The following is a 56318-nucleotide window of genomic DNA, read 5'->3' on the forward strand; positions in this document are numbered from 1 at the left end:
AGACCTTTTTACAGAACGCTTTGATCTCGCTTACCGGCGTCATGGTGCCGGTTGGGTTGTTCGGATTGCAGATGTAAACAAGCTTTGTCTCATCATCAATCGCAGCTGCCATAGCGTCCAGGTCGTGCGAATAGTCTGCCTTTAAGGGTATGTTTTTCCACGTACCACCAATCGATTGAGTGGTTCTGATCATTGACATGTAACTGGGATCGGCCGAAACAATGTTGCCTCCGTTCATAAACAATGAAAAAGCTACTTTCTCGAGGATGTCGGTAGAGCCAGGCGACAAAAGGATGGATTCTTTAGATACACCTTCTTTTTCTGCAAGGAAGTCGACCATCTTGGCTGAACTATTATAAACATAGCGGTTACCCATAGAAGCACTTGCTGCAATAGCGGCAACAGCTTTTTTTGAAGGCCCCCATGGGTTCTCATTAGCAAGCAGCCTGGCTTTCATATCAGTCCTATCAGCCATCATCACATGGTAGTTTTCCATGAGGCTGTATTTGCCCTGATAAGGTTTCATGCCAAGCGCAGGTTTGCTGTTGGCAAATGCGGGAAATGCAGCGCTGGTTACAACACCGCCGGCAGCCAAAGCACTATACTTCAGCCACGATCTACGATTAAGATTGGTTGTCTTTTCCATCCTTTTATTACAGGTTTGAATATTGGTTTAATTATCAAAAGAAGCCTGAGTATGCCTCTGGTAATCCTGAAATGTTCCTCTGATTGGGAACTGAAAATAAAAGGGGTGTCGAATAATGTAGATGCTCAGATAAGCTTAGGAAAGATAAACAAAAGCGCAGGTAATAGTCAAAAATATTATCGCCTCTTATGAAGTATTCCTTAATTTTTAGAAAGTTGATAATTTATGCGGGTAATAATTGCAAAACAGATAGTGCTTAAGACTGCTTGAAGACCTGTTGACGCTTTTCGCTCTCTGGGCCATTCAAATTAAATTCGCTCAGGGAGTTGAATAAAACTTCATTTTTAGCCGAAAAATGAATTTATTGAGGTGAAATTGGCGGGCCACCCACCGGGAGAAGCCGGACACTGGTGGCGGCCATTCGATTGTTTCACCCTAAAACTATCATAGATAATGAGCAGAAAAATAAGAATGGGCATGGTAGGTGGTGGCCGTGGTGCGTTTATTGGCGCTATTCACCGTCACGCAGCTGGCCTCGATGGACAGGTTGAATTAGTATGCGGAGCTTTCCATATTGATCCTGAAATATCTGTCGCCTCGGGTAAAGACTTTTACCTGCCTGAAGACCGTTGCTACAGAACTTACCATGAGATGTTTGAGAAGGAAGCTAAACTTCCGGCTGACAAGCGTATGGATTTCGTCACCATCGTCACTCCCAATTTTGTTCACTTTGAGCCTGCTAAGCTAGCCCTGGAGAACGGTTACCATGTGGTTTGTGAGAAGCCGCTGTCGTTCAGCCTGGATGAAGCCCTGCAATTAGAGGCTTTGGTGAAAAAGACCGGACTCACATTTGCCGTTACACATACCTACACGGGATATCCGATGGTGAAGCAAGCCCGTGAAATGATTAAGGAGGGAGTTTTCGGAAAGATCAGGAAAGTAGTGGTAGAATACCCACAGGGTTGGTTGTCAACTCCGCTGGAGCAGTCTGGTAACCAGCAGGCTAGCTGGAGAACTGACCCTAAGCGCTCAGGTAAGGCAGGGGCTGTGGGCGACATAGGCACTCATGCTGAGAACCTCGCAGAAACCATCACCGGACTTAAAATCACAGAGCTTTGCGCCGATGTAAGCCGTATGGTGTCGGGCCGTTTGCTCGACGACGATGCCAATATATTGTTGCGTTTCGACAATGGCGCCAAAGGTGTTCTTCACTGTAGCCAAATCGCTGCTGGAGAAGAAAATGCTCTCAATATTCGTGTGTATGGTGAAAAAGGGGGCTTGGAGTGGCACCAGATGGAGCCTAACACCATGCTGGTGAAATGGCTCGACAAACCCACTCAGGTGTACCGGGTAGGTGGTGACCGTGCATATATGGGCGCTGTTGCCCAGGCGAACACACGTACGCCGGCAGGCCACCCCGAAGGATACCTGGAAGCGTTTGGCAATATCTATAAGAACTTTGCCAAAACTGTGCAGGCAAGAATCGATGGCAAAAAGCCAGACCCGATAAACCTCGATTTCCCAACCGTTGAAGATGGTGTGCGTGGCATGAAGTTCATCGACGCCGTGATTGAATCAGGTGACGCTGGCGCAAAGTGGGTGAAGCTGTAGTAACATATTTTATTCATGTGAAGGGTGGTGGTAGCAAAATATCAGTCATGAATCATTATATTGGTAATATTGTTACGAATTGAAACCAATAACGAATGGACAAGAACACTGAAAACGCTATTGTTAATGCGCTTGGAGATATTCATGTTACTTTAGACTACATGAAAAATGACCTTTCTGATGTGAAGAAGAGTTTTAATGTTTTCGCAGGAAAGGTGCTTGACAAACTTGATACGCTCGATGGTAAGGTAACTGAGGCGATAGGTTTGAAGAAGGAGATCGAGAAACATTCATTGGACATTGAGGCCATAAAGAAGCATTTGAATATTCATTGAGAGTTCAGACGTAGCGCTGTCTACTAACATTGATTTTTTTTGTAACTTTATACCGTATAATGAACAGAAATACCTATCATATCTATTACCATCATGTGGCTCCTGAGCGATTTAGGCAGTAATAGACGATATTTATATAGCTATTAGAAAAAAGACCTCAATCGCATGATTCAGGTCTTTTTTCGTTATTAGAGTAATTGCATTAACCCAACAAGTGAAAATTATACTTTTATGAGACAGATTTATGAGAATTATGACGACGAGGACTTCAAAGTCTGGCAATTGTTGTACGAGCGCCAGATCGTAAATCTTCCCAATGCAGCATCGAAGGCACACCTGAAAGGACTTGAGCAAACAAATTTTGTGGCCAACAACATCCCTCATTTCGAAGACACTAATGAGATTCTCCACGAGATTACAGGCTGGAAGCTGGCGGTGGTGCCGGGGCTTGTGCCAGACTACACCTTCTTTGAACTGATGTCGAACAGGTACTTTCCGGCCACTACATGGCTAAGAAAAATGAAAGAGCTCGACTATCTGGAGGAACCCGACATGTTTCACGACGTATTTGCCCACGTACCCATGCTTACTAACCAGAACTTTGTCAACTTTCTGGAAGAGTTGAGTAAAATAGGCCTGAAATACTGTGGAAACGACTACGCAATTGAGTTACTATCCCGCATTTACTGGTTTACGGTTGAATTTGGCCTGATCAGAGAGAATGGCAAACTGAGGATTTATGGTGCAGGTATTTTAAGCTCAGCTGGAGAAACCAAATTTTCGCTAAGCGATAAACCTGCTCACTATGAATTCAATGTCAGGCAGATTATGGCAACGCCTTACTGGAAGGATAAATTTCAAGACAAGTACTTCATTATCAACTCCTATGAGCAGCTCTACAAAGCGATTCCTGAGATCAAACAGGTGATTGCTGAGGAGGTTGATAAGGCGCAGCACGTCCATTGATTTCACTTTAACCCCGGAACTTTAGGTAATTCACATAAATTTGCCGGGGTTTTCTATTGCCTGTCCAACAAGCGGCAGAAACGAGAATAGCATTATCGATTGGAGAGAATGAAAGTAGCGATTATAAAATACAACGCAGGAAACGTGCAGTCGGTCACCTTTGCTCTCAATAGGCTGGGTATTGAACCAGTGCTGAGCAATGATCCGGAAGTGCTCAAAAGTGCTGACAAGGTCATCTTTCCCGGTGTGGGAGAAGCCAGCACGGCCATGGCTTCAGTGAAAGAAAACGGGTTGGATAAAATCATCCCTGAGCTCAAACAGCCTTTTCTCGGCATTTGTTTAGGACTACAGTTGATGTGCAGGCATTCGGAAGAGAATGATACGCCCTGCCTGGGTGTATTTGATCTGGAAGTGAAAAAGTTTCCGCCCAATGAAAAGGTGCCTCACATGGGATGGAATAAAATTCACTCACTCAAAGGCCCTTTGATGAATGGGCTTACCGATGATGCTTATCTGTATTTTGTGCATAGCTACTATGCTGAAATGGGAAGCAGCACCATTGCCCAGTCGGACTATATGGTGCCTTTTAGTGCGGCGTTGCAAAAAGGCAATTTTTATGCGGTGCAGGCCCACCCGGAAAAGAGTGGTGTGGATGGAGCGAGAATACTGAAGAACTTTATTGAACTGTAGGAATGGATATTATACCGGCAATCGACATCATCGATGGAAAGTGCGTGCGCCTTACCCAGGGTGATTATGACCAAAAGAAGATATACAATGAACGTCCGCTGGAGGTGGCTATGCAGTTCGAAGATGCGGGCCTTACCCGCCTGCACCTGGTCGATTTGGATGGAGCAAAGGCCGGAACAGTAAAAAACTGGAAAGTACTGGAGGCGTTGGCCAGCAAGACCTCCATGGTGATCGACTTTGGCGGTGGGATTAAAAGCGCTGAGGACGTAGATATTGTGTTTGAGTGCGGCGCAAAACTGGCTACTGTAGGCAGTATGGCGGTGAAGAATGAGGAGGTATTCTCCGACTGGCTGGAGCAATACGGAGCTGATCGATTCTTTCTTGGAGCCGATGTGAAAGACGAAAAGATCGCCATAGGGGGCTGGCTGGAAACAACCGACATCTGGGTGTATGATTTCATTGAGAAGTACGTTCAAAAGGGCGTTACTAATATATTCTGTACCGATGTGAGCAAGGATGGTCTATTGGAAGGGCCGTCGGTTGATCTGTACAAAACCCTGGTCGAGCAGTTCCCGGATATCTATTTTGTAGCCAGCGGTGGCGTAAGCTCTATGAAAGACCTTGAAAGGCTCAAAGAAATTGGCTGCAAGGCGGCGATTGTGGGGAAGGCGATTTATGAAGGAAGGGTCAATATTGCTGATTTAAGATTTTTGATTTGATCTGGGGAAATGGCAATAATCAAATAGCAAAGCTCAAATAAGCATCAAATTCAAATGTTCATATTTACTCGACCCTAGGGGACAAGTTGCCCTGTTTTTGAAGTGATTGAAAATAGTGAAATAACCAAACGATGACGTGCATTTTCTTATAGTCAACTCTAATTGTGGTTGAATTACAGAAGTAAACTGTTGGGGCGCAGAAGGCTTGTGGACAACGTTTGGAATTTTCCTATTGGTAATTATTTGTTTTTTGTTGCTTGCGGTTTGAGTTTTCTCAGACGTTGCAAAATGACTTGAGTTTACATTTTAACGAGTTTCCTGTGTTAACAAAACGTATCATCCCCTGCCTCGATATCAAAGACGGTCGCACCGTTAAAGGCGTCAATTTTGTAGACCTGCGAGATGCCGGTGACCCGGTAGAGCTGGGTGCCCGCTATGCAGCCGAAATGGCCGATGAGCTGGTATTTCTTGATATTACGGCCACAGTAGAAAAGCGCAAAACCCTGGTGGAACTGGTTCGGCATGTGGCCAGGGAGATCAATATCCCCTTTACTGTAGGTGGGGGCATCAGCTCTATTGCTGACGTATCAGCCCTGCTCAATGCCGGAGCTGACAAAGTGTCGATCAATTCATCGGCAGTGAAGCGGCCCGAACTGATCGATGAGCTCAGTCGTGAGTTTGGTAACCAGTGCATTGTGGTGGCCATCGACTCCCGATTTGCCGACGGTGTGCATGTAGTACATACGCATGGTGGTCGCACACCCACGTTTTTGGAAACAATTAGCTGGGCCAAAGAAGCTGAAGAAAGAGGCGCTGGCGAAATTTTGCTCACCTCTATGGATCATGATGGAACCAAAGCGGGCTTTGCAGATGAGCTTACCGCAAAGGTTTCGGAAGCTGTAGGGGTGCCGGTCATTGCCTCTGGCGGCGGCGGGTTACAAGAGCATTTTTTGGATGTGTTTACCAAAGGAAAAGCCGATGCTGCGCTGGCGGCAAGCATTTTCCACTTTCAGGAGGTGCCTATTAAGGAATTAAAGGAGTACCTTCGTGACCAGAATATACCCATGCGATTATAAAGTGAGAGGATAATGGAAGGATTGGATTTTAGTAAGGGAGACGGACTGATTCCGGCAATTATACAAGATGAAGCAACAAGCAAGGTGCTGATGCTCGGCTTCATGAATGAGGAGGCGCTCTCCAAAACCAGGGCAGAAGGAAAAGTCACATTTTTTAGCCGGACAAAGAATAGACTGTGGACCAAGGGGGAGACATCGGGCAATTTCTTTTTTGTAAAAGACATGATAGCCGACTGTGACAAAGACACCCTGCTCGTCAAGGTGAACCCTGTTGGCCCCGCTTGTCATACTGGTGCCGACACCTGCTTTAATGAGGTGAATTCAGACGGTATAGCCTTTCTTAATAGTCTTACATCCATCATTCAAGACAGACACGATAATCCCTCAGATAAGTCATACACGTCGTCTCTTTTCCAAAAAGGAATTAACAAAGTGGCTCAAAAAGTAGGAGAGGAAGCTGTTGAAGTAGTGATTGAGGCCAAGGATGACAATGAGGAGCTTTTTCTCAATGAATCGGCAGACTTACTTTTTCACCTGATGATCTTGCTTGAAGCCAAGGGAAGTAAGCTGGATGATGTGGTTGATATTCTGAAACAAAGGCATAACAAATAGGCCCTCCTGCTGGAAAATTAGCTTTGTAAGTGCGAAATTGGGCAAATGCCCAGAGAAATAAAATTGCAAAGCAACGCTGCACCAGCAGTCCTCATGGTGAGACCGGCCAACTTCGGCCCCAATCCCGAAACAGCCGGAAGCAATTCGTTCCAAAGCGCAGCCCAAGCGGGAGAACTGGATCAGATTCGCTTGCAGTCCATTGCAGAGTTTGACGCTGCCGTAGATACACTCAGAAGCGGTGGAGTCGAAGTAATTGTGGCCCAGGATGAATTTTTGGAAGAACGACGTGATGCGGTTTTTCCCAACAACTGGGTGTCATTTCATGAATCAGGCGACGTGTTTCTTTACCCCATGCAGTCCAAAGCCAGGAGAACCGAGAGAAGACCAGAAGTGATTGACGCTGTGAAACCTCGGTTTACAGTACACAAAATCACTGACCTCTCAGGAACTGAAGAAAAAGAGCTATATCTGGAGGGCACCGGGAGTTTGATCGTTGACTACCCCAACCGTATTATGTACGCCTCCAGGTCTATTCGGACAAACGAAGACCTGGTGCGAGCCCATACCACCAGACTTGGTTTCAGCGCTGTGGTTTTTGACGCACTCGATAGAAGTGGCATGCCCATCTATCATACCAATGTGATGATGTGTCTCGGCACATCCTATTGTGTGGTTTGTCTTGAGAGCATTCCTGAGGGTGAGGAAAAAAGAGTATTTCTTGCAAGTTTGGCTACAACGAGTCACGAAATCGTCGACATTTCTTTTGATCAAATGGAACATTTTGCTGGCAATATGCTGGAGGTGGCTACCAGCAGAAGTAAGCCTGCACTGGTCATGTCCATCACCGCATTTGCCGCTCTCACACAATCGCAAAAGATTATTCTGGAAAAATATGCTAACTTAATTGCCGTAGACATCCCAACAATAGAAAAATACGGAGGCGGTAGCGCCCGATGTATGATGGCTGGGATTCACCTCCCAGCTATTTAAACAACATTTTTTAAACCTTAATGACCTGGTAATGAATAAGTTTGATGTTTGCGTAATTGGTGCGGGACCTTCTGGTTATGCGGCTGCCATGCGTGCCCTGGATTTTAAAAAAAAGGTAATTCTCATAGAAAGAAATCAGGTAGGTGGGGCCGGCGTGCACGACGGTGCTCTCTCCAGTAAAACCTGGTGGGAGATATCCAGAGACTATTATACGCTGCGAAAACATGGCAAGGCCTTTAATTTTAAGGTGCCTGATCTTGCATTTCAGAAAGTTAAAACAGAAGTACTCAAGGCCACCAGTGAAAGAAAAGATCTTCTGGAATTTCACATGGCTTCGATGAATAGTAATGGGCAGGATTTACTGACATTCAGAAGAGGTGAGGCGAAGCTGCTGAGTAAACACAAAGTGGAGATTTCAGGTGAGAACGGCGTAGATGTTGTAGAAGCTGACAATATCATTTTGGCTACGGGAAGTCGGCCAAGAAAACTCCCCAACCTGCCGATAGACGAAAAAATTGTTGTCACCAGTGACGGCATTCATAACTGGACAGAGTGGCCAAAAAGTATGGTGATAGTGGGTGCCGGTGTAATAGGGTGCGAATTTGCTACTATCTTTTCCAATTTCGGGAGAACGCAGGTTAACTTAATCGACAAAGGGGATAGAATATTACCGTTTGAAGACAGCGACATTGTTGATGTGATCGAAAATAACCTGGAAGAAAAACAGGTGCTGGTGCATCGCAACTCCAAGCTCATCGACATGAAGATCGTAAACGGGGAGGTCGAGTATGAGTTGGAGTACGATGATGGCGAAAAAAAGAAGTATCAGGTGGAAAAGGCCCTGGTGTCCGTAGGTAGAGTGCCAAACTATGAAAGCCTTGGGCTGCAAGAAATTGGAGTTGAAATTGATGGCAGGGGTATAATTGACAACCTTACCCAGACTAGCGTTGATAATATCTATGCAGTGGGGGACATAACAGCGGATATTGCCCTGGTTAATGTTGGGGAATTGGAGGGCAGGTATGCCATCGAGAGAATCTACGGGAAGCCTTTGCATAAACTCATCTACGAAAACATCTCGACAATTATGTTTTTGGCACCCGAAGTTGCTGGAGTTGGATTCAACGAGATTCAGGCCAAACAAAAGGGAATCAACTACAAAGTCACCAGCTTACGTTATAGCAATATTTCAAGAGCGACGGCAATGCGTAACACCCAGGGTTTCATCAAACTGATGGTAACAAACGACGATAAAATGAAAATCCTGGGCATGCGTGTGGTAGGAGAGCATGCCTCAAGTGCCATTCAGGCTGTGGCTCTCCTCATTTCTATGGACAAAGGTGTGGAGGAGCTCGCAGAACTTATCCACCCACACCCTTCTATTATCGAAGGGATACAAGAATGTGCCAGAATGCTTCTGGGCAAGTCCATGCTCAAGCCCACTGTTTTGTTGGAGTCTATGGCTTGCAAAACCTGCGTCGAAGGAGTTTATGAAAACATTATCTATTAACCTTCTTCCATATCATCAAATGGCCTCTATTTCGAAAACAAAAGCTTTCCAATAGATGGTGATAGTTTAATAGTGGGTAGCTTGAATTTGTTTTCAAGTTCCGGAACATTCCCATTGTTTCCCTTCACGATCTTTATTTGCTCTTTCTTCATGAAGAATGTTTCCAGGCCACCCTCTAAAAACTTAAGACCAAAAGCGATACAGCCCTTAACTACAAGGTCTAAGTACTGGATATGCACAATCACGGCGATTGCTTCACCCAGGAACACCTCTTCAGAAAGGAACATTATCACGGCCGCAGTAAATATGATAGTGGAAGCTTTTTTTCCAACCTGAGCCTTCACTAGCTGACCAATAGTGCTTTCAAGAAGCGAGTTTTTCTCAACTATTTCCTCATTCTGTTCTATGATTCGCTCGTTAGCTTTGTTCAGCTTAGACTGAAGCTTGTCACTAACCTTTGTAATAACCTTGCTCTGAATAAGTAGATCCTGATAGCTATCTATAAATTGGGCAAGATCCTTTCTTGAAATATTGTTCTGCTGCGCTTTGGTCTTAAACGCATGAAGCGCTTTGTCTTCTTCGTCGTATAGTCCCCACAAGTCATTCATACCTTTTAAAATTAGTTAGGAGATAGGTATTAGGTATACAGTGTAGTCAACAAAGTATGTAACCTGTCTTTGAAAGTTTCGAATAACAACTAGCTGCCTTTGTTAGATACAACGGTTAGTGATTTGTGTGGTCAGGAAAACCACAGCAACTAACCCGTTAGGCTGCGATAGTAATAAAGTTGAAATTCATGTGAAGTATGTCTGAAAAGTCCTCACCTACTTCTCTCATTTCTTCATCCTCTTCCAGATAGTACCAGTTGATGGTAACACATCGCCCTGCTTCCTGCATTTTGTGGAGCTTTTTTAACATGTTAAAAATGCACTTGGAAGAACTCGTGTTAAAGTAATGAAAAGACAGATTTGCGGTGAGTCCCCCGCTTTCGTGGGTAACGTACTCGTCCAGCTCAACAATAAATTTTTGATAGAAGCTATTTGAGTTGGCGGGATTTGAATTCCCCTTTAATTCTATCAGCCCCGTCGAAGGGTCGAAATAGACGAACGGCGTATAGTCCGTAGCTTGAATGTAAATCTTTTCCATAATCTCTCAGGTTTGTTACTGTTATAATCTCAAGTAAAGTATATAAAAAGAAGGGTGGTTCTACATCTCATCCCTTACTCCTAATAATCTTTACTTAAGTTATTTCTTTTAGAAGCTTGATTGCCTTCGATTTCTGGTCAATACTTTCTCATGTAAGATATCCATTATATGAGGAGTAAAATCTTGTAAGAATAAAAGTGTTTAATTAATCATACATACTTAAATAACTGTAAATCAATTAGATATATTTACACATTCACAATTGATTTTTTTGAAAGCGCCAGAGACTGATGTAATATTTGTGGGCTGAAAGTTGAAATATGCTTCAGATAGTTGAAAAAGCGCACGGTTATAGGGGTAAGAATAGTGAATGTTATTTTATTGATATAATTTTACAATTAATAAATGAAAAAGGGAGGTGAATGGTAGCTCGTGTGTGGTTTCATTGATATTTTTTAGGTTAATATGTTTGTAATCAATGATTTAGGTGGATGCCAGCCAGGATTCTGCCTTATTTTTTGTGATGTTATTGTATGGGGGTTAATTCTGGCCATGAAGCGGCCCGGGTGATTTCAGAAGACTAGCGGGGAACGACTTCTGATGTGATGAGCCCGGGAGAGTGTGGGCTGCTAACCTCCAACTCTTCCCACAAACCTTCTTCAACAATTTTTGAATGCTCTCTCCGCATAAAAAATTTCTCGATAGTTGATTCGAAGGCTTTTAGGGTAAGGGCCATGCAAAGTTTTACAATCAAGCCGATGTATGGAATATCAACGTAGCTATTGATTGCTTCCTCAAGAAGCACTTCTTCAGCCACGAAAAGCACAACGGCGGCTGTAAGTATGATGGTAGAGGCTTTTTTACTGACTTTGGCTTTCACCAGTTGCTCTATAGTATTATGGAGCAACTTATTATTGTCACTGATGGTTGCGTTTTGTGCAGCGATTTGCTCGTTTGCCTTGTTAAGCTTCGACTGAAGCCTGTCGCTAACCCGAGTAATTACTTTGCTTTGTGTAATGAGGTCATCGTAATTGTCGACGAAGCCTATCAGACTTTTTTTTGAAAGTGCATTGTCTTTCACCTTCTCCTTAAATTCTTTTAAGGATTTTTCTTCTACGTGGAAAAGGCTACTAGTTTCGTTCATTTCAAATAATACTGTTGCTGTGTTGATAGGTTTTTATGCTGACATCGCAATAAAATTGAAGTTTAGGTTCATTAGGTCAGAAAAATCTTTCCCTACCTCGTACATGTCTTCGTCGTCGAGACTGTAATACCAATTGATGGTTACCTGACGGCCTTTTTTCCTCATGGCGTTCAACTGTTTGAACATATCGTACAGGCATTTTGAGGAACTTGTATTGAAGTATCTGAACGCCATGTTGGCTACCAGCCCTCTTGTGTCGTTCACAACGTAGTCTTCGAGCGTATGAATCACTTTTGTGTAGAAGGTAAGCGAATTGTGAGGGTTGGAATTGCCCCTTAGTTCTATTATCCCGTTGGAAGGGTCGAAGTGGACTTGGGGAGTGAATTCTGTTGCCTGAATGTAAATTTTTTCCATACTGGTGATATTAAGAGGTACAAATAATTGCTATACCGCTTGGTTGCTTTTTTACCTTGTCACAAAGTAAATGCATAAGCATGGAGCAAAAGTGGCAAGTGCGAACGAATACTATCTGATGTAAGATTATGAGAACTCTTAAGCCTTTAGAGCTAAAATTGAAAGCCGAGTGCGAAGAGATTTAACTCTTAAGTAACTGAAAACAAGTGGAATACCTGTTATTGAGTTAGGTATTGAGTGGGTGCAAAAAAGCTGACCCGTGATGTAGGAATTTGAAATGGTGCGAGCCCTTCTTGCACATTTTTCAATAAAAGGGGAGGTGGGGTGCTTGTTATGGCACAAAAGCGGCGGGGAAATTGGGATGACAACCAGTCCGTTTCATAGGAATCAAAACGGACTGGTTGTCGGTCTTTTTTTGAATACTTATACTTTCACTGAATCATAGACCTGCACCTTGCTCCACATATGTTGGGCTTTTTCAACGAAGGCCAGGTGGACGGGGTGCTCCTGGTAGGCGTCCTGATCTTTCTTGCTATCGAAAGCTAAAACGATAGAGAAGGTATAGGTATTGTCGATGACGGGTCTGTTGGTGTCGGCAGGCGTTCCGATAAACCTTTCCTTAATCACATCAATGCTGCCTGTGTATTCTTTCACGTGGGAAAGAAAAGTTTTCTTATTGGCTTCGCTGGGATCCTTGAGCCAGAAATAGACAACGTGATAGAAGTTAACAGATGAATCTTTCATAGTTTTTGTTTTTGCAAATGAATATGTACCTAAGCCGAGCAGGCCAAGCAGACCTGTTCCCTTTTTTAAAAATGAGCGACGTTGTGAATCCATTTTGGTTGTGAGTAAAGTGAGGGACTAAAGATAGAAGGTTGAAATTATTTTTTCCTCGTTTTGAGGCGAATCCTTTTCTGAAATGCCCGGATGAAGCCTTCTTCAGGTGTTGCCTACACCTTATTATATAGTATCAATATTTAGCCATTCTTTGATGTAAAAGGAAGAGGCGAAAAAAACTTGAACAATTTTGTCTTTTTGGGTTTTAATTGATGTTAGTGGAACCTAAATTTGGCCTTGTAAAATGAAGTACCTGAGACACTCCCATATATTCGATCATCTGCACGTGAACCACGATCATGTGTCTCGTCATTCCCATTAAGGAAGAGCATTTTACTTCAACATTGGCCCGTATTCATTTTACTTACTCATTTCTCTAATTAAGCTTTTCATGCTACGTATTGCAGTTCAAAAATCAGGTCGCTTAAGCGAAGATTCGTTCCGTTTGATCAAAGAGTGTGGAATACACTTTAATAATGGTGTAGGTAAGCTTAAGGCCTCTTCCCATAATTTCCCGATGGAGTTTCTGCTGCTCAGAGATGATGATATTCCGGGCTATGTAGCCGACGGCGTAGCGGACATCGGTATTGTTGGGCTGAATGTGGTAGAAGAAAAGGAAAAAGACCTTGATATAGTAGTAAAGCTCGGTTTTTCCAAGTGCAGACTTTCTTTGGCTATTCCCAGAAATGAGGAATATGCAGGCATAAAAATGCTGGAAGGCAAAAGTATTGCCACTTCCTACCCAAAGATTTTGGGAAGCTACTTAAAGAAGAATAACATCAGTTCAGACATTCACGAAATTAGCGGTTCGGTGGAAATTGCGCCAAGCATTGGGCTGGCCGATGCTGTGTGTGATATTGTAAGCTCCGGCAGCACACTCTTGAGTAACGGACTGAAAGAAGTAGAGACCATCTTCACATCCGAGGCAGTGCTTGTCGGCCACAAAGGGCTCGGTGCCGAAAAGAAAAAGCTCCTTGATCAGCTCCTTTTCAGGATTCGATCAGTGCAGAATGGATCTAATAATAAGTACATTTTGCTCAATGCTCCCAATCATAAAATAGAGGAAATCGCAAACCTTCTGCCTGGGATGAGGAGCCCAACGGTACTGCCCCTGGCTACGGAAGGGTGGAGTTCTATTCATTCTGTGATCAATGAAGACAGGTTTTGGGAAATAATTGAGAAATTGAAAGAGGCAGGAGCTGAAGGCATTCTTGTGGTGCCGATAGAAAAAATGATATTGTAGACAAATCGAGGACCATGCAACTAATATACGAACCACCCCGGAAGCAATGGCTTGAGCTAACAAGCAGGCCCGCTCAGGATCCGGCAAGGCTTGAGAAGGTGGTGAAGCCAATATTGGAAAAGGTGAAGCGCAACGGCGATATGGCCTTGAGAAAGTTTGCACTTGAGTATGATCATGTTGAACTGGACGACCTCTTTGTAACAGAGGAAGAGCTATTGGCCTCGGCTGATCAGGTAGGGGATGAACTGAAGGCAGCCATTCATGTTGCAAAGGAAAATATTGAGAAATTCCATCTGGCGCAAAAGGAATCTCCTATAACGGTGGAGACTATGCCGGGTGTGGTCTGCCAACGCAGGAGCATACCAGTAAACAGGGTTGGACTGTATGTGCCCGGAGGCACAGCACCCCTCTTTTCTACTGCCCTGATGCTTGGTATTCCGGCAAAAATTGCTGGCTGTAAAGAGATCATTATTGCTTCGCCCACTGATAGCATGGGGCAGGTGAATGCCACAGTATTGTACGTGGCCCACTTACTAGGTATAAAGAAGATACTGAAGATTGGCGGAGCTCAGGCTATTGCCGCTATGGCGTTCGGCACGGAGTCGGTGCCGAAGGTTGATAAAATATTTGGGCCCGGCAACCAGTATGTGACGGCGGCTAAGCAAATGGTGAGCCGTGACACGGTGGCAATCGACATGCCAGCTGGCCCTTCGGAGGTGTTGGTGTTTGCCGACAAGCATGCAGAGCCGTCGTTTGTGGCGGCCGATTTGCTGTCGCAGGCTGAGCATGGTGCCGATAGCCAGGTGATATTAGTTACCTCCAGCAAACGCATGGTGGATAGCGTGGCACAGGAGGTGGAACGTCAGCTGGCTACTTTGCCCCGGAAAGCAATGGCAGCAAAAGCTTTGGAGAATAGCAGAACCATCTATTTTGAAGACAAAGCTACTGCCATGGACTATATTAATATGTATGGCCCTGAGCACCTTATTCTTGCGTTGAAAGATGCGGACAGATATGCCGAAATGGTAGAGAACGCAGGATCAGTATTCATAGGCAACTATACACCTGAGTCGGCAGGAGACTATGCGTCGGGCACGAATCACACGCTGCCTACCAATGGTTGGGCCAGGGCGATGGCGGGTGTTTCTGTTGATAGCTTTGTGAAAAAGGTCACATTCCAGAAAATTACGCCGGAGGGATTGCAGCAGCTTGGCCCCAGCATTGAAGCGATGGCTTTAGCTGAAAAGCTCGATGCACACAAAATGGCGGTAACACTTCGATTGCAGAAAATTAAAGAAGGTACCAATGAGCTTTGATCCTAACTCGCTACTTCGTAAGCACCTGGTTAACCTGAAGTCCTATTCTTCCGCCAGGGATGAATACACTGGTAAAGAGGGCGTTTTTTTGGATGCCAACGAAAATCCCTACGGTTCTGCTGGGGTAAAGGAAGCTTACAACCGCTATCCGGATCCTTACCAGCAGGAGGTGAAACAAGCGGTTGCCAAAATCAAGAATATTGGTGCCGAGTCTATTTTCCTTGGCAACGGCAGCGACGAGCCTATCGACTTGCTTATAAGGGCGTTTTGTGATCCAGGGAAAGACAAGGTGATCACAGTGCCCCCCACTTATGGCATGTACGAGGTGAGCGCCGGCATCAATGATGTGGGAATTGTGAAAGTACCTTTGAACGAGAATTTTCAGCTCGATGTAAAAGGAGTCATAAGCGCCACTGGTTCGGACACGAAAATTCTGTTCCTCTGTAGTCCCAACAACCCTACAGGCAATCTGATTCGAAAAGAAGACCTTTTCACTTTGCTTCACGAATTTCCTAACCTCGTTGTCATCGACGAGGCATATATTGACTTTGCACCTGATGCCGGCTTTTTACCGCATCTGCACCGGTTTCCTAATCTCATAGTGTTGCAAACACTGAGCAAGGCCTGGGGGCTCGCTGGTGTTCGACTGGGAATGGCTTTTGCCAGCCCTGAAATAGTCACTGTCCTGAACAGGATCAAGCCACCTTATAATATACCGGCGCCGACGCAAAGTATTGTAAGAGAGGCTTTAGGCAATGTGCTGGCCAAGGAAAAAATGGTGGCCGATATCCTGGAGCAGAAAAGCTGGCTGGAAGATCAGCTCGCAGCCTTGCCTATTGTGCAGCATATCTATCCCAGCGATGCTAACTTTATGCTCATCAGAGTGCCAAAACCAAAGGAAACTTACCAGTTTCTGATCGATCAGAAGGTGATAGTGAGAGACCGAAGCAATGTGATGCACTGCCACGGCTGTCTGCGCATAACGGTAGGAACGAGAGCTGAAAACGAAGCTTTGCTAAAGGCCCTGGCTTTGGTACGGGAGGACTCATTTGTCAATTAATTTGAAGAAATGAAGAAGGTATTGTTCATAGACAGGGACGGCACGATCATCGTAGAGCCGCCTGAAGACTTTCAGGTAGACTCGCTGGAGAAACTGAAGTTTATTCCTGGTGCTATTTCCAACCTTAGGAAGATAGCGGAAGAACTCGACTACGAGCTTGTGATGGTGACCAATCAAGACGGATTAGGTACGGCCAGCTTTCCCGAAGATACATTTTGGCCAGCGCAGAACAAGATGTTGGAAACGCTGGAAGGCGAAGGGGTCAACTTCGCTGCCATCCACATCGATAAAACCTTCGAAAAGGACAATGCCCCAACCCGAAAGCCCCGCACAGGACTTCTTACACAATACCTGACCGAAGATTACGACCTGCCCAATTCCTATGTGATAGGAGACCGTAAAACGGATGTGGAACTAGCGAAGAACCTCGGTGCAAAAGCTATTTTTATAGGAGAGTCAAACCCAGATGCAGCTTTAAGTACTTCGGATTGGGATGAAATTTATCGTTTCCTCAAGCTGCCGCCAAGGATGGTTGAGGTAAAACGAACCACGAAAGAGACCGATATATTGATAAAACTCAACCTCGATGGCACGGGCCAAACGAAGATGGACACAGGCCTGGGGTTCTATGATCACATGCTCGATCAGCTAGGGCGCCACTCTGGCTGTGATTTAGAAGTAACTGTGAAGGGCGACCTACATATCGACGAGCACCACACGATTGAAGACACAGCGCTGGCTTTAGGGGAAGCTTTCCGCAAGGCTATTGGCGACAAAAAAGGCATTAGCCGCTATGGCTTTATGCTGCCTATGGACGACTGCCTGGCTCAGGCTGCTATCGACTTTGGTGGAAGGCCCTGGCTGGTGTGGGAGGCAGAATACAAGCGTGAAATGGTAGGCGATATGCCAACGGAAATGTTTTATCACTTCTTTAAGTCGTTTTCTGATACTTCGCTGAGTAATATCAACATTAAGGCGGAAGGCGCTAACGAGCACCACAAGATAGAGGCAACCTTTAAGGCGCTAGCGAGGGCCATCAAGATGGCTATAGGCAGAGACGCCAATGCACTGAATCAATTGCCTAGCACGAAGGGGGTGCTTTAGAGAGCGCTTGTGATCGGTAGTGAATTTGGGGCTAATGTCTCACTTGCCGTTTCTATTTTGAGTATGGCTGTGGCCTTCCTGGGTCGGCTGAAAAAGAAAGGCTACACCTCCCGGTACTTTGTCCGGGAAATGCAGCCACCGTACTAACTTGTTGTCCCTACTTACGCTAATACAGGTTCCTTTTCTTTTTTCAGTACCTTGTCGAGCACCATGTCTTTGTCGAGCTTTTTGGTACAGAAAAACCAGTCTTTGCAATCAAGACCCTCGATATTGCCGTCCATTCTGTCTTTAGCTACGCCGCACGATCCTGCGGGCGAAATGATCACATCGTCACCTGGCTTCCAGTCGGCTGGTGTGGCCACTGCAAACTCATCGGCTGTTTGTAAGGCAACGATCACACGGTAAAGCTCGTCAAAGTTGCGGCCGAGGCTCAGTGGGTAGTAGATGATAGCCCTAATCATGCCCTTGGGGTCGATAAAGAACACCGCCCGAACTGCCTGCGTACTGCTTTCATTGGGCATGATCATGCCGTATTTTTTGGCTACGTTCATCGTGATGTCCTCAATGAGCGGGAATTTGACATCCACATTCTTCATTCCCTTGAATTCGATTTTGTCTTTGATCGTGCGGAGCCAGGCAATGTGACTGTATAATCCATCAATCGATAAACCAATCAGTTGTGTGTTTGCCTTGGCAAACTTTTCTTCAAGTGTGGCAAAGGTCATAAATTCTGATGTGCAAACAGGAGTAAAATCGGCCGGATGGCTGAAAAGGATGACCCACTTGCCGTGGTAATCAACGGGAAAGTTGATATCACCCTGGGTAGTTTTTGCTTTGAACGCTGGTGCTTTATCGCCGATGCGTGGCATAGCCACCACTTCTTCATTCATTGTAGTTTCCATATCTCTTGTTGTTTTTATTGATAGGTGAAGCTAGCGATTCACTAAGTGGGGCGCAGTGATTTTAGTCACACTGGCACTTTGATTTTCGACACTTTAAAGAAGATGTTTGATGCAAGGAGGCAAAAGGGTAACGGCTGGCTGGTGAAAGATAGAGTCTTCTGTTTTTAGCGGAGGAATTTGTTGATCTCGGCAGCAATTGAAGCATATTTTTTTTGCGCATCGGGTAGTGGCATTCCTTTGTTCATTCCTGGTCTGGTATGACCCGTGGATGTGAGCCAGGCGTCCTTCATTATTGCCTGGCGGTCTTCAATGAGCTGCAGGATTTTAACACCGTTGCGGGTCGTAGAAACGGCCTCCTCTGGGTTGTCAGCTTTGACCATCTCGTTCAGTCCCAGGTAGGTAAGCACCGCTTTGGCCATGATCCAATGGCCAGCCTTGTCCGGGTGTACACCATCGGCTGCGTACTTGAACTCAGGATCTGTCATGCGCTTGTCCTCCATGTACTTTTTCATGGGCTCATGCACGTCGGCCACATTCCACCCCTTTGTGTATTTATTGCTAATAAGCCAGTCGGAATAAATATTCAGCACATTGGCATAAGCTGCTCCCTTTCGCTCGTCGTATACCGGGGGTGTGAGATGAACAATGATGGCGCCGACTTTTTCTACTTCGGTGTGCAGCCAGTCGATGCCGTCTTGGTAAGCCTGGAAGCGGTCATCGTCAAAAGGGAGATAAATGCCATCATTCATGCCGTAGGAAGCAAACACCAGATCGGGTTTGGTTTGAACCAACACCCTGGCAAGGCGTTCGTGCAAATCGGGCCGGGGAAACTTGCCATCGGCGTGGTTAGGTTCAGAAAGGCCCGACACTGTTTCGCTGGGTAGCCCTACATTGATGACCTCGAACTTCCTGTTGGGGTAGGTGACGGCGAGGCACGCTTCAATGTAAGACACATACTGCCCGGCGTAAGTAATGCTGTTGCCCAGAAAGACGATTCGGTGAACCGAATCGGGGATAGCATAAGTGTCCTGACCATGGGCCTTCAATTGGACGAAAACAACGACAAGAAAACAAGCGATCAGTCGGGTCATCATTGACGAAGATAGGAAATATCGAAATACGATTTGCCTACTTTTTTGTAAGTTCGGACGTGCTGTACATTCACCTGGGTGAGCGTGCAGGCTAGCCAACCTAATTCCCGACCATGAGAAGACTATTTTCTACAATCCTTGTCATTATTTGTACTTGCTCTGGCTCATTTGCACAAGATCAGCTAACAGACGAAACGAAGGCTTTTGTTACCCACGAAAGAGGTTCTTATCTGCTGCAAAACCTCACACTTTTGGATGGAACGGGCGGCCCTGCCAAAGCCAATCATGATATACTCATTGTGGGGGATAAAATTGAAAAAGTAGGCGTTGATTTGCCGGTGCCAAAAGGGGCCACGGCCATCGATATGGAAGGGAAAAGTGCCATGCCGGGTATGGTGATGCTACATGAGCATTTGTTTTACCCGAAAACAACGCCAGATGCCAATTATGGGGTGGACCAAATGAGCTACTCTTTCCCAAGGCTTTACCTTGCCGCTGGTGTCACCAGCATGAGAACGGCCGGAAGCATCATGCCGCAGGCCGACCTCAATATCAAGAAGGCCATTGGGCGTGGAGAAGTGCCAGGTCCGAAAATGGATGTGACCAGTCCGCACATTGACAGAGAGGGGGTAGGTATATTTGAGCTCGGCGCCATCGACTCTCCTGAAGGTGCCGCCAGGGCGGTTAACTACTATGCCGACATGGGTATTACCTCTATTAAGGTGTACAATTTCATTACCCGGGAAGACTTAAAAGCCATCGTAGAGGCTGCCCATGCCAGAAACCTGAAAGTCACTGGTCATATCTGTTCCATTACCTACAGGGAAGCCGCTGATATTGGGATCGATAACCTTGAGCATGGTTTTTTCTCCTGCAGCGATTTTGCTAAAGGTAAGCAAGTTGATATTTGCGATCCCTTTGAAATGCGCAAGGCCTTGTTGACGATTCCGGTCGATTCAAAGGAGGTGACCGAACTGATAACGCACCTGGTAAGCAAGAAAGTGGCGTTGACCTCTACCATCAATGTGTTTGAGCCCTACACAGGCCGGGAAGTAGTGCCTGGAGGTGGCATCGATGCTTTGTTTCCTAATGCTAAAGAAAAGGTGTACAAGCGCTGGGCAAGTAAGCAGGGCAGAGACTCGCTCGATTACCTGGCGTTTAATAAAGCCAAGGTGTGGGAGAAAGCTTTTTACGATGCAGGTGGCTTGCTGGTAGCAGGCACCGATCCCACTTACGATGGACGAATTGTGGCGGGTTACGCCAACAGGAGACTGTTGGAGCTGTTTGTGGAAATGGGCTTTACGATTCCAGAAGCCATTAAAATATGTACACTACATGGCGCTACCTACCTGGAGCAGACATCTTCTATTGGCACCATCGAGCCGGGAAAAATCGCCGACCTGCTGATCATGGACAAAGACATCAGTAAGGACATTACCGCCATCAGATCGCTCAATACTGTTTTCAAAAATGGTATCGGCTACGACTCCAAAAAGCTCTTCAAGGCAGCTGAGGGGTATGTGGGGATCAGGTGAAACCCCATCGCTGGTCACAGCGGTTTGATAAACACATTTCGGTAAAAAATCTCAGCGCCTTCTGCTTGCAATAGGATTTTTCCTTTGGTGAGTGGCTCCCAGCTATTTTTTTCAGCATCCCAGTACTTCATGTCAATGGCCTCATTGACCACTTTGCCATTAATGGTGAAGGTGGCATGGTCTCCGTTTACCTCAACTTCTACCTTGTTCCAGCCCGGCACTTCCCATGAAAAGGATCTGGAAAAGCGATGGTATTTGTTTTCAATTTCTCCCTTTGTCTTGAGTTCGCCATTGGTGGCATAGTGCTCAGAGGCATCCACCCTGGCTGAGGCTCTTGCCCCAATGATCCATAAATCCCCAAGGTCTCCTTCTTGAATTTGACATTCTACGCCATAGGGCCAAAAGTCAGTTTCGTCGAAAATATGAAACAGAACGCCAGCGTCTTTCACATTTTTAGTCCTGGGTTCAAACTTTTTCTCACCCCATTTGAAATCAAATGTAAGAATATAGCTGCCGTATTCTTCTTTGGTTACTAACCCGGCAAATGACTGAAGTGAACCTGCCTGTTGGTTGGGGTAGGCGTGAATGGTTCCATTTTCCGCCGAAAATAATTCCAGGCTATCGGGGCCATTTCCATCACTCACGGTATACCAGCCTTCCAAATCAACACCATTGAACAGCGCCTTAAACCCTTCCGGAGCTATGGTTTCTGAATCGGAGACGTTTTCATTGGCTTCCTCGTTTGCTGCCGGTGGACTGCACATGGTGGCAAGAGACAAAATGCACAGTAACGGTATGTGTAGTGGTCGGGGCTGTTTCATTGGGGAATATAAGACTTTATAATTATCTGCAGTAATCTCGGCAGGCGAAGTAGCTGATATATCGTTTTAAAGGGGCTCAATTGGGCAATCACTCGAAATGATTGGTTTCAATGTGTATATTAGTTTGCGTAACATCAGAAGAAAAGCCATGGCTGCCACACCCTCACCTTTAGGTATCATCCCGGTTCTTCCCTCACTCGACATACAACGTGACATAGAGTGGTATGACAAGTACGCCGGGTTTAGTTACTGTTTTGGTGATAACGGATACGCCGGGTTAAGAAGAGAAAACCTGGAGTTCCATTTGCAGTTCCATCATGGCAATGAGGAAGATCCTATTACCGGCGGCTCTGTTATGAAGATTTTTGTCGCCGATATCAGGCCTTATTTTGAGGAGTTTGTGAAGCGGGGAACGGTCCCGAAAGAGAAATTGCGAATGAACACCCCCTGGGGTACGCACGAATTTGGCTTCTACGACCTAAACGACAATGCCATTTTTGTGGTGCAGGACGTATAAACCGGTTCATTCATGTGCTTTCTGAGAAGTTGGAGCAGCTGAAATCACGAATCAATCCGCCTACGGTTATGTGCCCGTAACTACACAAAATGGTAGCTTGGCCCAATAATCTTTTGTAAAATTGGCAAGAAACTAATAGCTGCTTAGGTACAATAATGGAAGGCCGAAACATAGAACCTTTTTTTCTCAATACGCTCTTAAAAGCATGCGTTGTAGGCGTGGCTTTGATTCTCGCTGCTAACTTTTTCTTTTTTCCAGAAGACACCATTGGTGTTAGTATTGCGCTGGTTATTTTGCTTGCTTGCCTGGTGGCTCACCATGTCAGAGAGAAGCACCCAACGTCAGCGGTAATAATTCTAACGTCCATTACTTTGGCGGCGGTATGTTACCAACGGCTCATGCAAATCAGCCCTTCTATCACCCTGGCCACCGTGATTATTATTGGTTTTGTCTTTTCAGTGATGCTAAAGGGGCGAATCATGTGGGTCATGCATGGTATTGCTTTTATTATGCTGAATACTGTGTTTTTGTATCACGTGTCGGACGTTGTTACCGCTGCCATCAACTACTCGATTTTGTACCTCATCATCGCATACCCCAGCGGCGTGCTGAAAGTGAACTATGACAGAATACACCAGCACCTACGACATACCAATAATGAGATGAAGAAAAAGGCAGCGGAGATAGCACAACAAAATGAAGAGCTTCAAAAGACCCAGCACGATCTCAGTATTTTGAATAAAAACCTGGAGCAGATGGTGGGGGAGCGCACGGCAAAAATTAAGGCGCAAAACGACATGCTGATTTCCTATAGCCATACCAATGCACATCATTTAAGGGGGCCTGTGGCACGACTGCTGGGGCTTGCTGCCATTTACAAGCTTGAGTCTGGGGGTAAGATTGATACACTTGTGGAGAAAATGATAGAGCAGGCCAGTGAGGTTGACGCAGTTGTTAAGAAGATCAATGCTGATCTGGAGTCAAAAGAACTGGAAATGTAAAGCCAGGCATTGACCTGTGGCCTGCGAAGCCTGCCCATAAAAAGACCCAAAAAAAGGGCTGTGCAAAACAAAGAACTCCATGCAACACAAGCAGTGCTTAGTTCATTGAATCAAAATTCGGAGCAAATTGTAAATGAGCGCAGGGCAAGAATTAAGTCCCAAAATGTGAGGAAATATAAAGGCCTGGCTGATTCAACGGTAGGCTTCGGCACGGCAGCAATGGATTGTGCGCTTGGGGCCGTCAGCCGGCGGATGAGGGAAGAAACTGGTGTCTGACGGCTCCTGCCTGGTGGCTAGTTTGCCGTGCCGGCACCTGCGTTGGCCATGCCTTCGGAGAACGTCGAGGAGTAGCTCTCAATCAGTCCCATTTCACGTATTTGCGCCAGTTGTGTTGCTCTTTGAAGCCCAGCACTTCACGAATTTTGCGATTGGAAAACAACGCTTCGTGCTCCCCCAACTCACAGCTAATGGGCACGCCAGGGAAAAACCGTTCAGCCAATTCTTTGCTGCGGATAACGGCGCCGTTATGATCGTTGCCGGCATTGAAAACCTGATAACCAAGGCCGTCTTTTTTCAAACATAAATCCACAATCTGCCCCAGGTCACGTGCATCAATATAACAAAAGGCATTCCTGCGGCGCACTTCTGGGTTTTTGAAATACCCAGGAAACAGTTCCGTGTATTCATGAGGCTCAATCACATTACCGATGCGAAGGGCGTAAATATCAAAGCCGGATCGTCGCTGGAAGCTGCGGGCTGTTTTTTCATTGACCACCTTCGACAATCCATAGCTATCCATGGGGTCAACGTCATAGTCTTCTTCCAAAGGCAATACATGAGGGTCGGTTTTGCCATCTGAAAAACAGACACCATAGGTGGTTTCCGACGATGCAATGATAATCTTCTTTATGCCAAGCTTCACAGCCGCTTCAATTACATTGTAGGTGCCGATGGTGTTGACACGAAAAGTTTCACTATCTGGATTGATCAAGATCCTGGGCACAGCTGCAAAATGCACCACAGCATCAAACTTTGGTACGCCATTGCCGGGCTCCAGTTCATCCAGCCCGGCATACGAACTCATGGCATTGAACATTTGTCCGGAATCTGTGATGTCAGCCTTCAGGTTGTCCACCCCTGGATGATCCAAAGGCACCAGGTCTACATTCATCACCCTATGCCCCTGGTTCAGAAGGTAGGGCACCACGTGCTTTCCTGCCTTTCCTGATCCCCCGGTAAAAAATATCCTTTTGCTAGCCATGGCTGCTTCTGTTTAGTGCTGAAAGCAACTTACGTACTGATGGAAATAAAGCCAAAATGTGAAGGGGAAAAAGGGCAGGCGTCGGCACGGCAGCAATGGATTGTGCGCTTGGGGCCGTCAGCCGCCGGAGTGAGGTTCACCGGTGTCTGACGGCTCCTGCCTCGTGGCTATTTGGCCGTACCGACACCTGCGTTAGCATGCTCAGCCCTGGGTAGCACAGGCTTTGTTTGGGAGTTGGCGGACGCCAGTTTGTGAAAGCCACAAGCCTGCCCGGCTGGGAGAGACCCTTGCGGCAGGGGCTGGCTTGGACTCTACTGAGTCGATACTATACTGATTGAAAGTAATGGCACCAATTTTCTTCTCTTAGTGTTTGTGGTTAGCTGAGATGAAGCAGCAGGGCTTTCTGTTCGGAGCAGGAGTCAGCTAACTATCTTTACACATTATATTCAACCCTTGGGGGGAACCATGAAAAAAATTGGGTTTTTATCATTTGGGCATTGGGACAACCATCCGGCGTATGCCACCAAAACTGCAAGTGACACACTGCTGCAATCTATTGACCTGGCGGTAGCGGCGGAAGAAATTGGGATAGATGGTGCTTATTTCCGGGTGCACCATTTCGCCAGGCAACTGGCATCTCCTTTTCCTTTGTTGTCGGCTATTGGGGCCAAAACAAGTAAAATAGAGATCGGCACAGGCGTAATCGATATGCGGTACGAAAATCCGCTGTATATGGTGGAAGACGCCAGTGCTGCCGATCTGATCTCAGAGGGAAGGCTGCAACTGGGTATCAGCAGAGGTTCCCCGGAACAAGTGATTGATGGGTGGCGACACTTTGGCTATGAGCCAGAAGAGGGAGAGTCCGATGCCGATATGGGTCGCCGGAAGGGATTGGAGTTTTACGAAAGACTGAAGGGCGAAGGCTTTGCCCGGCCGAATCCAAATCCTATGTTTCCGAACCCACCTGGGTTGCTGCGATTGGAACCCTTTTCGGCAGGATTGCGTGACCGCATCTGGTGGGGTTCCGGCTCAGATGCCACGGCAGCGTGGGCGGGAAAAATGGGCATGAACCTCCAAAGCTCCACCCTGAAGTTTGATGAAAGCGGTAAGCCTTTTCACATCCAGCAGGCTGAGCAAATCAGGTTGTACAAGCAGGCATGGAAAGAGGCAGGACACCAGCGGGAGCCCAGGATTTCAGTGAGCCGATCCATCTTTGCGCTGGTCAACGAACAGGACAGGTACTATTTTGGCCGTGAGGCTGACAGAACTGATAAAATAGGCTTCATCGAAAGTAACAGGAAGGCCATCTTCGGAAGGAGTTATGCGGCAGAACCCGACCAGTTGATCAAAGAGCTGGCGAAAGATGAGGCTATCCAGGAGGCCGATACCATTCTGTTGGCAATCCCAAACACTCTGGGAGTCGACTACAATGTGCATGTATTGTCCTCTATTCTGGAACACGTAGCTCCCGGGCTGGGATGGCGCTAATGAGAGGTTTTGGATGGCTAACAAAATTCGCTACAAAACTAAAATTGCGGTCATAGGCGCAGGGCAGGCGGGGCTTTCCACGGCTTATCATTTGAAGAGACGTGGGCTGGAAGCCGGTCGGGATTTTGTGGTGCTCGACGAAGCACCCAGCCCCGGCGGTGCCTGGCAGTTTCGCTGGCCCTCGCTCACCCTGAGCACAGTGAACAGGATCCACGACCTGCCGGGCATGTCGTTTGAAGACAGCCTGGAAACCGACGCTACGGAGGTGAGAGCCAGCGTGGCGGTGCCACACTACTATGAGTTGTATGAAAAGAAGTTTGGTCTGCAGGTATATCGTCCGCTCAAGGTGGAGAGGGTGTACTGGCACAACGACCGGCTGCATATCGATACGTCTACTGCGCTGTTCTCAGCGCTGGGCCTTGTGAATGCCACAGGCACCTGGCAAAACCCCTATATTCCGAAGTATCCCGGTGCAGACCTTTTTGAGGGAGAGCAGCTGCATACCAGGGATTTCAAGAGCGCTGAGTATTTCACGGGCAAACATGTTGTGATAGTAGGGGCCGGCATATCCGCTATTCAGCTGCTGGATCAGATTTCGAAAGTGACCACTACCACCTGGGTGACCCGACGACCACCGGAGTTCAGGGAGGAGCCTTTTGACGATGTGGCGGGACACAATGCCGTGGCCATGGTGGAGGAACGGGTGCGGAAAGGCCTGCCGCCGCTGTCGGTGGTGTCGGTAACGGGTCTGCCCCTGTCGCCGGCTGTTATTGACATGAAAAAGCGAGGTGTGCTCAACCGCTTCCCGATGTTCAGCGAAATCACCAAGACAGGCGTAAAGTGGCCTGATGGCAGAGAAGAAAAAGCTGATGTGATTTTGTGGAATACTGGCTTTAAAGGTGCTCTCTCACATCTGGATGCGGTGCTGCCAAGAGAAGAGGGCGGCATTGTGATGGCCGGAAGCCTGGCCACCATGGTGGCGAAAGAGCCCAGGATCCATCTGGTCGGCTATGGCCCCTCTGCCTCAACCATTGGCGCCAATCGTGCTGGCGGCGCAGCAGCCCGGGAATTAATGAAGACGCTGGAGAAGTGATGCTGCGTGCGAGGCTCTTCGGGACGGTCCGTAGGCCATCGCTGAGCGAGAAACCCGAAGTAATAATTAAAACGGATTTTAATCCGATCTGCATACTCCAAAATAAAACTAATTCCATATCTTAATTCATGGCCTTTGAATACAGAATAAAAGATCTGTATGGTCAATACTTTGTCACCTTTACGGTTCACCAATGGGTGGACGTTTTTACGAGGGAGGAGTACAAGAATATATTGATAGACAGCCTGAAGTTCTGCCAGAAGGAGAAAGGACTCCAGATATACGGATGGGTGCTAGTGACCAATCACATCCACTTGATCATTAGCAGCAACAAAGAAAAGCTAAGCGGCATCATAAGGGATTTCAAGAAGTATACAGCCAGTAAGGTGTATGCCGCCATTCAGCGGAATGATAGAGAAAGCCGCAAAAACTGGTTGCTGTGGCTGTTGCGAAAGGACGACAAAATTTGGTTTTGGGAAGAGGGATATCATGGAGAGGAGATAACTATTCGTGATTTTTTCGACGTAAAGCTTCAATACATACATATGAACCCTGTGAAGGCTGGAATTGTGCAAAAGGAAGCAGAGTATGTTTATAGTAGCTGTAGCGATTACTATGGAGTGAGGAAGGGGTTACTGGAAATGGCTGAAGGTTGATGGTGTAGGGATTTAAATTCCCAATTATTAAGACTTCGACATGCCCTGCGGAACATGTCGAAGAGCGGGGTGCACGTTTAATAGGAGAAAAGAAGACTTTCAAATGAACAGATTGATTATTGTTGGAAATGGGTTTGATTTGGCGCACGGCCTGCCTACTAGTTATGACAATTTTGTTGATTATTATTTCACCTCTGTCGCACAGAATCTAGGAACCAGATATTCACATGAGGACGACTTACTAAGAGCTTCAACTACGATTGGCAATTTTAAAACATTCAATATAAATAGCTTCGAAAAATTCAAGGAAGCGAAGGAACAAAAATTATTGAGAGCGGAATTTAACAACTCATTCTTCGAGACAATGGTATTTCAAAAATCCGAGAACTGGGTTGGAATAGAAGAACTCTATTATAATACTTTAACTAGTATCGTACAGGATCAAATTAGAGCCAGGACATTTTTGGATATGTCAACAAGGCGAGAATTCTCAAGAAAGGCTAGAGAATTGAATGAAAAATTTGATCAGGTTAAGACTCATTTCCACAACTACTTGGTCTCCGAGGTTAAAGAACGTTATGAATTCAGAACACTTCAGGAATTCATTGGCCCATTTTATAGCGATTACCACACATTCAACCCACTGACGTTGAAATTAGCAAATATATATCCTCTTGAGAGGATATGTATTTTGAATTTCAACTACACCAAGTTAGCTAATCTTTATCTGACTAAAGGGCTGCAGTCGAAAGGTTCACTATGTATTAATATTCATGGAGAACTCGAGTCTCAAATTAACCCCATAGTCTTCGGATATGGAGACGAAAGAGACCATGCTTTCTACTTGCTAGAAGATTTGGGAATAGACGATTTATTAGTCAATATTAAGTCAATTTGGTATCACAAGTCTTATAATTACTGGCAAATAAGCGAGTTTCTGAAGTCAAAGCCCTTTGAGATTGTGATTCTAGGGCATTCATGTGGGATGTCGGACAGAACATTGCTGAGCTGGATATTTGAGCATAAGAATTGCGTACGTTTACGCCCCTACTACTACGGAGGAATTGACGGATTTGACAAGCTTACAATCAATATTTCCAGAAATTTTGAGAACAAGGAAACTCAAAGAAAAGTCTTTCAATTTGACCAAGCACTTGTATTTCCAAGTGGGCAGCTAAATTTTCAGAACCGAACGAAATAGTTCAATTTTTTTCGCACGAGCGAAGCAGAAATTTCGCTAATTTCTGTAATTTTCAGGAGCAGCCATATTCGGACTTCAAGTCCGGTGATTACCATTCGTCGGTGTAAACCCAAAGGAGTAATTCTATTTGTTATTTTTTTTCGTCAGCATTTTTATTCGCTCATATATTTTCAGTTGATCAGCATAGAATTGTTTGGCTGACTCAAATCCCATATTGAAATATCTATTATCATAGACATTATTGTCATCTAATTCTGAGTATTCTACTGCAACTTTTAAATCATTAATAGCTTTATCTAATTCGTGCAGCTCCTTGAACGAACTACTTCTTAGAAAGTAGATATTACAGTCAGTAGGCCGCTTTTTTAGGCAAATATTGAATTCATTAACGGCTTCCATGTGATTGCCATCCTTTTGGTGACTGACGGCTAGGTCGGCGTGATGTTGAAAGTCTTTTTTTTTGAGACCGCCTTTTGAGGAATGGAATAACTTATTAAACATATGAAATACTCTTATCATGAAGTTAATGTTTGTGTACGCCGTGATAGCAGCCTATCGCCGCTAGTTCGAGTCTGTGACTCCGGACTATTAATAAACCAGTTGTCGTCAGTACTCATGACGAGAGTACTGACAACAAATTTATTTCACTTCTCGGCCACAGGCTCTACCCCCTTCAGGTACTTATCCAAAAACACCAGCACCTGCCCGTAGCCTTTGATCTCGTTTTCTTTTTTGCGGAAGCCGTGGCCTTCGTCGTCGAACACTACATACTCTACCGGTACGCCATTGGCTTTTACGCCCGCTACTATTTCGTCAGATTCTACGGGCAGCACCCGTACGTCGTTAGCCCCTTGCAGTACCATCAGCGGCTTGGTTACCTTTTCGGTATGGAAGAGGGGTGAGATTTCGTATAGCCTTACAGAGTCGGCGGTGTTAGGGTCACCCATTTCGTCGTACAGCGACTTGCGGAAGCTTTCCCAATAGGGAGGGATGGACTTCAGCGTGCGCAGCCAGTTGGTCACTCCAAACAGGTTCACGCCCACGTTGAACTCTTCAGGCGCAAAGGTCAGCGCTGCCATTACCATGTAGCCGCCGTAGGAGCCGCCAATGATGCCTACTTTGTCCATATCGATCACACCGGTTGACTCCAGGTAGGTTTTGCCGGCTACGCAGTCTTTCAGGTCTTTGTCGCCATGGTTTTGGTCGTCCATGTGGTAGAACGTTTTGCCATAGCCGCTGCTGCCCCGGTTGTTCACGGCCAGTATCGCATAGCCATGGTTCACCAGGTATTGGATTAGAGCGAAGTAGCTCAGCCTGGTTTGTCCGCCGGGGCCGCCATGTACCCACACCAGGGCAGGCACTTTCTCTCCAGGTGTGGCATTCTTAGGCTGGTAGTAAATGCCGGGAATCTCCGTGCCGTCAAACGACTTGAAGCGTACTACTTTGCCTTCGACGAGGTCGCTGGCAGCCATTTCTGGGTTGAGCGTGTCGGTGAGTTTGGTCAGGGCGTTGGTTTCGAAATTGTACACATAAATATTACTGGGCGATGCAGAGGTGCTCACCGTCAGGCGGGCTAGCTTTTCGCTGTCGGAGATGTTCACTGAGGCAATGCTGCCTCCTTCAATCGCCGGAAGGGTCACTTCCTTGCCAGTGGTCATGTCAAAAATATGCACTTTAGTAGAGGCGTCTTCGTTCACACCTATCACCCTGTACTTGCCGTTTTGTGATTCATAGGCGTACCACACATCCCACTTGTCTTCGTATACCTTTTCAGTAGCGCCTGTTTCCAGGTTGAGCTTTACCATGTAAACAAACTCAGCGCCTTCGTCGGTCAGGTAATACAGCTCCTTGTTATCGAGACTGAAGAACTGTGGGTTATATTGCACATCACCTTCATGCTCGCTGATGTCGGTAGTTTCGCCTGTTGTTTTGTTGTAGAGGTACATTTTGGAGTCGGCACTGGTGATGGACTCGGTGAGTGCGAAGTAGTTCTTGTCTGGCGAAATGGCCGCCACATCTCTGCCGTCGTTGTTTTGGTAAATCACCTCACCAAATCCGGTCTCGCTATCCAAAGACGCTATGGTGCGCTCATACACGTCCATGTACTTTGCATCCCGCTTGTTAGAGGCAATGAACATGCTTTGCTTGTCCTGACTCCAGCCGTAAAACGAGCTCTTGGCGCTGTCGTAGGGCGTCAGGTCTTTCTGCGTGCCATCTGGTGTTTGCAGGTAAATATGATTGTTCTCGTTGCCACCCTGATCGGCGGTGAATAGCACCCGCTCGTCGTTCGGAAAATAGGAAAGGGCAAAGTAAGAATCAACCGTGGAGTTGGTCAGCTGTTTCTTTTCGCCTTTGCCATCCACTGGTATTTCGTAGGCATTGTAAATGCCGGTTTCGTTGGTGGAAACGAGCATCTTCGATTCATCTGGTGAGAAGCTGCCGCCGCTCACATTGATGTTTTTGTAGAATTGCTCAATGGAATAGGTCGTTACAGGAGCTTGTTCCGGCGTTTGTTCACAGCCGAAAAACAAGCCGAATGCCATTGCTGGCAGGATAAGTCTTTTCATAGAAATGGTAAGTTTTGGTAATTAGGTAGGATAAAGATAATGGAAAAGTGGGAGATGGTCAGACAGTCGGACAGTCAGACATTCAGATAGGAGGAGGAGGTTGGGAGACTTTAGAGTAAAAAATGCAAGAGTAAGGATTGAGAAAGTGACCGTCAATGCTAAAGCTTCGGCGGGCTGCCCTCCTTCCCTCAAGCTTCGGCGGGCGAGGAAGACGGGAGACCACGCCTCGGTACGGCTAGTGGGCTTGTGGCGTTTGGGCCGTCAGCCGCCGGGGGGGAGAGTGGTCCGCCTTGGCTGTGCATTCTTTGTGTCTTCGTGCCTTTTGTGGCGGTGAAGTGCTGTCGTTGCGTCGGATGACGCTATGGTGGTGGGCCGCCGTTTTAGAGACGCAACCGGTGTCTGACGGCGCTTGCAGGCGGGGCTATTGGGCCGTTCCGAAACCTTCGACTGTTCAAAGCGCTAGAAATGGTTTAATAAAAAGAGGATGGCAGTCCTACCTCATCCGAACTATTTCGAGAAACTCAATGGCTTGGCATGACTCCTCGCATTGGGCTAATAATTATGGAAAAGAAGTTTTTAAGTGTGTTCGTAAAATATGGTATCTTTACTAAAAAGGGAGGTAATATGATCGTTGAAAGAACTCCAAATGAAATCTTATTGAAGATATCCCCCAATATCGACAAGTTCGCAATGGAACGATTGCTCGAATACATCGAGTACCTGGAAATGACGTCCGATGTAAAGGGCAAACAGGGAGATGCTGATAAGCTTGCTGATGAATTGAATGCTACCTGGTGGACTAAAAATAGGGGTAAGTTTATCAAGTGAAAGTTATTGTAGATGCTAACATAGTGTTCAGCGCCATTTTGAATACTAACGGAAAAATTGGCTATCTCCTTCTAAATTCTACTAGTCTTATAGAGTACGTGGCACCGGAGTATATGATATACGAGGTGAAAAAATGTTTTTCAAAGATTGAGAAAATTACGAATAAGCCCTTTGATGAGATTGAAAGGATTTGTGCCGGCACTATAAAGAATGTACAACTTATTTCGGAGTCTGAGATTCCATTTCAGCCGTTGGATAACGGCAGAAGAAATTGTGAGTGGTATTGATCCCAAAGACACACCATACGTAGCCTTTGCAGACTTTAGGGGAGTGAAAATATGGACGGGTGACAAAGCCTTAAGGGCTGGTCTGACGAAGAAGGGCTACGATATAACAATCACTACTGATGACTTGTATGAATTTCAAAAAAGATCATTTTTGAAGTAAAAAATAGGGGCAAAAACAAAACACCAGATGTTGCGCCGGATAGCTAACCGGTGTCTGACGGCTCTTACGTAAGGCTGCTTGCCGTACCGACACTTTCGTTCGCTCGAGGCGTTGACCGACCCCGGACGGAGTGGAATAAAATGAGGATGCCGGTAAAGCATCCTATCAAGCAATTAGCTCAAACTCTGCAACTCCTTTTTCCTGCCCGTTCACGATAAGCGAGACTTTGTGTTTTCCGGGGTAGAATGTTCGGGTTGTAATGGGTCGGAAGCTGTGCTTTTTCTCTATATCAAGCTGACCATTGCCAACGATTTTTCGTTCGCTTATTTTGAATACTTTTTTGGAGTGCTGGCCGTTTTTCAGCAGATAATAGATGGCGTACTCCAGACGGAGTGTTTGCTCGTTAGGCGTTATATTTGTGAGGGTAAATGAGAATTCGAGGCCACTACCAATGCTTACTTGAGGTGAATGAATCTCCAAAGCTTCAAGGTCAAAGACAGGTGTGCTTGAAATTCCAAACAGCTCCAGCACCGCCACATTGCCTTGCTTTAGCAGCGTTCGGCACCCATGCTTCACAATAGCGTCGGTCTCCCTGGTTTTACCTTTCCATCGATGAGCAATAGAAATCACAAGTTCAGGATTGTCTTTTGCTATGTCGTTCAGGTTGTTGGCCACGCTGCGCCGAACAAATTCTGAGGGATCGTGCTTGAGGTTCTCGAGGATGGGAAGTATGGCCGACGGATCTTTCTTCAGCTCAGGCAATGCCATAGCCCAGGGCAGTCGTGGCCTGCAGCCCTCACTGGCCAGCCGCCTTACCCGATGATCTTCATGCAGGCTCCAGTCGTGCATCTGCCCCATCATTTTTTCACCGTACTTAACAATAAATGGACGTACGGCAAACTCGCAGCTGGCGAATTGAGTTACCAATTCCATTAGCCGTGTTGAAGTGTCGAAGTCGTCGATGCCATAGGTTTCGATGTAATCGGCAAGGAACATGTATTCAAACGACATGGAGTTTGGATGGCGGCGTAGTAGAATTTGAACCACGCTTTCAATAGTGGCAGCTGACTCTTTGAAGTCGCCGTGTAGAACCTGGTGCAAGGCCCAGGTGATGTGTTTCATCCTTTGTTTGAGTTCTTTGCCGTCCCACGCTCCATCATGTATCAGACCGAAGAACTTGGCCTTTGGGAATGAAGGGAATACGTGGCTTATGATCTCCGTGAAGTCGTTGGTGAATTTTTCTGAGTAAAGATATTTAAGGGGCGTAGCCATTATTTGAATGTTGTCTTTAGCTACCAAAAGTATCCACAGCTACTGACAACAGTATGTCAGTGAAAGTTCTCAGCCCAGAAAATAACAGTGGCGGTCCTGCCCTCAACCGACATTTATCTCCCTACCTTGGCATAAGCTCTCACCGGGAAAGTACCCATTCCTTTGATTTTCGGAGGCACGGCGTGGAAGGTGTAGCCAAAAGCCGGTAGCATGTCGAGGTTGCACATGTGCTCCACGATGAGGATGTCGGCGCCAAGAAGGGTTGAGTGCACTGGGCGGCTTTTGCCTCGGGTATCATCGATATTGTGGCTATCGATACCTACCAGTTTTACGCTGCACTCCCTGAGGTATTCTGCCGCTTCTTTGGTGAGGTAGGGATGCTCGGTGAAATAAGCTTCGGTGTTCCAGTTGGTGGCCCAGCCCGAGTGCACCAGCACAGCCTTGTTTCTTATTTCTTTGTTTTTGAAAAAGTCTACGCCAATTTCCATGACGCCTCTGGCTTCAATGGTAATGCCGTCTAGCCCTGTAAACGCAGTGAGGGGCACTTCCGATAGATCCATGCCCTCTTCAAAGAAATGAAATGGGCAGTCGATATAGGTGCCCGTATTGGCTACCATGTCAATGCGCCCAATTTGAACGGTCGCACCCTTGTCATAAATCTCTTTTGACTGCTCCCTACTCAGGTAATCGCAAATGACAGGGGCAGGCAGCCCTTTGTAGGTCACCAGCCCATCGAAAACAGTATGGCTGAGATCAATGAGCTCTTCTCCCTGCGCTATCGAGATGGGAGACCGCTTGTGCTCTTCGGCGATGTAGCGCTTGTTGATAATTTTCACTTTGCCCACCATCAGCAGGCGCATGTCCCATACGATGTAATCAGCCAAATCCTGGTCAGAGATCGACTCGCCGCCGATGTCGAGCCGAAACTCCTGGCCTTGTATGCCGCCACCGTTGGTGAAACTGATATCAAAATCGAATATTACTCGTTTGGACATGGCTGTTTGATTCGTCAACCGAATATAACGAAACCAAATCAGAAGAGTTGGGAATCACGAAGAAGTATCTGTTTGCTAACCTTTTGAAGGTTAGTTAAGTCTCAGGTTTTTCGAAATTCTTTCAAAAAGATCGTTAGGGTTGAATGGTTTTGTAATAAAATCATTCATTCCTGCCCGCATGGCCTCATCCTTCACCTCCAATACTGCCGAAGCTGTAAGAGCGATGATGGGGATCAGTTGGTATTTTTCTTCGGGAAGCGCACGAATCTCCACGGTAGTCTGATAGCCATTTTTTATAGGCATTTGTATGTCCATCAGAATCAAATCGAAGTTGTGTGATTTCAGTAACTCAAGTGCCGAATCTCCGTCGTCGGCTATTTGTACATCACATTCCCAATTTGACAGGAATCTGCTGGCTACGTACTGATTCACCTTGTTGTCTTCTACCAGCAGCAGAGAGGTTCCCTTCAGGCTTTTTCGTGTGGCAGTGAATGGCTCAGCGATCGTCCTCGTCTGGCTTTCAGCCTTTTTGAAAGGCAGGTGAAACGTAAAAACAGAGCCAACGCCTTCTTCGGAGGTTACCGTGATCGATCCTTTTTGCAGTTCAAGGAGCTGTTTGGTGATGGTCAGGCCAAGGCCTGTGCCACCGTGCTTTCTGGTGGTGTAAGATTCCGACTGAGAGAAGCTTTCGAAGATCATGTCTAGTTTATCAGGCGGTATGCCAATACCAGTATCGCTGATGCTGAACGTGATATCCACATGGCTGCCCCTGTCTTCCTTTACTGAGGCGTCTATTTTTACGGAGCCTTTGTCAGTAAACTTCAAAGAATTGCCAACAAGGTTCACAAGAATTTGGTTAAGTCGCCCCGGGTCACCAATGACGCAGCGAGGCATATTTTTATCCCAGTTGAGCTTGAGGAAAATCTCCTTTTCGTCTGCCTTGTACTGGTAGGCTTGTTTGATGCTGTTTACAAGTTCAAACAGATCAAATTCCTCCTCCTCGAAGTCAATCTTACCAGATTCGATTTTACTGAAGTCAAGTATGTCGTTGATGAGTGTGAGCAAATGTTCACCTGAAAATTTCAGGGTGCTTACGTAGGTTTTTTGGTCTTCGGTAAGGTTGTCTTCCAGCAAAAGAAGATTGGTCATTCCAATGACAGCATTCATAGGAGTCCTTATCTCGTGGCTCATCGTAGACAGGAACTGGGCTTTTGCCATGCTGGCTTCTTCCGCTTTTTCTTTTGCATCTATCAGCTCCTGCTCGGCCTTCTTCCGAAGGGTGATGTCCCTTATAATGACGATGTATGTCTGATTGTCTTCAGTGTTAAATGGACTGACCGAGACTTCGCAGGGTATCCTTTCCCCCTCTTCCATGTTGATGTAAACCAAAAACTGCGCCTCTTCACTACCTTTAAAAGCGTTGATAAACTGGGGTAAATTTTCGAATTCACTTAGCAGAGATACAAAGCAGGTACCCTTCAACTCTTTTTCTTCTTTTCTGATAATTTTTTGCGCCGACTTATTGACACCAAGTATTTTCCCGGACGTATTGATAGAAATAACACCATCCACTACACTGTTGACGATGGCCGAAAGGTAGGCTTCACTTTTTTCCTGATTTCTCTTATTCAGATCAAGCATTTCCTCCGACATCAATTTTATTGATCGATCTCTGAACACAAGATCGTTCTCAAAATTGGTGTAGCTATCGCTGACTGCCGCTAGTAGCTGCTCCTGAAATTCTTCCGGAGTTTCGCTGCGTCGCTGGATTTTCTTTAATTGCCTTTCAAGTATGCTGTGTCTCATTTCTCAGTGATCAAAGTGATGGTCATTGTTTGGTTGTGCAGCTCGCACTGATCTGTTTTGACGTTGGAAGAGATTTCACCGTAGGAATAGAAGCCTATTTGCTTGGTGTTTTTGTCAAACACTGACTGCACTGTTTCTACTTCCTCTTCGATTCGGTGCCCAAGCACCAGTTTTCGTCCTACACAGCTAATTAGGATAGCCAGGCTCTCGCCGTTTTCTTTGTGTCTATTTTGTGATTCTGTAATGCTGGCGGCTTCGTTGGCGCCATCAATCAGGCGGTCGAAGTTGGACATCATGAGTTTAGCCATATAGCCTTCCGGAATGTCGCCAGCAAATGTCATGCTCTTGTCTCCTTCGTTTACAGCCAGAATTGTGCGAACAATTCCTTCTTCTTGTGAGTCGGCTGGCCTTATCATCAGCGGGAAGAGAAGAGCGCTTGATGGCAGCTCTTCGGCTTTTTCACCCAGGTATTTTTTGTATAAATCTAAAGCTGGCTTCCCGTCCAACTCATAGAGTACATTAGATTTGGATTTTGTCACGACCCTGTCTGGCCCAAAAGGATCCCAGCCGCCAATTGATCCCCGGCCAATATGAATATGGTCACCGTAGAACCCTACAACAGCCACCTGACCAGGCAGTGCGTAATCATTGCAAGCTACAAGCGTGCGGCCAAAGTCGGCACCGTCGCCAGATAAGCCGCCTGATATGATGACTTCCTTAGGTAGCTGACTGCTAATGCCTTTGATTAGATCGCTTCCGTTAACGGCTAGGCCGTCGGATAGTACAAATACTGATTTGAGACCTTCTTTGCTGATCGCTTTTCCCAGCTTTTCCCCTACGCCATAGGATTGGTCGCTGCTGTCAATAAATTCATAAGCAACATCGAGAGTAGTTTTGTCGAATCTTATGGCTGTGGCGACTGCGTTTCCGTCAAGAACTTCGTCTTCAATTATTTCGCCCGCTGTGCTACACCCAAGGATTTGGGCCGTTGGAAATTTTTCTCTTAAGGTGGCGTAGATTTTTGGTTGAGCGATTACTTTGGTTGCTCCAAAGAATAGAACGAGCTGCGGGTCAATATTTTCGTTGGCGCCGTAATTCTCCCAGGAATTACCTTTCCAGATCAATTGAGTGGTTTGCATGTAGCTTTTGGTTGTTGGACGATACAAAGAAACAGCACAGCGTTCTCGTTTTGGGATTATTTAGAAGTTTGGGACGATTCGTCGGATTAAGTTACTGGTTTACCCGTTTTTTGGGGTGGCTCGTCGAAGTGCTCAAAGAGCCGCCAAAAGTGCAAATTGAGGCTCCTTTTATTAAATCCCCCTGCTTTTTGTAGCGGTTCGTTGCTTACTTTTCTAACTTGGTTTTAGTTGATAACACCTTGATGACAGATTATGGACAACACTTTCGATGCGATTGTGATCGGCTCAGGCATTTCAGGGGGCTGGGCTGCCAAAGAGCTTTGCGATAAAGGACTTAAGACGCTTGTGCTCGAAAGAGGCAGAGACGTGGTACACAACAAAGACTATCCCACTGCTAACCTACACACCTGGGAGCTGGAGCACCGGGGTGCGCTGACAGAGAAATTCAGGAAGGATAACCCGCTGATAACAAAGGCGGCTGGGTTTGGAGAGGATAACAAGCATTTTTTTATTGAAGACAAAGACCATCCTTACGTGCAGGAAAAACCTTTCGACTGGATTCGTGGCTATCAGGTGGGGGGCAAGTCGATCACTTGGGGGCGTGCAACACAGCGCTGGAGTAAGTATGAATTTACTGCACCGGAGCGCCAAGGCTATGGTATGAACTGGCCTATTGGCTACGATGACGTAGCGCCCTGGTATTCGCATGTTGAAAAATTTATGGGTGTGTGTGGGACCAAAGATGGCATTGAGGCCATGCCCGACGGAGAGTTTTTGCCCCCGTTTCAGTTCAACTGTGTGGAGCAGCACATGAGCGACAAAATCAAAGAACACTTTCCTGACCGGCACATGGTGCACGCCCGATGGGCTCACATTACGGAGCCGCAGGAGATTCATTTGCAGCAGGGCAGAGGCAAGTGCCAGGCAAGAAACCTGTGCATGAGAGGCTGCCCGTTTGGAGGGTATTTTAGCTCAGTATCATCTACGCTGCCCTGGGCGGATAAAACGGGGAACCTGACGATAAGACCTTTCTCTGTTGTGCATTCCGTTCTTTACGATGAGGCAACAGGCAAAGCCAGCGGGGTGAGGGTGATCGATGCAAATACTAAGGAAGTAATTGATTTCAAGGCCCGCATCATCTTTCTGAATGCTTCTGCACTTAACAGCACACTGATATTGCTCAACTCGAAATCCAACCGTTTCCCAAATGGCCTGGGCAATGACCATGACCTGTTGGGCCGATACGTAGCTTTTCATAATTACAGGGCCTGGGTTGCCGGTGATGTGGATGGATTCGAAGACAAGTACTACTATGGACGAAATCCGACTGATCCCATCATCGCCAATTTTCGCAACCTTGGTGAAAGAGATGCAGATTTTGTCGGAGGCTATACCATCTTTGCTGCTGCGAGAAGGAGCACAGGAATTCATTTCAAAGAGCCAGCCATTGGCGCAGCTTATAAACTATCGCAAACCGAACCGGGAGTTTGGTATGTGTATATGTATATGCAAGGAGAAACCATTCCCAAGGCAGAGAATCATGTGCGTTTAAGTGACACCGAGAAAGACCAGTGGGGTATTCCGCTGCTGGTGACTTCAGTTGGGTATGACGACAACGACGAAAAGATGGTGAAGGACTTTATCGAGCAAGCCACCTTGATGATGGAAAAAGCAGGAGTGAAAAATATAGAATCGGATGATAGTAAGCAGGCGCCAGGGTTAGATATTCACGAAATGGGAGGCGCAAGAATGGGGACTGATCCGACTAATTCAATTTTGAATAAATGGAACCAGGTGCACCAGTGCAAGAATGTGTTCGTAACGGATGGAGCCTGCATGACAAGCACGGGCAACCAGAGCCCGTCGATATTGTACATGGCAATAACGGCCAGGGCGGCCAATTATGCTGCCGAGGAGTTTAAAAAAGGCAATTTGTAAAACGAAAGTGATGAATAGAAGACAAGCGATATCAGCGACTGCGCTCCTTATGGGTGGAACCATGGTAGGTGCCCAGGCATTTTTAAGCGGGTGCAAGCCATCGGCTCCAAAAGAGGGGCTTTTTGGTGCCGACGACATAGCATTGCTGGATGAGGTTGGGGAAACTATCCTTCCAACAACGGAGGGCTCTGCGGGTGCCAAAGCCGCAAAAATCGGCGAGTTTATGAAGGTGATAGTGACTGACTGCTACAGCGAAGAAGAGCAAAAGGTATTTACTGAGGGGCTGGTTAAACTGAACAAGGCAAGCCAGCAAATGCAGGGAGATGACTTTATGGTTATTAGCTCAGAGAAGAGAGAGTTATTGCTTGTTGCTCTTTTGGAGCAAGCGGAAAAGTACAATGAAAGCAAAGCTGAGGACGAGCCTGTTCACTACTTTACGATGATGCATCAGCTCACCAATTGGGGGTACTTTTCTTCAGAGCCTGGGGCTACGCAGGCACTCAGGTATATTGCCGTGCCGGGAAGATGGGAGGGTTGTGTGTCCTATGCTAAGGGCGACAGGGCCTGGGCCTAGTACTCATTTAAAGTTTGATCAAATAACTATACTCATCAATCATTTCGTGCTCTTTGCTGAAGCTGGCTCCCTGCAATTCAAAGAAACTACAGCAATTTTCAGAAACAGCCTGGTATACAATCGTGCAAATCACGGTTCCGGCATCACCAAGCTTTAATTCAAACTCGGTAGACCCGTCTGCGCTTCTCCAGCCTATTTCATCGGACACTATCTGGTTGTCTGCAATCAAAAAGGCGACTTCCTGCCCGGTATCGGTGGCTTTCAATTTGATGTCGGCCGTGCTGATCGTTCCATTTTCTATCAGATTGGCGCCGGTTTCCAAATCCACAATTTCAAGTGTAAACGTCGTTGGAGGACTGGTGCATTCTGACTTGCAGCCGCAGGAGTAGCAGAAAAACAGTATGACAGCAATTGAAAATATGGTTTTCATGGTATTGAAGTAGTTGCTCAAATATACAAACCAAGACCTGCTAAAGTGGTCTGGCCTCCACACCTTCAAAAGTAATCTTTACAGGTTTGATGGTTCCGTCTTCATTGAACTCCAGTTTGTCGATGCAGGTAACTCTGTGATCCCGTCCTTCGTTCGGGATCGGGCGACGGTGATACACAATATACCACTCGTCGGTGTTGGGAACGTTGATCACAGAATGATGACCCGATCCTGTGGCCACCTCTGGGTCTTGCGACAGGATCGTGCCGATTCTTTCAAATGGTCCAAAGAGGGAGTCGGAAATGGCATAAGCTACCCTGTAGGTTTCGTCGCCCCAGTTGCCTTCACTCCACATAAAGTAGTACTTGCCGTTTCTAATGGCAAACGTCGGGCCTTCCACATAGCCTTCCGGCGTAATTTCTTTCACCAGATTACCGTCTTCAAAGGGTACAAGGGCAGTGAAATCATCGTTAAGCTGACCGATATTGCAGTGTCGCCAGCCACCATACACAATATAGTACTTACCATCCATCGCCTTGAATACATACTGATCGATGGGCTGGGCGCCGTTGTAGAACTGATCGATGAGTGGCTTTCCGAGGTAGTCAGTAAATGGGCCAGCCGGATTGTCGGCTACTCCGATCCCAATGCCGCCCTGCTGTTTGGCTGCATGGGGGTTGTCTTTCCAATAAGGCCCGTCCTGGTTTTGGATGTCGTTGGCTGCGAAAAACAGAAAGTACTTCCCGTCTTTTTCTATGGCAGAGGGTGCCCACATGGCTCGGTTGGCCCATTTCACGATGCTGGTATCAATAATACCCTGATGCTTTGTCCAGGTGACGAGGTCTTTTGATGAAAAGGCATCAAGAAAAACCTGTTCTTCATATTTCGCTGAGAACGTGGGGTAAATCCAGTACTCATCGCCAAACACCACACCTTCCGGGTCGGCGTACCAACCTTCCCAAAGAGGGTTGCCTGATAGCGCCTTCTCTTTCGTTTGACTGGTTTTGGTGTTTTGCTGACACCCGGATAGGGCAAGTAGCAACCCTGCAAAAGCAAATACTTTATTCATTGTAAAAGACTTGATGAACGAAAAAGTGAAGAAAGCGAGAGAATGCTAGAACTCAAAGAAGGGAGGCTCGATTCCTTTCAGTCTTAAATAGATAATAGCTTCAGCCCGATGGTGGGAGGTGTGAGCGAAGGCCCTGAGAAGCAAATCACGTCCAGTGTGCTCTCTCCAATAGTTTTCATCTATGATGCCCTTTCTATCCAGCTCTGATAATGATATTTTTTCAATCACAGAGGTGCAATAGTCAAAGTTTTCTTCAATGTAGGCCCTGGCTGCCGCTTTGGTGATTTCTTTGGGTTCCGGCATGGCTTGCTTCCCCTCGAAGGGTGCAATGTAAAAGGAGTTCCAGAAGGCCATGTGCGTCAGCTGCCTGCCAAAGCCCATCTGCTCAGGAGTTGGGGCATAGTTGAAATGCTCTTCTGGCATTTTGTCAAGCACTTTCAGTGTATAGCCTTTGCTGGTTTCCCAGCGGGGGAGGAAGTCGGATTTGAAATCTGTTGTGTGACTTCTGCCCCAACCGACTATTGGCAAGGTTGTGAGCAGTCCAGCACCCGCAGCTATTTTGGTGAGAGATTCTTTTCGGTTCATCGGCAAAAGGATTTACCGAATATATGGTTTTTTTGGGCGAATATATTGGAACCGTTTTGTCATCATTTTTGCTGGAAAGGGCAAAAATACCGCCAAAACTACCTGCTGCATTGGCCGGCGTGGGTTGAAACCCACGCCTATGGTGTGCCGCCCCGATGGGGCTTGTTAACCGCTGCTGTTTACTATAAAGCCAATCGTCCATTGACTGCCTTGCGAACGAAAATTCTGAGCCCCGTTTTGTCATCATTTTTGCTGGAAAGGGCAAAAATGTCGCCAAAACTACCTGCTACATTGGTCGGCGTGGGTTGAAATCCACGCCTATGGTGTGCCGCCCCGATGGGGCTTGTTAAGCACTGCTGTTTACTGTAAAGCCAATCGTCCTTTGATTGCCTTGCGAACGAAAATTCTGAGCCCCGTTTTGTCATCATTTTTGCCGGAAGGGGCAAAAATGTCGCCAAAACTACCTGCTGCATTGGTCGGCGTGGGTTGAAACCCACGCCTATGATGTATCGCCCCGATGGGGCTCTCTGGTGTTGTTGGGCCGAAGCCTGTTCCTAGTTTAATCTTCCACCCACGTAAAGATGCTGTAACAAAATCACTGTCTTCGCATCTTTGATTTCTCCCGTTTTGATCATTTCAAGTGCTTTCGCAAAAGGAACCTCCAGTACGTCAATATCTTCATGCTCGTCAACGCCACCGCCGTCACTCACTTTTTGGTCTTTTGTGTATTCGGCAATAAAGAAGTACAGAATCTCGGTGACGGAGCCGGGGCTCATGTAAAGCTCAAATACTTTCTCCGGCTTGCTGATCTTGTAACCTGTTTCTTCTTCTGTTTCTCTGCGGATGCACTCTTCGGGACTATCTGCATCCAAAAGACCTGCGCAGGCTTCAATCAACATGCCTGTGTCATTGCCATTCACATAGGTGGGCATGCGAAACTGCTTTGTGAGGATCACTGTTTTTTGCTCGGTGTTGTAAAGCAAAATGGTGGCGCCATTGCCTCTGTCGTAGCACTCTCGTGACTGAGTGAGCCATTTTTCGTCCTTCCCTTTGATTTGGAAGTCGACCTTGTAAAGCTTGTACCAGTTGCCGGATAGCAGCTCTTTCTTTTCAATTTTAATATTGGGATTGTTCATATGTAATCATTAATCGATCAAAAGTAATCATAAAACAATCATTTTCAATAATTCTATTCTATCTTTACAAAAAAGAATCCTATGAGCAGCAAGGCGAGGCAAAAGGGAATACTTGAGCAATTGAAGGTAGGTGAGGAATCGTCGGTGAAAGAGCTGGCCGATCTGTTCGAGACCTCGGACATTACCATACGAAGAGACCTGGTCGCTCTATCAGAGAAGGGGCTATTGGTACGCACCCATGGCGGGGCGATGTTGCCGGAGAGTACGGGCTTTCATCAGAAGGAATCGAGGAACAATGAAGCCAAGGCATACATTGGTAAGCTGGCGGCTTCTTATGTGAAAGCGGGCGATATCATTTTTATGGATTGTGGTAGCACCGTTTTTCAAATGTGTGCTCACTTAAGAAAGCTGGAGAGGCTGACGATCATTACTAATTCGCTACCGATTGTTTCGGAGCTTTTAGGCCAGCCGGGCTTCACTATCAACCTGGCGGGGGGCGAAATAGATGTTGGCAGGAAAGCAGTTCATGGCAGAGTGGCGTTGGAGCACATAGCCCGATATAAGGCAGACAAAGCGTTTGTCGGGGTAGATGGATTTTCGCTGGCTAACGGACTGAGTGCCAGCGGCGAGAAGGAGGCTTCCATGACGCTGGCCATGGGCAGTCGGGCGAAAGAAACCTACCTGTTGTGTGATGGCACAAAATTGGAGAAGGACAGCTACCTGCAGTTTGCGGCTCCTTCTTTGTTCGACTTCCTTGTCACAGATAAATCGGTGACTACGGACATAATCAATAAGTACAGAAAGGCTGGAATAAGGCTGGTTTGTTGAGGAAATTACTCCACGTAGACATTCTCCAGCACTTCCCGTTTTCCGTCAATATCATGGGGTGTTGTTAGCCCGAGAATTCTGGCAATGAATGGGTAGACATGTACATTGTCAAAAGCGTCAATTTCCAATCCTTTTTTGATATTCGGGCCTTTGGCATAGAAAATAGCACCCATTTCAGGGGTCACATACGGATCGAATCCATGCACGCCCCATGGTGAGTTCATCACAGCTTTTCTGGTGTCGGGCGAACCGCTTCTGAAGTAGTGCCCGGGCTCAACAACTAATACCAGATCGCCAACTCTGGGGTGCTCTCGGTAATGCCACTTTTCAGGGGTTTCCGTTTTCCGATAGGTGGAATAGAAAGTTTCATTTTTACTAAGCTGCTTGAAGAGCCTCTCCTTGATCAGGCTGTCTTCTTCGTAAACGTGCACAACAGCGCCACTGCTGGCTATTTGAACGCTGTCTTCGGGAGCAAAGAGATTGTCCAGATAGACGAAAGTTTCGGGAGATTCTTTCATTTCATACATGCCGTGGTCGGAAGTGATAATGATGTCTACGGGTAAATTCAGCTCAGCTATTTTTGTGTCGATGAGCCCAAGTAGCCTATCAGCTTCAAATACGGTTGTTTTTAACTTCTCTGAGTTGGGGCCGGAGTAATGCCCTTCGCTATCTACCAGCGAAAAATACAAAGAAATGAAACGGGGCCTTTCCTCTTCGGGTAGCTGCAGCCATTCCACCACTTTTTCTATCCGGTCTTCGTTGGGCACTGCACCATCATAAATCTCGTAATAGTCGGGGTAGCTGCCTGCCACTGGCGCTTCTGATCCTACCCAGAAATAAGAAGCTGATTTCAGCCCTTGTTGCAGTGCCAACTGCCAAAGAGGCGTGCCGCCATAGTAGTAAGCATCCTCCACCAGCTCCCTTTTTCCCATGCTGTATTCCACCTTTCTGGCCGGATCGTAGAACGTGTTGTCTACCAATCCATGATGGCCGGGGCACAAGCCCGTCACGATGGTGTAGTGATTGGGAAAGGTTTTGCTGGGGAAAGAAGGAATCATGGCTTTTGCAGCTGTGCCCTCTTTGATGAAATCGAGAAAATGGGGAGGCTGGTATTTGGCAACATAGTCATGCCTGAAGCCATCGAAGGAGATGAGGAGCACGTAGGGTTCTTGCTTTTTGCCTGGAGTGCAGCATTCAAAAGTGAATGCAAGAGCGGCAAGCGCTGAAAAAAAGGCAAGGCGTTTGGTCATGATCTGGTTGGCTTACCGGTGCCTAAAAATAGGGCAAATGGACTGAAGCAGGGGCAACTTCACAAAAAGATAATGTAAGTTGGGCTTTAAGGCAGGATGCTGTAGGCGGCGGCGAACATGATCACCCGATTGTTGTAGCTTAGCTCCGGAGGAGCACAGCCTTCGTAGCAAACTGCATCGTCGGCCTGGAATCGGTAATAGAACTTTCTTCCCAGGATGAGTGATGCCTCCAAAGTGAGTCTATCGAAGACTCTGACGCCTACGCTTGAAATCATTGGGAAAGCAAGGCGTAGCTCGCTGTTGTAGGGTGCTTCCAGGTTCAAGTTCTCAGACTGTTCATTTGGTGACAGATCGTCACGGTAGCTTCTCGAGGCCTGTTGCACAAAGGATGGCCCGAACCCCCAACTGACAAAAGGGGTTACTCTGGTCTTCAGTATATCATAAGATATCCGAACGGGGGCATAAACCCTCGAAACCTTGTAGGTAACTTCTGCGGGACTAGAAGGTGCGCCAACAAATGAACTGGAAACTGATGCCTCATTTCTGTACCGACTGCCCGATTGAAGAAAGGTGGCTTCGGCGGTCGCTCTCAGCCGATAAGGTAGTTTGTAACTAGCGAAAATGCCTAAAGCTTTCGCTTTTGTTGGGGTGTAAGAAGCCTTTGGGCTTTCGTTGGGAAGCGTTTTGCCCCAGCCACTGTAGCCCAGCCCTCCTTTGAACCCGAAGCTAAAGTCGGACTGCCCAAAGCAAAAAAGGCTTTGGGCGATGAACATGACGAAGAGTAGGCTACTTTTCATTTGTTGCTACACATGCTTTGTTAACAAGTTAAGCAATTTTCTGTCAAGTTTTAGTCCGTACCAGTCCTCATAATCAACATCTTCTCTGCCCGAGTTGAGGATGCCGAAGCTGCCTTTGAACTCCCACAGAGCAAAGCCTATTTGGTTGGTATGCAGGATATCCATTACGTCGCCAAACCAGGCGAGGAACACGTCGTGTGGCGTTTTGTTGTAGCAGCCACATTCGCCACAGTGCACACCCACTCCCTGGTTTTTGAGAGCAATCCATGGTTCATAGAATTTTTCGAGCATTTCCCGGCTCAGGTATTGGTCTCCTACCTGGCCAGGCCATTTTACCTCAGGTAGGTTGTCGATGTCTTTCATGGCCCAGGGTGCCTTGTAGTGTGACACTATGCCTGGTGTATACCCCCGGCAGCTTTGCGCAATGTCGAGATCGGCGATCTCCGGAATAACCGAACTTCCGGTGTTGTTCCCGTCTGCAATAATCAAATGCTTCTTGTTTACACCCTTGATAGCGTTAGATGCTGCTATGGCCATTTTGCGGTAGACATCGCCTGGCACAGGGCCTCTTTTTGAGTGCTGGTCGTTCATATCTTCCCTGTTGCTGGGCTCGTTGAGCAAGTCGAAGCTTATCTTTTTGTTTGACACGTTCTTGAACCGGGTAGCCCAAAATTGCCAGTGGTAGCAAAAGTCGTCAAGCGCCTGCTGGTCTGTCCATAGGTTATACGGCTCATGAAAGCCTGCGTTCACGCAGTAGCCCGGTGCCCGGTGCAGGTTGAGGCTCACATGTAGTTTGTACTTGTGGGCCAGGTACACCAACTCTTCAATTTTATCGGTCGCCTCAGTATCTATGTTGCGAACTTCTTCCGGCAGTATGTTTCGGCTGCGGTCGAATTTAAGATAAGAGGGATACGCCATCGGTATTCTCACAAAGTCAAAACCCCAGTCGGCCATCCACTTAAAGTATTCTTCTTTGGTGCCTTCCCTGGAATTTGCCGGGTTAGGTGAAAAGAAGTCGAGAAGGTTGAAGCCTTTCCACTCAGGTAATTTATTTTTCGGAACGGGGGCAGCCGAAAGATTGAAAGGCGCATTGGTGGCCAGTAAGGCTGCGGCTGCGGCAAGGCTTGATTTTTTCAGGAAATCACGGCGTTGGAGGGAATCGGGGTTGTTCATAGCGGGTGTTTTTTAGTAGTGTTTGACACACTTACTAAATATATCAATTACCCTTATTAAATACCAAAAGGAAATGTTGGACGGCAATCACTACACCGAAATGCAGTAAGAATTTCATTGGCAAGCTTCCTACTCTTGATGATCTGATATTTCAGTCACAACAAATTGATCTCCTTTGAAACGTCCGATTGCTCTGTATTTTTTATTGATCCTGAAATAGTAAATTTCGAGGTGTTTTGGCCGCCTCTTTTTGAAACTGGCAGACTGAAGGTCGCCGTTTTCGAGCAGTAGTTTCGCTTTAATATAGGATTTAACAAGATTTCTTTCCTGAAGATACTGAAGCACTTTTTCAGACTTCTCTACCACCTTCATCTTATATCGATAAAGTCTTCATCATTCATTGTCTCCACCTCTTCCCAATCTTTTTTTCTTTTTTCTGTTACATCTTCCTTCGAAAGAGGGAGAAGTTTTCCGATCTGAAAATTTTCAAGGAGGTAGTCCAATAGATCACCCGGGTCTTCAAAACTTGTTTTCTTCCAGGAGCTATCAGTTTTCTTTATCTTTATAGTGGTCATTCTTGTAGTCTTCTGATTATATCAAAGTAACAAAAAATCATCGAAATAAATTGAAGTACCGAATTCATTCTTGCATCAAACATGTCGACTTACTTTTCAAGCTAAACAATAAAATTGACCGTGAGAGCCGTATTGATTAGCGTACTGCTTAGCGGCTTATTTTCGTGTTCTCTTGATCTGCAGACGAGTCAAGGAAGTGACGAAACTCAATTCAAAGCCCTGGTGCTCTACGAAAACAGTGGTCACCAGCGGGAGTACACCGATGCGGCTGTTCCCTGGCTGAAGCAGCTGGCTACAGACAGCTCATTGGTGATAGACTTCATTACTTCTACTGATAAAATCGACGATGCTTTTTTGGCCAGCTACCAGCTACTTATCCAGCTCGACTATCCGCCTTATGGCTGGAAGGAGGAGGATGCAGCAGCTTTTGTAGCCTACGTTGAAGAGGGCAGGGGAGGTTGGATCGGCTTTCATCATGCAACGCTGTTGGGTGAGTTCGACGGCTATCCTATGTGGCAATGGTTCTCTGATTTTTTGGGTGGGATTAGGTACAAAAACTATATTGCCAGTTTTGCGGCAGCGGAGGTCGTCGTGGAAGCAAATAAACACACAGTGATGACCGGCCTGCCGGGCCGTTTTCCGATAAAAAGGGAAGAGTGGTACGTTTATGACAAAAGCCCCAGACCTAATGTGAGAGTGCTGGCTTCGGTAGACGAGTCCAGCTATTCCCCAGATACTAATGTCAAAATGGGCGACCACCCGGTGGTGTGGGTCAATCCCCAGGTGGCTGCACGCAATGTGTATATTTTTATGGGGCATTCTCCTGTTCTATTCAACAACGAAGTGTATACTACCCTAGTGAGAAATGCCAATTTTTGGGCAGCGGGGAAATGAACAAAAAAACCGGAAAGCTAAGCTCTCCGGTTTTCTTGCTATTTCAATTCAAATTAATGATTTACATGCTTGAAGCATCGCCTTTTTTCAGCATCACGGCTTCTACGCCCTTCTGCTTGGCTTTCTCATTCAGCTGAGGGATGTCGCTGTTTTTGATTTGTTCCCACTTGGTCAGCTGCTCATTGATAGCCGACTCAATTTCTGTTTTCACAGCGATGGTCTGGTCGGTTGGCTTGTAGTCGCTGCTATTGGCTACAGAGCTTAGGTGCCCCAATTTGTTGTTAAGCCTGATGGGGTAGTTCAAAGGATCCTGACCACTGCGGTTTTTGGTTTGGTACAGTTCTTCTTCCACCGCTGTCATCTTTTTGTTGATCTCATTGATCGACTCAACCAGCTCTTTGTAAGCATCCTCTTTGCCCAGTCTGTCTTTCAGGTCATTCATTTGCACACGGGCGGAACGAATGTCCTTAATGGTCTGGTGAGTCTCCGTCATTTTGGCGTTCACTCCCTGGATGAAGTCGAACTGAGCCTGGATGTCGGCCACAGAACCTTCGGTACGTGGGTCTTTCAGGATAGTGAATTCCGTTTCGCTGGTTGTTCCATTGGCAGTGAGCCTGGCTTTGTAGGTGCCGGGCACTGCTTTTGGTCCACTCAAACGAGCTGCCCACATGATCAAGCCATCGAAACCTTCGGGAGCGGAATATTGCATGTTCCAAACAAAGGTGTTGCTACCTTTCTTCACAGTCAGTTTTTCGCCACGTTCTTTCGATACAGTAGAGAACTTCTTGATCAGGTCGCCGTCGGCTTCCATTACTTCCAATGTTACAGTGTCCTTTTCACTGGGTTCGTTCTTTAGTGAATAGAAGAACTGTACGCCATTGTGGTGGTTTTTGCCAGCACCGGAAGGAACACGCCATGCAAAGCCGCCCATGCGGTAGCTGTCTATTGGCTTAAACAGATGGACGTCAGCAGCAGCCACTGTGCTGTTGAGCTGATGCAAAGGTGTTAAATCGTCGATCAACCAGAAGCTTCTTCCCTGGGTTGCAGCAATTAGGTTGTCGTTTTTGATGGTCAAGTCGGTGATTGGCACTGTAGGCAGGTTCAACTGAAACGTCGACCAGCTGGCACCATCATCAAACGAGATGTACATACCTGACTCCGTACCTGCATACAACAAGCCTTTGCGCTTTGGGTCGGCCCTCACCACTCGGGTGAAGTGTGAAGGGTTGATGCCGTTGGTGATTTGCTTCCAGGTTTTACCATAGTCTTCTGTTTTGAAAAGGTATGGCTTGAAGTCACCTATTTTGTATTGCGTACCAGCGAGGTAAGCGCCTCCTTTTGTGAAGGGGTCAGGGTCGATGCTGTTCCACATCACATATTTAGGTGCTGTGGGAGGCGTTACATTTTCCCATGTTTTTCCAGCGTCTTTGGTCACGTGTACCAGCCCGTCGTCAGAACCTGTCCAGATTAAGTCCTTTTCGAAAGGCGACTCAACCGCTGCGAAGATAGTGGCGTAGTACTCAACCGCTGTATTGTCTTTAGTGATAGGGCCACCCGCAGGGCCCAATTTTTCTGGCTCAGCTCTGGTAAGGTCGGGGCTGATAGTTTCCCAGCTTTGGCCTTCGTTGTAGCTCACGTGCAACTGGTTGGAGGTAGTGTATAGCTTATCGCTATTGTGGGGAGAAAAGAAGATCGGGAAGTTCCACTGGAAACGGAACCTCATGCCTTCAGCACCATGGCCCATGGGGTTGTCGGGCCAAACGTTGATGTTTCTCTCTTCGGCCGTGGCGTGATTAACCCTTGTGAGGTACCCGCCGTAGCTACCGCCGTACACAATGTCATTATTGTCAGGGTCAGGTGCAATATGTGCACTTTCACCACCAGCAGTTTCTTCCCAATCGCTTTCTGTTATAGCGCCGCCGTCTACTCTGTGGCGAATTCTTACCGTTGAGTTGTCTTGCTGAGCACCATAGATACGATAAGGGAAGCTGTTGTCGGTGACCACACGATAGAACTGTGAAGTTGGCTGGTTCATGTAGGTTGACCAGTTGTCGCCGGCGTCGAAACTTACCTGCGCACCGCCGTCATCTGCCACTGCAATTCTGTTGTGGTCGTCTGGTGCTATCCAAAGATCGTGATGATCACCATGTGGGGTTTCGTACTCTTCGTAAGTCTTTCCGCCGTCTTTTGACTTGTGAAAGTTGACATTCATTACGTAAACGATGTCTTCGTTTTCCGTGTCGGCATATATCTTAGTATAATACCAGGCACGCTGACGAAGGCTACGGTCGCTGTTGATCAAGCTCCAGTTGTCTCCACCGTCATCGGAACGGTACACACCACCTTTGTCATTCTCTATGATGGCAAACACTCTGTTTGAATTAACCGGCGAAACAGATACGCCGGCAATACCCCAGAGGCCGGAAGGCAAACCTTTATTGGTTGAGATGTTTTTCCAGGTATCACCACCGTCAGTTGATTTCCAAAGGGCAGAGCCTTCCCCGCCACTATCGAAACCGTAAGGTGAACGATTGAATCTCCAGGTAGTGGCAAAAAGTACTCTTGGGTTTCCAGGATCCATCGAGATATCCACGGCACCAGCGTCAGCATTTGCAAACAGCACTTTTTCCCAACTCTTGCCACCGTCTTTAGAACGGTAAACACCCCGGTCTGCTGAGGACTTCCAAATATCACCCAATACGGCAGCGTATACCAGATCAGGGTTTTTAGGATGGATTCTTATTCTCGGAATATGTAGTGCGTTAGGTAGCCCCATGTCTGTCCAGGTTTTGCCGGCATCGGTAGATTTCATGATGCCGAACTGGCCGTCAGAAACGTTGCCACGCACGGTACCTTCACCACCGCCTACGTAGATCACGTTGTTGTCGTATTCGCTCACGGCTACTGCGCCAATGGAGCCTCCGAAGAAACCGTCGGAGATGTTTTCCCAGCGCTGTCCGCCGTCAGTTGTTTTCCAAACGCCACCGCCAGTTGCGCCCATGTAAAAGAGATTAGGCTTGTTGGGCACTCCTGTCACTGTTGCGGCTCGGCCACCTCTGAAAGGCCCAATAGAGCGCCATTCTATGGCAGAATACAGTGATTCGTCAAATTTGGTAGTTGCCGGAGCAGAGCTGCTTCCTCGTCGCTGGCTAAAAGCGTCGGTGGTGCCCATCAGGACAACCAAAGCCAGCAAAAACCCCTGCCAGGGCATTTTTGGGTTGTAAGTCATTTTCATATACAGTTTTCGATTAATTAATGAACCTTAACAAGTAGTAATTGAGGTCAAATTACACCAAGTGCTATTCAATTAAAATACAGAAAGGAGCAGCGAAAATAATGAAGGATGAACGGTGGCGGGGTTATTTTCTACTCTTCCGGGTGGCTGTTTTTCATATCAGCAGCAAAGTAATTTTCCTTAGGCACCTTGTTCCCGTTGAGCCCATTGAGCATGGCTATTTGCCCCACATGTGTCGCCATATCGAGAACCGGGCCTTGCAGTAACTTTTTTACCAGGGAGGCATCCAGCTCTTTTGCTTCTAATACCCTACTAAGGGCAGTCAAACTCTCATTGAATCGGGCAACCTCTTTTTCAAAAGTGAGCTGCGTTGGTGCAGGGCTGTTAAAATGGCCTTCTTCCACCATCATTGTTGCCTTCAAAGCCAAATCCGTCATGTGGTTGATAATCTCATTGGGAGTTCGTGTGTGAGCACTGACTTTGTACTCTCCAAAGCCATCCGAAGTCTGGGCGACGGCCCTTGTCAGCCGATACCTGATCGCAGCCACTGTATGGCTTAGTAGTTCGTTGTTCATACTGCAAAGATGGGATGCAAGAGAAGCAATTTAGGGCTAATTCCTTAAACGTCGATTCGTTTTATGGTTTTGTTAGGGCAAACGCATTTAAAACTATTCAACTTTGAAATTCTTCTTTTTTACCCTAACCCTAAAGGGAAAGAAGAATTTCAAAGCTGTTTCACCCTTTAGGGCTGGGGTGGAAAACAGCTTTGAAAATAATTTATCTAATTTGTTTTAAATGCGCTTGCCCTGGTGGTTTTGTCAAGGCAACGGTTCAATAGCTTTCTTTGGCGAAGTTCTGGCAAAGAGCCACGCCATCACCATGCCAAGTACTGCTCCTGAAAGAGAGGTTTCCAGAAGATGGGCGAGCCTCACAGGTTCGGGCATGATAGGGTTGGGCAGCAGCAGCTGACTGCACCCCACCACAGCAAGCATGAGTCCAAGTACGACTGCCTTTTGCAGCCAACTTCCTGAGATTGAGCGAAACACAAGGAGAGCAATTAATGTCCACAAAACACCTCTTAGTACCTGAAAGGAATATAGATGTGAAGCGACATTCTCTTTCATCATGAACAGGAAGGAAGCTTTTTCGCTACTGCCTGAATAGTAAATGCGAACCTCTTCAAACTGCCAGGCAATGAAATAGCCGGCCAGAAAGTAGATCAAAGGCCAGATGATTATTGCCATCAGTGCTGTCATTGTTAAGGTATTGGAAAAAGGCATTGTCTCACCTTTTGAAACTAGTTGTTCCCCTTTCTTGAAGTTTCCTGTTACCCATACTGCAAGAACGGAAAACAGCATAGAAGAGATTGCACCTCCGGCCACCAATGCCCAAATGCTGTTCAGTTCCATCTTGAGGCTGTCGTTGAACCAAAGCGTTTCGATCTGTGACATAAAATACTGAATGCTGAAAAGCACAAGGGCAAGAGTGAACGCCAATTGCCAGCTCCGACGGTGCGTACTGCGAATGAAGTACATGACAACGGCTGTATTAAGACCGCAAATCAGTACCATGATTGGCAGTCCATCGTCTCCAGACCCGTCTGACGCATTCATCAGATCGCTGGGAAAGATGATATTGCCAAGCATGAGGCCTATGATCCAGAGTACCAACATTAGCACTGATAAGGCGATCCAAATGGCTGTGGTTTTAAAAAAGCTTTTCATTGGGGTAAATAAAATAGTGGGTAATACAACTAATTATATACAGAAAAATCATTCAAAATTTTTTGTTATTTGTTTCAACACTGCCAAACTCACAGCAACGTCTTTCGCTGGTAGGTGCTGCATGGTTTGTAAATAAATCTTACCCGAGGTGGCTACCATTTCCGTCTGCAATTCCTTTCCTTTTTTTGTCAGGTAGATGAGGTTGTTTCGCTTGTCGAGTTGGTTTGGTATTTTAACAATCAGGTTCCTGTTGATCATATTGGCAATAATCCGGGCGATGGTTGTCTTGTCTTTCCTCAATTCATCGGCGATGTCCTGCTGATTGACACCCTCTTTGTACCACAGCAGGGCCAGTACTGAAAACTGTTCAGGTGTAACATCGAATCCATTTTCTTCGAAAGCCATTGTAAGCCTCTTATGTAGCAACTTCGCCACTTCACTGATCTGAAACAGTAGATTCTCTTCCAGAGAATTGGGTGCCTTCATATTGGTTGTATATGCATCTAATGTAAAAGTATAAAAAAGAAGTTCGGGATCAATTATTCTTATTGATGCATAAAATTTAAATTCCTTGCTAATAGTGAAGAGAATGAAAACTTATCAGCCATTAATAGCTATTGCCTGCACGTTTTTGCTGGGTTGCGGCGGATCAAATAAGCAATCGACGGAGGGGAAGGAACAAGAGGAATCGCCTGAATTTCCTTCTGAACTGATTGATTTCAATGCGTACCCAGACAATCCGATTTTTACCGGCACCGGCCAAACCACCTGGGATGAGCACATCAGGGAGCGGGGTTATGTCCTGAAGGAGGATACCATCTACAAAATGTGGTATACAGGCTTCCAGACTGAGAATAAGTCTTTGTCGCTGGGGTACGCCACTTCTGCTGATGGAATCAATTGGGATCGCTATCCTGGCAACCCAGTATTTGATGGGAGTTGGACTGAAGACATGATGGTGATAAAGGTGGACGGTCTTTATCAGATGTTTGCTGAAGGTAGGGGGGATATTGCTCATCGTCTTTCTTCGCCGGACGGTATTCGTTGGACGGATCATGGCTCGCTGGATATTCGGCAAGTGAGCGGAGAGCCACTTAGCGAGGGGCCTTATGGTACGCCAACCGCTTGGCTTGAGAATGGAGTTTGGTACCTATTTTATGAGCGCAACGATTTGGGCATCTGGCTGGCCAACTCCAAAGATATGCAGGTTTGGATCAATGTGCAGGACGAGCCCGTGATAGAAATGGGGCCTGAGGTGTATGATAAGTATGGTTTAGCGGTCAATCAGATTGTCAAGTACAACGGAACGTACTATGCCTACTACCACGGCACCGCCTTTGAGGACTGGCACGAGTGGTCAACCAACGTGGCTGCATCTAAGAATCTGATGCACTGGACAAAGTATGCGGGCAACCCTATTATGGGGGAGAACAGGTCGAGCGGCATACTGGTACCGGATGGTTCAGGGTTTCGGCTGTATACCATGCATGACAAGGTGGAGGTGTTTTTCCCAAATAATTAAAGAGGTTACTCTGTGCAGAAACGCAGAAAGTAACCTCTTTAATCTGATTCGAAAGCAACCTCTTTAATTTAGCTCCATTGTCAAAATCGTCATGCACATTTTGATTCCCTGGCTGATGTTGCCAATGCGGATGTTCTCGTTAGGGTTGTGCTGGTTGTTGTCCATGTTCACCATCGGCACAATAATGGCAGGAATGCCCAGGGTGTTGATGGCTGGAATGATAGGCACCGTGCCGCCCATGGTTCGGATGCTTACTGGTGGTGTGCCGAACTCTTTTGTGATAGCTGCCCTTAGCTTTTGACCAATAGGTGCTTCCATGTCCGTTCTGAAAGCGTTGACAAAGCCGTTGGTTTTGAAAGTCACTATCTTTTGGTTGCTGAGCCGCTCATCGTCTGTCGGCGCTCTGTCCAGCACAAGGAAGCCTTGTTTTTCAATATGCTTTTTGATCTTTTCAAGCTGCTCACCACCGTCTGTTTCTGCCACCAGCCTTACGTCGATGTAGGCAGTTACTTGTTCCGGGATGATCGTTTTTAGACCCGGCCCTTTCCA

58 protein-coding genes (2 of these 58 cut by a window edge) are annotated in these 56318 nt (G+C 46.6%); 28 read left to right on the forward strand and 30 right to left on the reverse strand.

The window, feature by feature from the left end; genetic code table 11:
* Window positions 1-646, reverse strand: the 5' portion of a protein-coding gene (locus RIF36_RS19260; protein WP_350129226.1) for a pyridoxal phosphate-dependent aminotransferase. 542 nt of this gene lie to the left of the window's left edge; the window shows 646 of its 1188 coding nt (coding positions 1-646); the start codon lies at window positions 644-646; the stop codon falls past the left edge of the window.
* A 453-nt stretch (window positions 647-1099) separates the two neighbouring features.
* Between RIF36_RS19260 and RIF36_RS19265 the strand changes: the two genes are divergently transcribed.
* From RIF36_RS19265 to RIF36_RS19305, 9 genes are all read left to right on the forward strand, one after another.
* Entirely contained in the window at window positions 1100-2257 is a 1158-nt protein-coding gene (locus RIF36_RS19265; protein ID WP_350129223.1) for a Gfo/Idh/MocA family protein, read from the forward strand.
* Window positions 2258-2352: 95 nt separating this feature from the next.
* Window positions 2353-2592, forward strand: a complete 240-nt coding sequence (locus tag RIF36_RS19270) for a hypothetical protein (RefSeq protein WP_350070038.1) — start codon at window positions 2353-2355, stop codon at window positions 2590-2592.
* 231 nt (window positions 2593-2823) lie between these two features.
* Complete coding sequence (locus RIF36_RS19275) at window positions 2824-3558, forward strand: phenylalanine 4-monooxygenase (RefSeq protein WP_350096844.1); 735 nt, start codon at window positions 2824-2826, stop codon at window positions 3556-3558.
* 108 nt (window positions 3559-3666) lie between these two features.
* Entirely contained in the window at window positions 3667-4248 is a 582-nt protein-coding gene (gene hisH / locus RIF36_RS19280; protein ID WP_350129220.1) for an imidazole glycerol phosphate synthase subunit HisH, read from the forward strand.
* A 2-nt stretch (window positions 4249-4250) separates the two neighbouring features.
* Entirely contained in the window at window positions 4251-4967 is a 717-nt protein-coding gene (gene hisA / locus RIF36_RS19285; RefSeq protein ID WP_350129217.1) for a 1-(5-phosphoribosyl)-5-[(5-phosphoribosylamino)methylideneamino]imidazole-4-carboxamide isomerase, read from the forward strand.
* Between the two features lie 320 nt (window positions 4968-5287).
* Window positions 5288-6043, forward strand: coding sequence for an imidazole glycerol phosphate synthase subunit HisF (gene hisF, locus RIF36_RS19290; RefSeq protein WP_350129214.1), 756 nt, complete (start codon window positions 5288-5290; stop codon window positions 6041-6043).
* A gap of 12 nt (window positions 6044-6055) precedes the next feature.
* Window positions 6056-6655 carry a bifunctional phosphoribosyl-AMP cyclohydrolase/phosphoribosyl-ATP diphosphatase HisIE gene (gene hisIE, locus RIF36_RS19295; RefSeq protein WP_350129211.1) on the forward strand — a complete coding sequence of 200 codons (600 nt, stop codon included), beginning with the start codon at window positions 6056-6058 and terminating at the stop codon, window positions 6653-6655.
* A gap of 45 nt (window positions 6656-6700) precedes the next feature.
* Window positions 6701-7645: a citrulline utilization hydrolase CtlX gene (ctlX, locus tag RIF36_RS19300; RefSeq protein ID WP_350129208.1), complete on the forward strand. Its 945-nt coding sequence runs from the start codon at window positions 6701-6703 to the stop codon at window positions 7643-7645.
* A gap of 31 nt (window positions 7646-7676) precedes the next feature.
* A complete protein-coding gene (locus tag RIF36_RS19305; protein ID WP_350129205.1) occupies window positions 7677-9155 on the forward strand; it encodes a dihydrolipoyl dehydrogenase family protein in 1479 nt (492 codons plus the stop codon).
* Window positions 9156-9181: 26 nt separating this feature from the next.
* Here the strand turns inward: RIF36_RS19305 and RIF36_RS19310 are convergent, their stop codons facing one another.
* The 5 genes from RIF36_RS19310 to RIF36_RS19330 all read right to left on the reverse strand — a co-directional run bounded on the left by RIF36_RS19310 (window position 9182) and on the right by RIF36_RS19330 (window position 12603).
* Window positions 9182-9763, reverse strand: coding sequence for a hypothetical protein (locus RIF36_RS19310; protein WP_350129202.1), 582 nt, complete (start codon window positions 9761-9763; stop codon window positions 9182-9184).
* Window positions 9764-9920: 157 nt separating this feature from the next.
* Window positions 9921-10301 (reverse strand): DUF1987 domain-containing protein, encoded by a 381-nt coding sequence (locus tag RIF36_RS19315; protein WP_350070012.1) that lies wholly within the window; start codon window positions 10299-10301, stop codon window positions 9921-9923.
* A gap of 580 nt (window positions 10302-10881) precedes the next feature.
* The gene (locus RIF36_RS19320) at window positions 10882-11445 is read right to left on the reverse strand and encodes a hypothetical protein (protein ID WP_350129199.1); all 564 of its coding nucleotides are present in this window, start codon (window positions 11443-11445) and stop codon (window positions 10882-10884) included.
* A gap of 33 nt (window positions 11446-11478) precedes the next feature.
* Window positions 11479-11859, reverse strand: coding sequence for a DUF1987 domain-containing protein (locus tag RIF36_RS19325; protein WP_350070007.1), 381 nt, complete (start codon window positions 11857-11859; stop codon window positions 11479-11481).
* Window positions 11860-12282: 423 nt separating this feature from the next.
* Entirely contained in the window at window positions 12283-12603 is a 321-nt protein-coding gene (locus RIF36_RS19330) for a Dabb family protein (RefSeq protein ID WP_193217858.1), read from the reverse strand.
* 484 nt (window positions 12604-13087) lie between these two features.
* Between RIF36_RS19330 and hisG the strand changes: the two genes are divergently transcribed.
* From hisG to hisB, 4 genes are read left to right on the forward strand one after another with little or no spacing between them, the layout of a single operon-like run.
* A complete protein-coding gene (hisG, locus tag RIF36_RS19335) occupies window positions 13088-13939 on the forward strand; it encodes an ATP phosphoribosyltransferase (RefSeq protein WP_350070003.1) in 852 nt (283 codons plus the stop codon).
* Between the two features lie 14 nt (window positions 13940-13953).
* A complete protein-coding gene (gene hisD, locus RIF36_RS19340) occupies window positions 13954-15255 on the forward strand; it encodes a histidinol dehydrogenase (RefSeq protein WP_350129196.1) in 1302 nt (433 codons plus the stop codon).
* A complete protein-coding gene (hisC, locus tag RIF36_RS19345; protein WP_350129194.1) occupies window positions 15245-16315 on the forward strand; it encodes a histidinol-phosphate transaminase in 1071 nt (356 codons plus the stop codon). Before hisD ends, hisC begins: the two co-directional genes overlap by 11 nt.
* Before the next feature lie 9 nt (window positions 16316-16324).
* Complete coding sequence (gene hisB, locus RIF36_RS19350) at window positions 16325-17419, forward strand: bifunctional histidinol-phosphatase/imidazoleglycerol-phosphate dehydratase HisB (RefSeq protein ID WP_350129191.1); 1095 nt, start codon at window positions 16325-16327, stop codon at window positions 17417-17419.
* A 161-nt stretch (window positions 17420-17580) separates the two neighbouring features.
* Here the strand turns inward: hisB and RIF36_RS19355 are convergent, their stop codons facing one another.
* On the reverse strand, window positions 17581-18321 hold the full coding sequence (locus RIF36_RS19355) for a peroxiredoxin (RefSeq protein ID WP_350129188.1): 741 nt from the start codon (window positions 18319-18321) through the stop codon (window positions 17581-17583).
* A 164-nt stretch (window positions 18322-18485) separates the two neighbouring features.
* Window positions 18486-19415, reverse strand: a complete 930-nt coding sequence (locus tag RIF36_RS19360; protein WP_350129185.1) for an SGNH/GDSL hydrolase family protein — start codon at window positions 19413-19415, stop codon at window positions 18486-18488.
* Between the two features lie 110 nt (window positions 19416-19525).
* On the opposite strand from RIF36_RS19360, the gene RIF36_RS19365 reads away from it, so the two are divergent.
* On the forward strand, window positions 19526-20947 hold the full coding sequence (locus tag RIF36_RS19365; protein ID WP_350149534.1) for an amidohydrolase family protein: 1422 nt from the start codon (window positions 19526-19528) through the stop codon (window positions 20945-20947).
* A 14-nt stretch (window positions 20948-20961) separates the two neighbouring features.
* On the opposite strand, the gene RIF36_RS19370 is transcribed toward RIF36_RS19365, so the two are convergent.
* Entirely contained in the window at window positions 20962-21768 is an 807-nt protein-coding gene (locus tag RIF36_RS19370) for a 3-keto-disaccharide hydrolase (protein ID WP_350069983.1), read from the reverse strand.
* Window positions 21769-21865: 97 nt separating this feature from the next.
* On the opposite strand from RIF36_RS19370, the gene RIF36_RS19375 reads away from it, so the two are divergent.
* Both RIF36_RS19375 and RIF36_RS19380 read left to right on the forward strand, forming a co-directional pair.
* Window positions 21866-22285 carry a VOC family protein gene (locus RIF36_RS19375; protein ID WP_350129179.1) on the forward strand — a complete coding sequence of 140 codons (420 nt, stop codon included), beginning with the start codon at window positions 21866-21868 and terminating at the stop codon, window positions 22283-22285.
* A gap of 155 nt (window positions 22286-22440) precedes the next feature.
* On the forward strand, window positions 22441-23286 hold the full coding sequence (locus RIF36_RS19380) for a hypothetical protein (RefSeq protein ID WP_350129176.1): 846 nt from the start codon (window positions 22441-22443) through the stop codon (window positions 23284-23286).
* A gap of 358 nt (window positions 23287-23644) precedes the next feature.
* Here the strand turns inward: RIF36_RS19380 and RIF36_RS19385 are convergent, their stop codons facing one another.
* Window positions 23645-24547 (reverse strand): NAD-dependent epimerase/dehydratase family protein, encoded by a 903-nt coding sequence (locus tag RIF36_RS19385; RefSeq protein ID WP_350129173.1) that lies wholly within the window; start codon window positions 24545-24547, stop codon window positions 23645-23647.
* A 465-nt stretch (window positions 24548-25012) separates the two neighbouring features.
* On the opposite strand from RIF36_RS19385, the gene RIF36_RS19390 reads away from it, so the two are divergent.
* The 4 genes from RIF36_RS19390 to RIF36_RS19405 all read left to right on the forward strand — a co-directional run bounded on the left by RIF36_RS19390 (window position 25013) and on the right by RIF36_RS19405 (window position 28985).
* On the forward strand, window positions 25013-26035 hold the full coding sequence (locus RIF36_RS19390) for an LLM class flavin-dependent oxidoreductase (protein WP_350129170.1): 1023 nt from the start codon (window positions 25013-25015) through the stop codon (window positions 26033-26035).
* A 13-nt stretch (window positions 26036-26048) separates the two neighbouring features.
* Entirely contained in the window at window positions 26049-27128 is a 1080-nt protein-coding gene (locus RIF36_RS19395) for an FAD-dependent oxidoreductase (protein ID WP_350129167.1), read from the forward strand.
* Between the two features lie 128 nt (window positions 27129-27256).
* Window positions 27257-27784 carry an REP-associated tyrosine transposase gene (locus RIF36_RS19400; RefSeq protein ID WP_350129164.1) on the forward strand — a complete coding sequence of 176 codons (528 nt, stop codon included), beginning with the start codon at window positions 27257-27259 and terminating at the stop codon, window positions 27782-27784.
* Window positions 27785-27887: 103 nt separating this feature from the next.
* Entirely contained in the window at window positions 27888-28985 is a 1098-nt protein-coding gene (locus RIF36_RS19405; protein ID WP_350129161.1) for an AbiH family protein, read from the forward strand.
* 123 nt (window positions 28986-29108) lie between these two features.
* Here RIF36_RS19405 and RIF36_RS19410 read toward each other — a convergent pair whose 3' ends face one another.
* Window positions 29109-29504 (reverse strand): tetratricopeptide repeat protein, encoded by a 396-nt coding sequence (locus RIF36_RS19410; RefSeq protein WP_350129158.1) that lies wholly within the window; start codon window positions 29502-29504, stop codon window positions 29109-29111.
* A 125-nt stretch (window positions 29505-29629) separates the two neighbouring features.
* Window positions 29630-31552 carry a S9 family peptidase gene (locus RIF36_RS19415; RefSeq protein ID WP_350129155.1) on the reverse strand — a complete coding sequence of 641 codons (1923 nt, stop codon included), beginning with the start codon at window positions 31550-31552 and terminating at the stop codon, window positions 29630-29632.
* A gap of 561 nt (window positions 31553-32113) precedes the next feature.
* Between RIF36_RS19415 and RIF36_RS19420 the strand changes: the two genes are divergently transcribed.
* The 3 genes from RIF36_RS19420 to RIF36_RS19430 are packed head-to-tail and all read left to right on the forward strand — an operon-like array spanning window position 32114 to window position 32827.
* On the forward strand, window positions 32114-32380 hold the full coding sequence (locus RIF36_RS19420) for a hypothetical protein (protein WP_350149537.1): 267 nt from the start codon (window positions 32114-32116) through the stop codon (window positions 32378-32380).
* 23 nt (window positions 32381-32403) lie between these two features.
* A complete protein-coding gene (locus RIF36_RS19425) occupies window positions 32404-32667 on the forward strand; it encodes a hypothetical protein (protein WP_350149546.1) in 264 nt (87 codons plus the stop codon).
* Window positions 32591-32827, forward strand: coding sequence for a PIN domain-containing protein (locus tag RIF36_RS19430; protein WP_350129146.1), 237 nt, complete (start codon window positions 32591-32593; stop codon window positions 32825-32827). The genes RIF36_RS19425 and RIF36_RS19430 overlap by 77 nt, the downstream gene beginning before the upstream one ends.
* A gap of 165 nt (window positions 32828-32992) precedes the next feature.
* Here the strand turns inward: RIF36_RS19430 and RIF36_RS19435 are convergent, their stop codons facing one another.
* The 4 genes from RIF36_RS19435 to RIF36_RS19450 all read right to left on the reverse strand — a co-directional run bounded on the left by RIF36_RS19435 (window position 32993) and on the right by RIF36_RS19450 (window position 38039).
* Window positions 32993-34099 (reverse strand): DNA alkylation repair protein, encoded by a 1107-nt coding sequence (locus RIF36_RS19435; protein ID WP_350129143.1) that lies wholly within the window; start codon window positions 34097-34099, stop codon window positions 32993-32995.
* Between the two features lie 113 nt (window positions 34100-34212).
* Complete coding sequence (locus tag RIF36_RS19440) at window positions 34213-35094, reverse strand: cyclase family protein (RefSeq protein WP_350129140.1); 882 nt, start codon at window positions 35092-35094, stop codon at window positions 34213-34215.
* Between the two features lie 90 nt (window positions 35095-35184).
* On the reverse strand, window positions 35185-36900 hold the full coding sequence (locus RIF36_RS19445) for a PAS domain-containing hybrid sensor histidine kinase/response regulator (RefSeq protein ID WP_350129137.1): 1716 nt from the start codon (window positions 36898-36900) through the stop codon (window positions 35185-35187).
* A complete protein-coding gene (locus RIF36_RS19450) occupies window positions 36897-38039 on the reverse strand; it encodes an FIST signal transduction protein (protein WP_350129134.1) in 1143 nt (380 codons plus the stop codon). The genes RIF36_RS19445 and RIF36_RS19450 overlap by 4 nt, the downstream gene beginning before the upstream one ends.
* Before the next feature lie 252 nt (window positions 38040-38291).
* Here RIF36_RS19450 and RIF36_RS19455 point away from each other — a divergent pair, with 252 nt between their 5' ends.
* Window positions 38292-39977 carry a GMC oxidoreductase gene (locus tag RIF36_RS19455; protein ID WP_350129130.1) on the forward strand — a complete coding sequence of 562 codons (1686 nt, stop codon included), beginning with the start codon at window positions 38292-38294 and terminating at the stop codon, window positions 39975-39977.
* Window positions 39978-39987: 10 nt separating this feature from the next.
* A complete protein-coding gene (locus RIF36_RS19460; RefSeq protein WP_350129127.1) occupies window positions 39988-40551 on the forward strand; it encodes a gluconate 2-dehydrogenase subunit 3 family protein in 564 nt (187 codons plus the stop codon).
* A 7-nt stretch (window positions 40552-40558) separates the two neighbouring features.
* Here RIF36_RS19460 and RIF36_RS19465 read toward each other — a convergent pair whose 3' ends face one another.
* From RIF36_RS19465 to nudK, 4 genes are all read right to left on the reverse strand, one after another.
* Entirely contained in the window at window positions 40559-40981 is a 423-nt protein-coding gene (locus RIF36_RS19465) for a hypothetical protein (protein ID WP_350129124.1), read from the reverse strand.
* A 40-nt stretch (window positions 40982-41021) separates the two neighbouring features.
* On the reverse strand, window positions 41022-42050 hold the full coding sequence (locus tag RIF36_RS19470) for a glycoside hydrolase family 43 protein (RefSeq protein ID WP_350129121.1): 1029 nt from the start codon (window positions 42048-42050) through the stop codon (window positions 41022-41024).
* 45 nt (window positions 42051-42095) lie between these two features.
* Window positions 42096-42635, reverse strand: a complete 540-nt coding sequence (locus tag RIF36_RS19475; RefSeq protein WP_350129118.1) for a DinB family protein — start codon at window positions 42633-42635, stop codon at window positions 42096-42098.
* 554 nt (window positions 42636-43189) lie between these two features.
* Window positions 43190-43771, reverse strand: a complete 582-nt coding sequence (gene nudK / locus RIF36_RS19480) for a GDP-mannose pyrophosphatase NudK (RefSeq protein WP_350129115.1) — start codon at window positions 43769-43771, stop codon at window positions 43190-43192.
* 81 nt (window positions 43772-43852) lie between these two features.
* Between nudK and RIF36_RS19485 the strand changes: the two genes are divergently transcribed.
* Window positions 43853-44599 (forward strand): DeoR/GlpR family DNA-binding transcription regulator, encoded by a 747-nt coding sequence (locus tag RIF36_RS19485; RefSeq protein ID WP_350129112.1) that lies wholly within the window; start codon window positions 43853-43855, stop codon window positions 44597-44599.
* A gap of 5 nt (window positions 44600-44604) precedes the next feature.
* Here RIF36_RS19485 and RIF36_RS19490 read toward each other — a convergent pair whose 3' ends face one another.
* From RIF36_RS19490 to RIF36_RS19510, 5 genes are all read right to left on the reverse strand, one after another.
* On the reverse strand, window positions 44605-45849 hold the full coding sequence (locus RIF36_RS19490; protein WP_350149541.1) for an alkaline phosphatase family protein: 1245 nt from the start codon (window positions 45847-45849) through the stop codon (window positions 44605-44607).
* 86 nt (window positions 45850-45935) lie between these two features.
* Window positions 45936-46646 (reverse strand): hypothetical protein, encoded by a 711-nt coding sequence (locus RIF36_RS19495; RefSeq protein ID WP_350129106.1) that lies wholly within the window; start codon window positions 46644-46646, stop codon window positions 45936-45938.
* A gap of 6 nt (window positions 46647-46652) precedes the next feature.
* Window positions 46653-47819, reverse strand: a complete 1167-nt coding sequence (locus RIF36_RS19500) for a glycoside hydrolase family 5 protein (protein WP_350129103.1) — start codon at window positions 47817-47819, stop codon at window positions 46653-46655.
* Between the two features lie 129 nt (window positions 47820-47948).
* Window positions 47949-48191, reverse strand: coding sequence for a hypothetical protein (locus RIF36_RS19505; RefSeq protein ID WP_350129100.1), 243 nt, complete (start codon window positions 48189-48191; stop codon window positions 47949-47951).
* Entirely contained in the window at window positions 48188-48394 is a 207-nt protein-coding gene (locus tag RIF36_RS19510; protein WP_350069900.1) for a hypothetical protein, read from the reverse strand. The genes RIF36_RS19505 and RIF36_RS19510 overlap by 4 nt, the downstream gene beginning before the upstream one ends.
* A gap of 120 nt (window positions 48395-48514) precedes the next feature.
* Between RIF36_RS19510 and RIF36_RS19515 the strand changes: the two genes are divergently transcribed.
* Window positions 48515-49288 carry a ThuA domain-containing protein gene (locus tag RIF36_RS19515; protein WP_350129585.1) on the forward strand — a complete coding sequence of 258 codons (774 nt, stop codon included), beginning with the start codon at window positions 48515-48517 and terminating at the stop codon, window positions 49286-49288.
* Window positions 49289-49349: 61 nt separating this feature from the next.
* On the opposite strand, the gene RIF36_RS19520 is transcribed toward RIF36_RS19515, so the two are convergent.
* The 4 genes from RIF36_RS19520 to RIF36_RS19535 form a co-directional block, all read right to left on the reverse strand.
* Entirely contained in the window at window positions 49350-52523 is a 3174-nt protein-coding gene (locus RIF36_RS19520) for a WD40/YVTN/BNR-like repeat-containing protein (RefSeq protein ID WP_502880859.1), read from the reverse strand.
* Window positions 52524-52654: 131 nt separating this feature from the next.
* Window positions 52655-53098: a hypothetical protein gene (locus RIF36_RS19525; RefSeq protein ID WP_350129094.1), complete on the reverse strand. Its 444-nt coding sequence runs from the start codon at window positions 53096-53098 to the stop codon at window positions 52655-52657.
* Window positions 53099-53341: 243 nt separating this feature from the next.
* A complete protein-coding gene (locus RIF36_RS19530; RefSeq protein ID WP_350129091.1) occupies window positions 53342-54247 on the reverse strand; it encodes a hypothetical protein in 906 nt (301 codons plus the stop codon).
* A 48-nt stretch (window positions 54248-54295) separates the two neighbouring features.
* A complete protein-coding gene (locus RIF36_RS19535; protein WP_350069886.1) occupies window positions 54296-54733 on the reverse strand; it encodes a MarR family winged helix-turn-helix transcriptional regulator in 438 nt (145 codons plus the stop codon).
* A 103-nt stretch (window positions 54734-54836) separates the two neighbouring features.
* On the opposite strand from RIF36_RS19535, the gene RIF36_RS19540 reads away from it, so the two are divergent.
* On the forward strand, window positions 54837-55769 hold the full coding sequence (locus tag RIF36_RS19540; RefSeq protein WP_350129088.1) for a glycosylase: 933 nt from the start codon (window positions 54837-54839) through the stop codon (window positions 55767-55769).
* 63 nt (window positions 55770-55832) lie between these two features.
* Here RIF36_RS19540 and RIF36_RS19545 read toward each other — a convergent pair whose 3' ends face one another.
* Window positions 55833-56318, reverse strand: partial view of a M20/M25/M40 family metallo-hydrolase gene (locus tag RIF36_RS19545; RefSeq protein ID WP_350129086.1) — the end only. 1044 nt of this gene lie beyond the right edge of the window; the window shows 486 of its 1530 coding nt (coding positions 1045-1530); its start codon lies beyond the right edge, outside the window; the stop codon is at window positions 55833-55835.

The sequence above is a fragment of the Imperialibacter sp. genome, from assembly GCF_040222815.1.
Lineage (GTDB): Bacteria > Bacteroidota > Bacteroidia > Cytophagales > Cyclobacteriaceae > Imperialibacter.

Bases quoted from the DNA above. Each gene is read 5' to 3' on its own strand.
- RIF36_RS19265 (WP_350129223.1), top strand. From the start codon at position 1,100: ATGAGCAGAAAAATAAGAATGGGCATGGTAGGTGGTGGCCGTGGTGCG.
- RIF36_RS19270 (WP_350070038.1), top strand. From the start codon at position 2,353: ATGGACAAGAACACTGAAAACGCTATTGTTAATGCGCTTGGAGATATT.
- RIF36_RS19275 (WP_350096844.1), top strand. From the start codon at position 2,824: ATGAGACAGATTTATGAGAATTATGACGACGAGGACTTCAAAGTCTGG.
- hisH (WP_350129220.1), top strand. From the start codon at position 3,667: ATGAAAGTAGCGATTATAAAATACAACGCAGGAAACGTGCAGTCGGTC.
- hisA (WP_350129217.1), top strand. From the start codon at position 4,251: ATGGATATTATACCGGCAATCGACATCATCGATGGAAAGTGCGTGCGC.
- hisIE (WP_350129211.1), top strand. From the start codon at position 6,056: ATGGAAGGATTGGATTTTAGTAAGGGAGACGGACTGATTCCGGCAATT.
- ctlX (WP_350129208.1), top strand. From the start codon at position 6,701: ATGCCCAGAGAAATAAAATTGCAAAGCAACGCTGCACCAGCAGTCCTC.
- RIF36_RS19305 (WP_350129205.1), top strand. From the start codon at position 7,677: ATGAATAAGTTTGATGTTTGCGTAATTGGTGCGGGACCTTCTGGTTAT.
- RIF36_RS19310 (WP_350129202.1), bottom strand. From the start codon at position 9,763: ATGAATGACTTGTGGGGACTATACGACGAAGAAGACAAAGCGCTTCAT.
- RIF36_RS19315 (WP_350070012.1), bottom strand. From the start codon at position 10,301: ATGGAAAAGATTTACATTCAAGCTACGGACTATACGCCGTTCGTCTAT.
- RIF36_RS19320 (WP_350129199.1), bottom strand. From the start codon at position 11,445: ATGAACGAAACTAGTAGCCTTTTCCACGTAGAAGAAAAATCCTTAAAA.
- RIF36_RS19325 (WP_350070007.1), bottom strand. From the start codon at position 11,859: ATGGAAAAAATTTACATTCAGGCAACAGAATTCACTCCCCAAGTCCAC.
- RIF36_RS19330 (WP_193217858.1), bottom strand. From the start codon at position 12,603: ATGAAAGATTCATCTGTTAACTTCTATCACGTTGTCTATTTCTGGCTC.
- hisG (WP_350070003.1), top strand. From the start codon at position 13,088: ATGCTACGTATTGCAGTTCAAAAATCAGGTCGCTTAAGCGAAGATTCG.
- hisD (WP_350129196.1), top strand. From the start codon at position 13,954: ATGCAACTAATATACGAACCACCCCGGAAGCAATGGCTTGAGCTAACA.
- hisC (WP_350129194.1), top strand. From the start codon at position 15,245: ATGAGCTTTGATCCTAACTCGCTACTTCGTAAGCACCTGGTTAACCTG.
- hisB (WP_350129191.1), top strand. From the start codon at position 16,325: ATGAAGAAGGTATTGTTCATAGACAGGGACGGCACGATCATCGTAGAG.
- RIF36_RS19355 (WP_350129188.1), bottom strand. From the start codon at position 18,321: ATGGAAACTACAATGAATGAAGAAGTGGTGGCTATGCCACGCATCGGC.
- RIF36_RS19360 (WP_350129185.1), bottom strand. From the start codon at position 19,415: ATGATGACCCGACTGATCGCTTGTTTTCTTGTCGTTGTTTTCGTCCAA.
- RIF36_RS19365 (WP_350149534.1), top strand. From the start codon at position 19,526: ATGAGAAGACTATTTTCTACAATCCTTGTCATTATTTGTACTTGCTCT.
- RIF36_RS19370 (WP_350069983.1), bottom strand. From the start codon at position 21,768: ATGAAACAGCCCCGACCACTACACATACCGTTACTGTGCATTTTGTCT.
- RIF36_RS19375 (WP_350129179.1), top strand. From the start codon at position 21,866: ATGATTGGTTTCAATGTGTATATTAGTTTGCGTAACATCAGAAGAAAA.
- RIF36_RS19380 (WP_350129176.1), top strand. From the start codon at position 22,441: ATGGAAGGCCGAAACATAGAACCTTTTTTTCTCAATACGCTCTTAAAA.
- RIF36_RS19385 (WP_350129173.1), bottom strand. From the start codon at position 24,547: ATGGCTAGCAAAAGGATATTTTTTACCGGGGGATCAGGAAAGGCAGGA.
- RIF36_RS19390 (WP_350129170.1), top strand. From the start codon at position 25,013: ATGAAAAAAATTGGGTTTTTATCATTTGGGCATTGGGACAACCATCCG.
- RIF36_RS19395 (WP_350129167.1), top strand. From the start codon at position 26,049: ATGGCTAACAAAATTCGCTACAAAACTAAAATTGCGGTCATAGGCGCA.
- RIF36_RS19400 (WP_350129164.1), top strand. From the start codon at position 27,257: ATGGCCTTTGAATACAGAATAAAAGATCTGTATGGTCAATACTTTGTC.
- RIF36_RS19405 (WP_350129161.1), top strand. From the start codon at position 27,888: ATGAACAGATTGATTATTGTTGGAAATGGGTTTGATTTGGCGCACGGC.
- RIF36_RS19410 (WP_350129158.1), bottom strand. From the start codon at position 29,504: ATGATAAGAGTATTTCATATGTTTAATAAGTTATTCCATTCCTCAAAA.
- RIF36_RS19415 (WP_350129155.1), bottom strand. From the start codon at position 31,552: ATGAAAAGACTTATCCTGCCAGCAATGGCATTCGGCTTGTTTTTCGGC.
- RIF36_RS19420 (WP_350149537.1), top strand. From the start codon at position 32,114: ATGGAAAAGAAGTTTTTAAGTGTGTTCGTAAAATATGGTATCTTTACT.
- RIF36_RS19430 (WP_350129146.1), top strand. From the start codon at position 32,591: ATGTACAACTTATTTCGGAGTCTGAGATTCCATTTCAGCCGTTGGATA.
- RIF36_RS19435 (WP_350129143.1), bottom strand. From the start codon at position 34,099: ATGGCTACGCCCCTTAAATATCTTTACTCAGAAAAATTCACCAACGAC.
- RIF36_RS19440 (WP_350129140.1), bottom strand. From the start codon at position 35,094: ATGTCCAAACGAGTAATATTCGATTTTGATATCAGTTTCACCAACGGT.
- RIF36_RS19445 (WP_350129137.1), bottom strand. From the start codon at position 36,900: ATGAGACACAGCATACTTGAAAGGCAATTAAAGAAAATCCAGCGACGC.
- RIF36_RS19450 (WP_350129134.1), bottom strand. From the start codon at position 38,039: ATGCAAACCACTCAATTGATCTGGAAAGGTAATTCCTGGGAGAATTAC.
- RIF36_RS19455 (WP_350129130.1), top strand. From the start codon at position 38,292: ATGGACAACACTTTCGATGCGATTGTGATCGGCTCAGGCATTTCAGGG.
- RIF36_RS19460 (WP_350129127.1), top strand. From the start codon at position 39,988: ATGAATAGAAGACAAGCGATATCAGCGACTGCGCTCCTTATGGGTGGA.
- RIF36_RS19465 (WP_350129124.1), bottom strand. From the start codon at position 40,981: ATGAAAACCATATTTTCAATTGCTGTCATACTGTTTTTCTGCTACTCC.
- RIF36_RS19470 (WP_350129121.1), bottom strand. From the start codon at position 42,050: ATGAATAAAGTATTTGCTTTTGCAGGGTTGCTACTTGCCCTATCCGGG.
- RIF36_RS19475 (WP_350129118.1), bottom strand. From the start codon at position 42,635: ATGAACCGAAAAGAATCTCTCACCAAAATAGCTGCGGGTGCTGGACTG.
- nudK (WP_350129115.1), bottom strand. From the start codon at position 43,771: ATGAACAATCCCAATATTAAAATTGAAAAGAAAGAGCTGCTATCCGGC.
- RIF36_RS19485 (WP_350129112.1), top strand. From the start codon at position 43,853: ATGAGCAGCAAGGCGAGGCAAAAGGGAATACTTGAGCAATTGAAGGTA.
- RIF36_RS19490 (WP_350149541.1), bottom strand. From the start codon at position 45,849: ATGACCAAACGCCTTGCCTTTTTTTCAGCGCTTGCCGCTCTTGCATTC.
- RIF36_RS19495 (WP_350129106.1), bottom strand. From the start codon at position 46,646: ATGAAAAGTAGCCTACTCTTCGTCATGTTCATCGCCCAAAGCCTTTTT.
- RIF36_RS19500 (WP_350129103.1), bottom strand. From the start codon at position 47,819: ATGAACAACCCCGATTCCCTCCAACGCCGTGATTTCCTGAAAAAATCA.
- RIF36_RS19505 (WP_350129100.1), bottom strand. From the start codon at position 48,191: ATGAAGGTGGTAGAGAAGTCTGAAAAAGTGCTTCAGTATCTTCAGGAA.
- RIF36_RS19510 (WP_350069900.1), bottom strand. From the start codon at position 48,394: ATGACCACTATAAAGATAAAGAAAACTGATAGCTCCTGGAAGAAAACA.
- RIF36_RS19520 (WP_502880859.1), bottom strand. From the start codon at position 52,523: ATGAAAATGACTTACAACCCAAAAATGCCCTGGCAGGGGTTTTTGCTG.
- RIF36_RS19525 (WP_350129094.1), bottom strand. From the start codon at position 53,098: ATGAACAACGAACTACTAAGCCATACAGTGGCTGCGATCAGGTATCGG.
- RIF36_RS19530 (WP_350129091.1), bottom strand. From the start codon at position 54,247: ATGAAAAGCTTTTTTAAAACCACAGCCATTTGGATCGCCTTATCAGTG.
- RIF36_RS19535 (WP_350069886.1), bottom strand. From the start codon at position 54,733: ATGAAGGCACCCAATTCTCTGGAAGAGAATCTACTGTTTCAGATCAGT.
- RIF36_RS19540 (WP_350129088.1), top strand. From the start codon at position 54,837: ATGAAAACTTATCAGCCATTAATAGCTATTGCCTGCACGTTTTTGCTG.